The 57,671-nt window shown below is 43.9% G+C and carries 58 protein-coding genes, 1 pseudogene and 2 CRISPR repeat arrays (2 of these 61 running past the window's edge); of the genes and pseudogenes, 13 read left to right on the forward strand and 46 right to left on the reverse strand.

What is annotated here, in order from left to right:
- Nucleotides 1–518, reverse strand: the beginning of a protein-coding gene (locus GK047_RS17545) for a C40 family peptidase (protein ID WP_163949435.1). It extends 592 nt beyond the left edge of the window; only the first 518 of its 1,110 coding nucleotides appear in the window; its start codon is at nucleotides 516–518; the stop codon falls past the left edge of the window.
- Between the two features lie 173 nt (nucleotides 519–691).
- On the opposite strand from GK047_RS17545, the gene GK047_RS17550 reads away from it, so the two are divergent.
- Nucleotides 692–964 carry a hypothetical protein gene (locus tag GK047_RS17550; RefSeq protein ID WP_163949438.1) on the forward strand — a complete coding sequence of 91 codons (273 nt, stop codon included), beginning with the start codon at nucleotides 692–694 and terminating at the stop codon, nucleotides 962–964.
- 173 nt (nucleotides 965–1,137) lie between these two features.
- The gene (locus GK047_RS17555) at nucleotides 1,138–1,635 is read left to right on the forward strand and encodes a stalk domain-containing protein (protein ID WP_163949440.1); all 498 of its coding nucleotides are present in this window, start codon (nucleotides 1,138–1,140) and stop codon (nucleotides 1,633–1,635) included.
- A 71-nt stretch (nucleotides 1,636–1,706) separates the two neighbouring features.
- On the opposite strand, the gene sufB is transcribed toward GK047_RS17555, so the two are convergent.
- The 8 genes from sufB to GK047_RS17595 form a co-directional block, all read right to left on the reverse strand.
- Nucleotides 1,707–3,104, reverse strand: a complete 1,398-nt coding sequence (gene sufB / locus GK047_RS17560) for a Fe-S cluster assembly protein SufB (RefSeq protein WP_163949442.1) — start codon at nucleotides 3,102–3,104, stop codon at nucleotides 1,707–1,709.
- A gap of 46 nt (nucleotides 3,105–3,150) precedes the next feature.
- Nucleotides 3,151–3,585, reverse strand: coding sequence for a Fe-S cluster assembly sulfur transfer protein SufU (gene sufU / locus GK047_RS17565; protein ID WP_163949444.1), 435 nt, complete (start codon nucleotides 3,583–3,585; stop codon nucleotides 3,151–3,153).
- Complete coding sequence (locus tag GK047_RS17570; RefSeq protein ID WP_163949446.1) at nucleotides 3,569–4,798, reverse strand: cysteine desulfurase; 1,230 nt, start codon at nucleotides 4,796–4,798, stop codon at nucleotides 3,569–3,571. The genes sufU and GK047_RS17570 overlap by 17 nt, the downstream gene beginning before the upstream one ends.
- On the reverse strand, nucleotides 4,795–6,090 hold the full coding sequence (gene sufD / locus GK047_RS17575; protein WP_163949448.1) for a Fe-S cluster assembly protein SufD: 1,296 nt from the start codon (nucleotides 6,088–6,090) through the stop codon (nucleotides 4,795–4,797). The genes GK047_RS17570 and sufD overlap by 4 nt, the downstream gene beginning before the upstream one ends.
- 13 nt (nucleotides 6,091–6,103) lie before the next feature.
- The gene (gene sufC, locus GK047_RS17580; protein ID WP_163949450.1) at nucleotides 6,104–6,934 is read right to left on the reverse strand and encodes a Fe-S cluster assembly ATPase SufC; all 831 of its coding nucleotides are present in this window, start codon (nucleotides 6,932–6,934) and stop codon (nucleotides 6,104–6,106) included.
- Nucleotides 6,935–7,094: 160 nt separating this feature from the next.
- The gene (locus GK047_RS17585) at nucleotides 7,095–7,673 is read right to left on the reverse strand and encodes a DUF1802 family protein (RefSeq protein ID WP_163949452.1); all 579 of its coding nucleotides are present in this window, start codon (nucleotides 7,671–7,673) and stop codon (nucleotides 7,095–7,097) included.
- Between the two features lie 115 nt (nucleotides 7,674–7,788).
- Nucleotides 7,789–7,959, reverse strand: a complete 171-nt coding sequence (locus GK047_RS17590; protein ID WP_163949455.1) for a hypothetical protein — start codon at nucleotides 7,957–7,959, stop codon at nucleotides 7,789–7,791.
- 90 nt (nucleotides 7,960–8,049) lie between these two features.
- On the reverse strand, nucleotides 8,050–8,502 hold the full coding sequence (locus tag GK047_RS17595; RefSeq protein WP_163949458.1) for a Dps family protein: 453 nt from the start codon (nucleotides 8,500–8,502) through the stop codon (nucleotides 8,050–8,052).
- 211 nt (nucleotides 8,503–8,713) lie between these two features.
- Between GK047_RS17595 and mtnK the strand changes: the two genes are divergently transcribed.
- Both mtnK and mtnA read left to right on the forward strand, forming a co-directional pair.
- A complete protein-coding gene (gene mtnK / locus GK047_RS17600) occupies nucleotides 8,714–9,940 on the forward strand; it encodes an S-methyl-5-thioribose kinase (protein ID WP_163949460.1) in 1,227 nt (408 codons plus the stop codon).
- The gene (mtnA, locus tag GK047_RS17605; RefSeq protein WP_163949463.1) at nucleotides 9,937–11,016 is read left to right on the forward strand and encodes an S-methyl-5-thioribose-1-phosphate isomerase; all 1,080 of its coding nucleotides are present in this window, start codon (nucleotides 9,937–9,939) and stop codon (nucleotides 11,014–11,016) included. The genes mtnK and mtnA overlap by 4 nt, the downstream gene beginning before the upstream one ends.
- Nucleotides 11,017–11,106: 90 nt before the next feature.
- Here the strand turns inward: mtnA and GK047_RS17610 are convergent, their stop codons facing one another.
- From GK047_RS17610 to GK047_RS17655, 10 genes and pseudogenes are all read right to left on the reverse strand, one after another.
- Nucleotides 11,107–12,090, reverse strand: coding sequence for an AraC family transcriptional regulator (locus GK047_RS17610; protein WP_205516843.1), 984 nt, complete (start codon nucleotides 12,088–12,090; stop codon nucleotides 11,107–11,109).
- Nucleotides 12,091–12,119: 29 nt separating this feature from the next.
- Nucleotides 12,120–13,139, reverse strand: a complete 1,020-nt coding sequence (locus tag GK047_RS17615; protein ID WP_163949466.1) for a Gfo/Idh/MocA family protein — start codon at nucleotides 13,137–13,139, stop codon at nucleotides 12,120–12,122.
- A 139-nt stretch (nucleotides 13,140–13,278) separates the two neighbouring features.
- Nucleotides 13,279–14,148 (reverse strand): M15 family metallopeptidase, encoded by an 870-nt coding sequence (locus GK047_RS17620; protein WP_163949469.1) that lies wholly within the window; start codon nucleotides 14,146–14,148, stop codon nucleotides 13,279–13,281.
- A 186-nt stretch (nucleotides 14,149–14,334) separates the two neighbouring features.
- Nucleotides 14,335–14,547: pseudogene (locus GK047_RS17625) on the reverse strand (bifunctional O-acetylhomoserine aminocarboxypropyltransferase/cysteine synthase); the annotation flags it as partial.
- Between the two features lie 66 nt (nucleotides 14,548–14,613).
- A complete protein-coding gene (locus GK047_RS17630) occupies nucleotides 14,614–15,336 on the reverse strand; it encodes an amino acid ABC transporter ATP-binding protein (RefSeq protein WP_163949676.1) in 723 nt (240 codons plus the stop codon).
- 13 nt (nucleotides 15,337–15,349) lie between these two features.
- Complete coding sequence (locus tag GK047_RS17635) at nucleotides 15,350–15,997, reverse strand: amino acid ABC transporter permease (protein WP_163949472.1); 648 nt, start codon at nucleotides 15,995–15,997, stop codon at nucleotides 15,350–15,352.
- A gap of 84 nt (nucleotides 15,998–16,081) precedes the next feature.
- Entirely contained in the window at nucleotides 16,082–16,885 is an 804-nt protein-coding gene (locus tag GK047_RS17640) for a basic amino acid ABC transporter substrate-binding protein (RefSeq protein WP_163949476.1), read from the reverse strand.
- Nucleotides 16,886–17,132: 247 nt separating this feature from the next.
- Nucleotides 17,133–17,435 (reverse strand): YunC family protein, encoded by a 303-nt coding sequence (locus GK047_RS17645; RefSeq protein WP_163949479.1) that lies wholly within the window; start codon nucleotides 17,433–17,435, stop codon nucleotides 17,133–17,135.
- Between the two features lie 144 nt (nucleotides 17,436–17,579).
- Nucleotides 17,580–17,864, reverse strand: coding sequence for a hypothetical protein (locus tag GK047_RS17650; RefSeq protein WP_163949481.1), 285 nt, complete (start codon nucleotides 17,862–17,864; stop codon nucleotides 17,580–17,582).
- 18 nt (nucleotides 17,865–17,882) lie between these two features.
- Nucleotides 17,883–18,077 (reverse strand): hypothetical protein, encoded by a 195-nt coding sequence (locus GK047_RS17655; RefSeq protein ID WP_163949484.1) that lies wholly within the window; start codon nucleotides 18,075–18,077, stop codon nucleotides 17,883–17,885.
- A 302-nt stretch (nucleotides 18,078–18,379) separates the two neighbouring features.
- On the opposite strand from GK047_RS17655, the gene GK047_RS17660 reads away from it, so the two are divergent.
- Nucleotides 18,380–18,874: a hypothetical protein gene (locus GK047_RS17660; protein WP_163949486.1), complete on the forward strand. Its 495-nt coding sequence runs from the start codon at nucleotides 18,380–18,382 to the stop codon at nucleotides 18,872–18,874.
- Nucleotides 18,875–18,925: 51 nt separating this feature from the next.
- Here GK047_RS17660 and GK047_RS17665 read toward each other — a convergent pair whose 3' ends face one another.
- The 16 genes from GK047_RS17665 to GK047_RS17740 form a co-directional block, all read right to left on the reverse strand.
- Nucleotides 18,926–20,779, reverse strand: coding sequence for an EAL domain-containing protein (locus tag GK047_RS17665; protein ID WP_163949489.1), 1,854 nt, complete (start codon nucleotides 20,777–20,779; stop codon nucleotides 18,926–18,928).
- 25 nt (nucleotides 20,780–20,804) lie between these two features.
- The gene (locus tag GK047_RS17670) at nucleotides 20,805–22,679 is read right to left on the reverse strand and encodes a PAS domain S-box protein (RefSeq protein WP_163949492.1); all 1,875 of its coding nucleotides are present in this window, start codon (nucleotides 22,677–22,679) and stop codon (nucleotides 20,805–20,807) included.
- A 130-nt stretch (nucleotides 22,680–22,809) separates the two neighbouring features.
- The gene (locus GK047_RS17675) at nucleotides 22,810–23,175 is read right to left on the reverse strand and encodes a DUF423 domain-containing protein (protein WP_163949679.1); all 366 of its coding nucleotides are present in this window, start codon (nucleotides 23,173–23,175) and stop codon (nucleotides 22,810–22,812) included.
- Nucleotides 23,176–23,275: 100 nt separating this feature from the next.
- The gene (locus GK047_RS17680; protein ID WP_163949494.1) at nucleotides 23,276–23,578 is read right to left on the reverse strand and encodes a hypothetical protein; all 303 of its coding nucleotides are present in this window, start codon (nucleotides 23,576–23,578) and stop codon (nucleotides 23,276–23,278) included.
- An 89-nt stretch (nucleotides 23,579–23,667) separates the two neighbouring features.
- Entirely contained in the window at nucleotides 23,668–24,588 is a 921-nt protein-coding gene (locus GK047_RS17685) for an AEC family transporter (protein ID WP_163949497.1), read from the reverse strand.
- 144 nt (nucleotides 24,589–24,732) lie between these two features.
- A complete protein-coding gene (locus GK047_RS17690; protein ID WP_163949500.1) occupies nucleotides 24,733–25,062 on the reverse strand; it encodes a DUF1904 family protein in 330 nt (109 codons plus the stop codon).
- Nucleotides 25,063–25,086: 24 nt separating this feature from the next.
- Complete coding sequence (locus tag GK047_RS17695) at nucleotides 25,087–25,527, reverse strand: MarR family winged helix-turn-helix transcriptional regulator (protein WP_163949502.1); 441 nt, start codon at nucleotides 25,525–25,527, stop codon at nucleotides 25,087–25,089.
- 223 nt (nucleotides 25,528–25,750) lie between these two features.
- A complete protein-coding gene (locus GK047_RS17700; protein ID WP_163949681.1) occupies nucleotides 25,751–26,950 on the reverse strand; it encodes an anhydro-N-acetylmuramic acid kinase in 1,200 nt (399 codons plus the stop codon).
- A complete protein-coding gene (locus GK047_RS17705) occupies nucleotides 26,950–27,141 on the reverse strand; it encodes a hypothetical protein (protein WP_163949504.1) in 192 nt (63 codons plus the stop codon). Before GK047_RS17705 ends, GK047_RS17700 begins: the two co-directional genes overlap by 1 nt.
- On the reverse strand, nucleotides 27,138–28,337 hold the full coding sequence (locus tag GK047_RS17710; RefSeq protein ID WP_346010358.1) for an exo-beta-N-acetylmuramidase NamZ family protein: 1,200 nt from the start codon (nucleotides 28,335–28,337) through the stop codon (nucleotides 27,138–27,140). Before GK047_RS17710 ends, GK047_RS17705 begins: the two co-directional genes overlap by 4 nt.
- 21 nt (nucleotides 28,338–28,358) lie before the next feature.
- Nucleotides 28,359–29,069 (reverse strand): hypothetical protein, encoded by a 711-nt coding sequence (locus tag GK047_RS17715; RefSeq protein WP_163949507.1) that lies wholly within the window; start codon nucleotides 29,067–29,069, stop codon nucleotides 28,359–28,361.
- Between the two features lie 31 nt (nucleotides 29,070–29,100).
- Entirely contained in the window at nucleotides 29,101–30,204 is a 1,104-nt protein-coding gene (locus tag GK047_RS17720) for an ABC transporter ATP-binding protein (RefSeq protein WP_163949510.1), read from the reverse strand.
- Nucleotides 30,205–30,219: 15 nt separating this feature from the next.
- Complete coding sequence (locus GK047_RS17725) at nucleotides 30,220–31,053, reverse strand: carbohydrate ABC transporter permease (RefSeq protein WP_163949513.1); 834 nt, start codon at nucleotides 31,051–31,053, stop codon at nucleotides 30,220–30,222.
- A gap of 12 nt (nucleotides 31,054–31,065) precedes the next feature.
- Nucleotides 31,066–31,989: a carbohydrate ABC transporter permease gene (locus tag GK047_RS17730; RefSeq protein ID WP_163949516.1), complete on the reverse strand. Its 924-nt coding sequence runs from the start codon at nucleotides 31,987–31,989 to the stop codon at nucleotides 31,066–31,068.
- A 160-nt stretch (nucleotides 31,990–32,149) separates the two neighbouring features.
- Entirely contained in the window at nucleotides 32,150–33,664 is a 1,515-nt protein-coding gene (locus tag GK047_RS17735) for an ABC transporter substrate-binding protein (RefSeq protein ID WP_240344026.1), read from the reverse strand.
- The gene (locus GK047_RS17740; protein WP_163949518.1) at nucleotides 33,609–34,445 is read right to left on the reverse strand and encodes a MurR/RpiR family transcriptional regulator; all 837 of its coding nucleotides are present in this window, start codon (nucleotides 34,443–34,445) and stop codon (nucleotides 33,609–33,611) included. Before GK047_RS17740 ends, GK047_RS17735 begins: the two co-directional genes overlap by 56 nt.
- 247 nt (nucleotides 34,446–34,692) lie before the next feature.
- Here GK047_RS17740 and GK047_RS17745 point away from each other — a divergent pair, with 247 nt between their 5' ends.
- Both GK047_RS17745 and murQ read left to right on the forward strand, forming a co-directional pair.
- On the forward strand, nucleotides 34,693–35,658 hold the full coding sequence (locus GK047_RS17745; protein WP_163949520.1) for a BadF/BadG/BcrA/BcrD ATPase family protein: 966 nt from the start codon (nucleotides 34,693–34,695) through the stop codon (nucleotides 35,656–35,658).
- Nucleotides 35,659–35,678: 20 nt separating this feature from the next.
- Nucleotides 35,679–36,590 (forward strand): N-acetylmuramic acid 6-phosphate etherase, encoded by a 912-nt coding sequence (murQ, locus tag GK047_RS17750; protein WP_163949523.1) that lies wholly within the window; start codon nucleotides 35,679–35,681, stop codon nucleotides 36,588–36,590.
- 150 nt (nucleotides 36,591–36,740) lie between these two features.
- Here murQ and GK047_RS17755 read toward each other — a convergent pair whose 3' ends face one another.
- Both GK047_RS17755 and GK047_RS17760 read right to left on the reverse strand, forming a co-directional pair.
- Nucleotides 36,741–38,111: a (Fe-S)-binding protein gene (locus GK047_RS17755; RefSeq protein ID WP_163949526.1), complete on the reverse strand. Its 1,371-nt coding sequence runs from the start codon at nucleotides 38,109–38,111 to the stop codon at nucleotides 36,741–36,743.
- Complete coding sequence (locus tag GK047_RS17760) at nucleotides 38,108–39,523, reverse strand: FAD-binding oxidoreductase (protein ID WP_163949533.1); 1,416 nt, start codon at nucleotides 39,521–39,523, stop codon at nucleotides 38,108–38,110. The genes GK047_RS17755 and GK047_RS17760 overlap by 4 nt, the downstream gene beginning before the upstream one ends.
- 109 nt (nucleotides 39,524–39,632) lie before the next feature.
- On the opposite strand from GK047_RS17760, the gene GK047_RS17765 reads away from it, so the two are divergent.
- The 3 genes from GK047_RS17765 to GK047_RS17775 all read left to right on the forward strand — a co-directional run bounded on the left by GK047_RS17765 (nucleotide 39,633) and on the right by GK047_RS17775 (nucleotide 41,678).
- Nucleotides 39,633–40,352: a FadR/GntR family transcriptional regulator gene (locus GK047_RS17765; protein ID WP_163949537.1), complete on the forward strand. Its 720-nt coding sequence runs from the start codon at nucleotides 39,633–39,635 to the stop codon at nucleotides 40,350–40,352.
- A gap of 17 nt (nucleotides 40,353–40,369) precedes the next feature.
- Nucleotides 40,370–41,317: a hypothetical protein gene (locus tag GK047_RS17770; RefSeq protein WP_163949540.1), complete on the forward strand. Its 948-nt coding sequence runs from the start codon at nucleotides 40,370–40,372 to the stop codon at nucleotides 41,315–41,317.
- A gap of 124 nt (nucleotides 41,318–41,441) precedes the next feature.
- Nucleotides 41,442–41,678 carry an NHLP leader peptide family RiPP precursor gene (locus GK047_RS17775; RefSeq protein ID WP_163949689.1) on the forward strand — a complete coding sequence of 79 codons (237 nt, stop codon included), beginning with the start codon at nucleotides 41,442–41,444 and terminating at the stop codon, nucleotides 41,676–41,678.
- 58 nt (nucleotides 41,679–41,736) lie between these two features.
- On the opposite strand, the gene GK047_RS17780 is transcribed toward GK047_RS17775, so the two are convergent.
- Entirely contained in the window at nucleotides 41,737–43,713 is a 1,977-nt protein-coding gene (locus GK047_RS17780; protein WP_163949542.1) for a sensor histidine kinase, read from the reverse strand.
- 118 nt (nucleotides 43,714–43,831) lie between these two features.
- Nucleotides 43,832–44,788: a 3'-5' exoribonuclease YhaM family protein gene (locus GK047_RS17785; protein ID WP_163949545.1), complete on the reverse strand. Its 957-nt coding sequence runs from the start codon at nucleotides 44,786–44,788 to the stop codon at nucleotides 43,832–43,834.
- A 320-nt stretch (nucleotides 44,789–45,108) separates the two neighbouring features.
- On the opposite strand from GK047_RS17785, the gene GK047_RS17790 reads away from it, so the two are divergent.
- From GK047_RS17790 to GK047_RS17805, 3 genes are all read left to right on the forward strand, one after another.
- Nucleotides 45,109–45,462: a hypothetical protein gene (locus GK047_RS17790; protein WP_163949548.1), complete on the forward strand. Its 354-nt coding sequence runs from the start codon at nucleotides 45,109–45,111 to the stop codon at nucleotides 45,460–45,462.
- Between the two features lie 842 nt (nucleotides 45,463–46,304).
- A CRISPR array of direct repeats spans nucleotides 46,305–46,989; the repeat unit is 30 nt; unit sequence GTTTCAATACACCTAGTGTTACGGTTAAAG.
- Nucleotides 46,990–47,431: 442 nt separating this feature from the next.
- Nucleotides 47,432–48,238 carry an N-acyl homoserine lactonase family protein gene (locus GK047_RS17800; protein WP_163949554.1) on the forward strand — a complete coding sequence of 269 codons (807 nt, stop codon included), beginning with the start codon at nucleotides 47,432–47,434 and terminating at the stop codon, nucleotides 48,236–48,238.
- A gap of 21 nt (nucleotides 48,239–48,259) precedes the next feature.
- Complete coding sequence (locus tag GK047_RS17805) at nucleotides 48,260–48,724, forward strand: MarR family winged helix-turn-helix transcriptional regulator (RefSeq protein WP_163949557.1); 465 nt, start codon at nucleotides 48,260–48,262, stop codon at nucleotides 48,722–48,724.
- Between the two features lie 604 nt (nucleotides 48,725–49,328).
- Nucleotides 49,329–50,351: a CRISPR direct-repeat array (repeat unit 30 nt; unit sequence GTTTCAATACACCTAGTGTTACGGTTAAAG).
- 181 nt (nucleotides 50,352–50,532) lie between these two features.
- Here GK047_RS17805 and cas2 read toward each other — a convergent pair.
- The 7 genes in view from cas2 to GK047_RS17840 are tightly spaced (at most 47 nt apart) and all read right to left on the reverse strand, a layout consistent with a single transcriptional unit that may run on beyond the window.
- Nucleotides 50,533–50,820: a CRISPR-associated endonuclease Cas2 gene (gene cas2 / locus GK047_RS17810; protein ID WP_163949560.1), complete on the reverse strand. Its 288-nt coding sequence runs from the start codon at nucleotides 50,818–50,820 to the stop codon at nucleotides 50,533–50,535.
- 11 nt (nucleotides 50,821–50,831) lie between these two features.
- Nucleotides 50,832–51,140: a CRISPR-associated endonuclease Cas1 gene (locus GK047_RS17815; protein WP_163949563.1), complete on the reverse strand. Its 309-nt coding sequence runs from the start codon at nucleotides 51,138–51,140 to the stop codon at nucleotides 50,832–50,834.
- Entirely contained in the window at nucleotides 51,124–53,820 is a 2,697-nt protein-coding gene (gene cas3 / locus GK047_RS17820) for a CRISPR-associated helicase Cas3' (protein WP_163949566.1), read from the reverse strand. Before cas3 ends, GK047_RS17815 begins: the two co-directional genes overlap by 17 nt.
- A 47-nt stretch (nucleotides 53,821–53,867) precedes the next feature.
- A complete protein-coding gene (gene cas5b / locus GK047_RS17825) occupies nucleotides 53,868–54,671 on the reverse strand; it encodes a type I-B CRISPR-associated protein Cas5b (RefSeq protein WP_163949568.1) in 804 nt (267 codons plus the stop codon).
- A 45-nt stretch (nucleotides 54,672–54,716) separates the two neighbouring features.
- Complete coding sequence (locus tag GK047_RS17830; RefSeq protein ID WP_163949571.1) at nucleotides 54,717–55,733, reverse strand: type I CRISPR-associated protein Cas7; 1,017 nt, start codon at nucleotides 55,731–55,733, stop codon at nucleotides 54,717–54,719.
- Nucleotides 55,726–57,612 carry a hypothetical protein gene (locus GK047_RS17835; RefSeq protein ID WP_163949574.1) on the reverse strand — a complete coding sequence of 629 codons (1,887 nt, stop codon included), beginning with the start codon at nucleotides 57,610–57,612 and terminating at the stop codon, nucleotides 55,726–55,728. Before GK047_RS17835 ends, GK047_RS17830 begins: the two co-directional genes overlap by 8 nt.
- 24 nt (nucleotides 57,613–57,636) lie before the next feature.
- A protein-coding gene (locus GK047_RS17840; protein WP_163949576.1) for a CRISPR-associated protein Cas6 crosses the window boundary here: on the reverse strand, nucleotides 57,637–57,671 show its 3' end. It continues 670 nt past the right edge of the window; 35 of the gene's 705 nt are visible here — the last part of the coding sequence; the start codon falls outside the window, past its right edge — the gene reads right to left on this strand; the stop codon is at nucleotides 57,637–57,639.

The following is a 57,671-nucleotide window of genomic DNA, read 5'->3' on the forward strand; positions in this document are numbered from 1 at the left end:
ATTGAGGAAGGATGAATGCGTAATTGAGCATCTCTTACTTCATATGACATATCTTCTTGGAACAAATCACCTAAAGCCGAAATGGGAATATACGCGGTATCCCCTTCTTTGATAAAGGGTTGGCTCAACGAAAGCTCATTCCCTTCCTTGCTTGCTTTGTTGGAATTCATAATTAATTCATAATTAGCATCGTTATCACCTATTAACAGCTTCTGATTCGAAGCATCCCACCCTGATTGAAATTTCAGAACTTGGATAAGATCTTTGGCCGATACATAATTGATGCTTCCTATAGCTTTAATGGGAACTACGGCATCATCCATACCTAGCATTTTCAACCCTTGCCCATCTTGTGACAAGTTATGCGTTAAATGACTCCCTGTATTCTCTTGTTGAGCAGACGGTGATGGAGACGCTGCCGAATTTTTAGGCAGGGCGTGATTGCTCCCGCAAGCTGTAGTCGTTGCCAAAATAACGACCATACTTCCCACAGCTGTTACTTTCAACCTATTCCACATGGATTCTCTTCTCCTTTGAGGACTTGTTTTTACCCTCCTTAGAGTGAGACAAACCAGTTGCAAATATGTACGGGAAGCAGTTTAGAGCTCTGGGAATGATTAGGTAATTCGTCTTACTAAGGCTCCCTATGATATGATGAGTACGTAAAAATAATGCAAGGCTGGTGAACCGTATGAATGAAATCAAAGTTGCTTCAACTTTACCGATCTATGCAACTATTTTCGGATTGATAGCCGTTGCTATGAACCTTTTTCTCATCCCTATGCCACTTGGTTTCATCTGCGGACTTATTGCCTTTATCATGGGTATAATTAGCTTCGTTCGTCATAGAAAATCCAACGGGCTCATGTTGTCCCTTGTTTCATTTCTTATATTCCTGCTCTGGACAGCAAGTATCGTGATTCCAATTTGGGTAGATCCAACCTTACAAATCAGCTTAAAATAAAACATCTAGCTTAAATAAGCGTAATACTCAATTGTCCGATGACTAAAGCGCCTACTAACCGTCACACGGATACAGCAATGGCACCTCTTATCCATCCATACCCGTCAAATGAAGGTGTAATGTATCGATCTATGTTATACTCAAGAAAATACATGAAATAAGAGGAAATAATTATGAAAAAATATATTATCGGCGGCCTAGTCGGTTTTGTAATAGCAACTGCAGCGGGCGCGCATGCTCAAGAAGTAAATAAACTGATTGACCAAGTTGTCCAAGGGGTTTTCCCTGTAACCGTTGCAGGGAATTCACTTGGAGATGCGATTGTCGTTGACAATAAAACCTATCTTCCTGTAAGGGAGTTCGGAGAGGCTGCGGGCTATAAAGTTACCTTTACAGATGATCGCAAGGTTGTTCTCACTAAAAATACAACTCCATCTGGCCCAAAAACATCGCAACAACCAACTCCAACCCCAGCGCCAACGACTCAAGATAAAATTGATCAATATAACGTACTTATTAAAAATGCTAAAGTGAACATTGCAGCTTTTGAAGACAAGATAAAAAATTTTCCTTCTCCCAATAATGATGATCATAGGAAAACAATAGATAAGCTTAAGGCCGACATTGTTCAATATGAAAAAGAAATTGCAGACCTCAAAAACCAAAAATAATTAATTAAGCCAAAAGAGAAAAGCCCTCATTCCGTTTAACAGGAATGAGGGCCTTAACATATAAAAGAAAATTAACCGATAGAACCTTCCATCTCGAACTTGATCAAACGGTTCATTTCAACCGCGTACTCCATCGGAAGTTCTTTGGTGAATGGCTCGATAAAGCCCATAACGATCATTTGTGTAGCTTCCGCATCTGTAAGACCACGGCTCATCAGATAGAACAACTGATCCTCAGAAACCTTGGAAACCGTTGCTTCATGTTCCAACGTAATGTTGTCATTCATGATTTCGTTATATGGAATTGTATCTGAAGTGGACTCGTTATCCAAGATCAATGTATCGCACTTAATGTTCGCTTTGGAACCTTGGGAGTTGCGTCCGAAGGAAGCCAAACCACGATACGTTACTTTACCGCCATGCTTGGAAATCGATTTGGAAACGATCGTTGAAGTTGTGTCAGGAGCCAGATGCGTCATTTTCGCACCAGCATCTTGATGCTGCCCTTTACCAGCAACAGCGATGGAAAGAACCATCCCTTTAGCGCCGCGGCCTTTCAGTACAACAGCAGGGTACTTCATCGTCAGTTTGGAACCAATGTTACCATCGACCCATTCCATCGTCGCGCCTTCTTCTGCAACAGCACGTTTTGTAACAAGATTATAAATATTAGGCGCCCAGTTTTGAATCGTTGTATAACGAGCGCGGGAATTTTTTCTACAAACGATTTCAACAACCGCACTGTGAAGTGAATTCGTGCTGTAGATTGGCGCTGTACAGCCTTCTACATAGTGCACAAAGCTATCCTCATCAGTAATGATGAGTGTACGCTCGAATTGTCCCATGTTCTCGGAGTTGATACGGAAGTAAGCTTGCAGAGGAACTTCACATTTCACGCCTTTTGGAACATAGATGAAAGAACCGCCGGACCATACAGCGCTGTTTAGCGCCGCGAATTTGTTATCGCTTGGTGGAATAATCGTTCCGAAATACTCTCTGAACAGGTCTGGGTGCTCACGAAGCGCCGTATCCGTATCGGTGAAGATAACGCCTTGATCTTCGAGTTCTTTTTGCATACTGTGGTATACAACCTCAGATTCATACTGAGCCGATACACCAGCAAGGAACTTTTGCTCTGCTTCAGGAATACCCAATTTATCAAAAGTTTCTTTGATTTCTGTAGGTACTTCTTCCCACGTTTTACCTTGCTTCTCAGACGGTCTTACATAGTACTGGATATCATTGAAATCCAGATCATCCATGTTACCGCCCCAACGAGGCATCGGCATTGCGAAAAATTGTTCCAACGATTTTAATCGGAATTGAAGCATCCAGTCAGGTTCGCCTTTAATTCTGGAGATTTCCTCCACGATTTCACGAGTTAAGCCTTTACCGGATTGAAAAATCGATTTGTGCTCGTCTCTAAAACCATACTTATAATCTTCGAGATCTGGCATTTGTTTAGCCATGGTTAATTCCTCCTCAAGTTTTGCTTAAGCAAAACTGATTTCGTACTTATTCGGTCTTTTGAGATTGTTCAATACCTTTGCGAAGCGCGTTCCATGCAAGGGTTGCGCATTTGATCCGTGCCGGAAATTTGCTTACGCCAGATAAAGCTTCTATATCTTCATATTCGAATTCTGGGCTTTCGCCTTTCATCAGACCAGAGAAGCTTTCCGCCATCTTAAGCGCTTCTTCAATCGTTTTGCCTTTCACAGCATCGGTCATCATCGAAGCGGAAGATAGGCTAATAGAGCAGCCTTCTCCAGTGAACTTAGCAATCTTAACGATGCCATCTTCCACCTGCATTTGCAGCGAAATTTTATCGCCGCAAGTGGGGTTATTAAGATCGATCGTGACTGCTTCGTCTGATTCAAATTTACCACGGTTGCGTGGACTCTTATAGTGATCCATTATCACTCTGCGGTATAAATCATCCAATTGTTGCATGACCGAAGTACTCCTTTGTTTTTTGTAAGGCCGCCACAAGTCGGTCAATATCGGCTTCTGTATTGTACAGATAGAAGCTAGCACGTGCAGTGGCGCTCACTTGCAGCCATCTCATAAGAGGCTGGCAGCAGTGGTGCCCCGCCCGCACAGCGACTCCCTCCGCATCCAGGACGGTTGCAACATCATGAGGATGTACATCGCCTAGATTGAACGTTATGAGCCCTGCACGATCTTTGGTAGGTCCATAGACAATCAGATCCTCGATCTGGGTCATACGCTCCATCGCATAGTTCGTCAGCTCAATATCATGTTTATAAATATTGTCCATTCCGACTTCTTGCAGAAAATCGATAGCTGCTCCGAGACCAACAGCTCCTGCAATGATTGGCGTTCCGCCTTCGAATTTCCAAGGCAGCTCTTTCCATGTCGATTCATATAAATCCACATGATCAATCATTTCGCCGCCAAATTCAACAGGCTCCATGCTTTCTAGCAATGCCTTCTTCCCATACAATGCCCCGATTCCGGTAGGACCACACATCTTGTGACCAGAAAGCGCGTAGAAATCGCAATCCAGATCTTGCACGTCCACTTTCATATGAGGTGTGCTTTGCGCGCCGTCAACCAATATCTTCGCACCATGCTTGTGGGCGATACGAGCAATTTCTTTAACTGGATTGATTACGCCTAAAACGTTAGAGACATAAACAACGGAAACAATTTTCGTACGTTCTGTTATTGTATTCTCAACATCGGCGATAGAAATCGATCCGTCAGGCTGTAAAGGAATATATTTCAAAGTGGCACCCGTCGCCTTGGCTGCTTGCTGCCAAGGAATCAAGTTACTATGATGCTCCATCGGTGTAATTACAATCTCATCGCCTTCGCGCAGCACCGATTTCGCAAAGCTTCCTGCCACTATATTAATTGCAGTTGTCGTGCCTCTTGTGAAAATGATCTCTTGCTCGCTTGACGCATGAATGAATTTGGCTACTTTCTCGCGTGCCCCTTCATAGGCATCCGTTGCACGCGAGCCCAGGGTGTGAACCCCACGGTGAACGTTCGCATTGTCCCACTCATAATAGTGCTTCAGTGCTTCAATCACCTGAATAGGCTTCTGGGATGTAGCAGCGCTGTCCAAGTAAACCAGAGGATGACCGTTCACCTCTTGCTTAAGAATGGGAAAAAGTTCACGTATCTCCGAGGTATTCATTGTCCCAGCTTCCTCTCCACTAAGCGTTGCAGCTGCTCTTCAATGCTCTTGATAGGAATTACAGAAACGACTGGCGCTAAGAATCCATATATAATTAAGCGTTGCGCCTCTTCTTTCGTAATACCACGAGACATTAGGTAATGCACCTGTTCAGCATTTACTTGGCCTACGCTCGCCGCGTGACCAGCTTTAACATCGTCTTCATCAATCAGTAGAATTGGATTAGCATCGCCGCGTGCTTTTGGACTCAGCATCAGTACTTTCTCTGTTTGCTGACCATTACAGCCTGTCGCGCCTTTCTCAATTTTCGTGATTCCGTTAATAATAGCAGTTGCGCTATCTCTCATAACCGCACGAGTAATCATATCGCTTGTCGATGCCTTACCCCAGTGAACGGCACGAGTTGTCAAGTTCAGCTTCTGCTCTTCCGTTCCAACACAGATGACTTTCGCATCTGAATCGGAGCCGTTGCCTTTCAAAATGGATGTCGTATCGGACATCGAGTTCCCGTAGTTCATTTCGCCTACAACCCATTGGATGTTGGCATCATTTTCAAGAATGGCACGGCGATATGTCAGATCCGTTACGGATTCTTCCAAGTTGTGAATAGAAGCATAGCTTACTTTAGCTCCCGGTTTAACGAAAAGTTCAACGATACCGTTTTGTACCAAGGAAGCACCCGACAAGGAGGAAACGAAATTGTCCACATAAGTAACGGAGCTGAATGACTCAGCAACAATCAATACGTGAGGAGCAAAGCTTGCTTCTGCATCGTCCGTCACAAACAAAGCTTGAAGTGGAATATCGACTTGAACGTTTTTAGGCACATAGATGAAAATGCCTCCGTTCCAAATCGCTGCATGGAGAGCTGTCAGCTGATTCTCATTGGCTTCCACAGCTTTCATGAAGTAAGGCTTAACCAGATCAGCATGTTCTTGAAGCGCTGTTTCCAGATCAGTGAAAATTACACCTTGTTGCTTTAGTTGCTCAGAAACTTGTTTGTGAACGATACCCGAATTTCTTTGTACGATCAGATTATCCGGGCTTGCCAGCCCCTTAGCAACTTCAGGCAGATCATCCAAGGATGCAAGAGGGGATTGCGCTTTATAGGTTCCGTAATCGGAGATGCTCCAACGGTCGATTCTTGTCTTTTCAAGCTTAGGTAATTCCAAGGATTGTGCTAACGTCAATCCTTCTGAACGAAGGGAAGTCATCCATTCTGGCTCCTGCTTGCTGCGGGAGAGCGCGATGATTGCGTTAGAATCAATGGAAAGTGTAGTTTGAGTGCTCATGGTTTCCTCCTGATTAGTACTTCGGCGCAGTCGTGTTCATAGGAACTTTGAATTCTTCCGCGTCTTGACCAACGGTTTCATCCACGATGCCGAGCTCTTCTTTAATCCAGTCGTAACCATCCGCTTCCAGACGCTCAGCTAGCTCAGGACCACCGGATTTAACAATACGACCTTGCATCATAACATGTACAAAATCAGGATTAACGTAATTCAGTAAACGCTGGTAATGCGTAATGATCAAGAAGCCGCGCTCTTCACTGCGCATTGCGTTTACACCTTCAGCAACGATGCGCAAGGCATCGATATCAAGACCCGAATCAATTTCATCCAAAATAACGATTTTCGGCTCAAGCAGCAGCATTTGAAGAATCTCATTACGTTTCTTCTCACCGCCAGAGAAGCCTTCGTTTAAGTAACGGTGCATGAACTCTGGGTTCATTTCCAATTGCTTCATTTTAGCTTCCATTTGACGAATGAATTTAATCAAGGAAATTTCATTGCCTTCTCCACGGCGTACATTCATCGCACTGCGCAGGAAATCTGCATTCGTTACGCCAGTAATTTCGCTCGGATACTGCATAGCCAAGAACAAGCCTGCGCGTGCTCTTTCATCCACAGCCATATCGAGAACATCTTCGCCATCCAATGTAACGGAGCCCTCTGTCACTTCATACTTCGGGTGGCCCATCAATGCGGATGCAAGCGTACTTTTACCAGTACCGTTCGGTCCCATGATCGCATGAATCTCTCCGCCTTTAATTTCCAGGCTAAGACCTTTCAAAATTTCCTTTCCTTCGACGTTCGCTTTAAGACCGTCTATTGTAAATGTTGGTGAGTTCGCCATTTCTTAAGCCTCCATAGAGTAAATGTACTTGAATATGAAAATCATTCTTGAATGATAATCACTGATTCTCATTAGAATAATTCTATTATAACTTACCGAACCAAATCAAGAAAGGGCATTTCCACAAAAAAAAGCGGAGCCCCATGTGAACGTGTACCCTTTATTGCGAACCAAGGCTTTTCTTGATTTTAGCCACTTGTGCAGCGAATTGCTCGTCACTTAAAACGGGTGTCATCGCTCGGTCGTTGGGCAAATCGGCTTGGATTTCAATCCACGACTTGCATCCAAGATAGGCCTGTTCAATTGTAACATCGACGGGATTGTTCAGCTTGTACACCCTTAACAGCATAATATGCAGCGGGTTTTTACGTTTCCACTTCAATCTTTCTTCTGCAAAATTCTCAGTCCAAATGTGGAAAGGGTACAGCTTGTTCAAATGTTCCTGATCACTAATTTCGATATCTTCAACTAGTTGAGCGTAAACACTAAGCGTAACATTCGGGTTCTCTGGCTTCCATCCTGTTAACGAGTCGTCGATAAAGCCTTGATAGCTTTCCTTCAATAATTCCTTCCGCTGATGCTCATACGTCGGATAGAGGAAAAACGCATCTGATTCTACTTGAAAATCCCTTGTCTCTTCAACAATTCCTCCCTTACGCATAATAAATAGCTGCGTGCCGTTAGCCAAGGCTTCAACAGCCGATGCCCATTCTTTTAAAGCTATTGGTTTCGTGTCCAAAAAATATACACCTCGTTCTCCATATAATGCTATTTATTATAAGGAATCTCGAGAATCAAAACAATGTGCGCCTAATAACGCAAAGGGATGGCTCCTCGGCCATCCCTTCGTTTCCTTATTTTGAAGTTTCTGCATAATAGGTAGGTTGAATACGGGTAAACTGTTCTTGATTACTTTTCATCGGATTGGGATCCTTCGGCGTTGCAGGAGAATCCGAATCAAAAGCTAACAGGAGCAAGAAGAAACAAGCAACACAGATAAGCAGTAGATTTAGGATTTTCATCACTTTACATGCCTCCAGATCTCTAATGCTTACAGTATAGACATCTATCATTATGCTCATGTTTGTGCAGATTTAAGAATTTGTAAATTGTGTTTATCCAAGGAAGGATTGAAGCATCCAGCGGTGCTTTTCAAGTGAAGTTTGAATGGCAAGAAGCATATCGGAGGTTGTCTCGTCATCCGCTTCTTCACTTGTCTTTATCCCCGCTTTCAATTCCTCAATAACGATACTGAAATCCTCTATAACCGCTTCCACCATTTTCGCAGCAGTCTCAGCGCCTGATGCTTCTTTGAGCGAAGAAAGCTCTAAGTAAGCTTTCATAGTTGCAGCCGGCTGTCCTCCGATGGTGAGCTGTCGTTCCGCTAATTCATCCACATGCAGAGCAGCTTCATTGTAAAGCTCTTCAAATTTAACATGCAGAGTGAAAAACTGATTTCCCTTTACATACCAGTGGAAATTATGCAGTTTTACAAAGAGTAATCCCCAGTTCGCAATTTGTTTGTTTAAAACGACTTGAATCGATTGAGCTGTTGCAGTTAAGGTCATAATTGTATAGCCTCCTTCAATTTGGGATGTTCGTTTAGAAACTTCGCTGTACATGCTAATTTGCCAACATAAGGTTTATAATATGTAAATTGTGTTTCTTTTCATAAGTAAGTATTTCAAGCTTGGGCATTTTGTCATATACTAGGAACAGACGAACAATACACAGTAATTTGGTTGGAATTGAAGCCAATGCATAGAGGAGGCCATTCATATGTCGAATTATCATCCATTAAGTGAAGCGCAAGCAATCGAGTACGCTCGTAAGATACCTAATTTATTCCAAGCTGGCTCTGAGCTCTCTAGTCGTGAAATAGGCGACGGTAATCTGAATCTCGTATTTCATATCTCAGAGCCGACAACCGGGAAAAGCATCATCCTCAAGCAAGCATTGCCTTATGCCAAGGTTGTTGGTGAATCGTGGCCGTTAACGCTGGACCGCGCGCGTATTGAAAGCGAAGCCCTCCAAATTGAAGAAGCGCTTTGTCCGGATCTGGTTCCTCATGTCTATACCTATGAACCAGAGCTTGCACTTACTGTCATGGAGGACTTGAGCGATCACGTTATCATGCGCAAAGGGCTCATAGAGCGTAATAAGTATCCCCTTTTCGCTGAGCATATTGGACGATTTCTAGCGAACACTCTTTTCTTTACCTCAGACCTTGGAAAAAATCAGCAAGCGAAGAAAACCCAACTTGGACGCTTTATTAATCCTGAGCTTTGCAAAATTACAGAGGATTTGATTTTCGACGATCCTTATCGCGATGCGGAAACGAACAACATTGAAGCTTCGATCCGCGATGCTGTCGAGCAAATTTGGAATGACAAAGAGCTCCATTTGGAAGTAGCGATCTTACGGAATAAATTCCTGACCAGCGCGCAAGCACTGCTTCATGGCGATCTCCATACGGGCAGTATTTTCATTAAACCAGACTCTACAAAAGTTATTGACCCTGAATTTGCTTACTACGGTCCAATGGGATTTGATATTGGCGCCATACTAGCCAATCTCTTACTCAACTTTGCTGCGCAAGAAGGCTGGAGTCCAGATGAAGAAAGCCGCGTTTCTTACAGAAACTACTTATTGGAAACAATTAAAGACATTTGGACGAATTTCGAAAACAATTTCCGCGCGCTGTGGAATGAACATGGCGTTGATCGCGTTTTCGAAACACCTGGCTACCAGGATTATTTCTTAGGTCAGCTCCTTCAGGATACCTTTGGATTCACGGGAGCGAAAATGGTACGTCGCGTTTATGGACTTGCACATGTAGCGGATATTGATAAAATTGAAGATGCAGCGGCGCGAGAACAGGCGCAGCGCCTGGCCTTATCCATTGGAACAACATTAATTCGTTTCAATCGCCAAGCCAAGTCAATTGATGAAATCATCGAAATTGCCTCCAAAGAATCAGCAAAAGAAAGAGGATTTGCCCTATGACGAACCAACCATCCGAAGTAACAGCGCAAGGCGCTTTACAATCTTTGCAATGGAAAGATCAGCATCTTGATCTGCTTGATCAACGATTGCTGCCAGAAGAAATTGTTTATTTACCGCTTGAGACACCTATTGAAGTATGGGAAGCGATTCGACACTTGAAGGTCCGCGGAGCTCCTGCGATTGGTATTGCTGCCGCCTATGGGGTTTACCTGGGTATTCGCGGTTTGGATGCGGAAGCTGGCGTGAACGGACTTCTGGCCGAAGTTCAGAAGCAAGCGGACTACCTAGCGACGTCGCGTCCAACGGCTGTGAACCTGTTCTGGGCTCTCGACCGTATGCGTGCCCGGGCAGAGAGCTTGGCCGCAGTCGGGACAAGTCCAGACGCCTTCAAGCAATCGCTTCTTGAGGAAGCGCAGAAGATTCAAGCTGAGGACGAAGAAACAAACCGCCTTATTGGCGAACACGCGCTAACGCTGTTCGAAGACGGTTTCGGCGTACTGACACACTGTAACGCCGGTGGCTTAGCGACAGCCAAGTACGGCACGGCGTTAGCGCCGTTCTACTTGGCCAAAGAAAAAGGCATGAACATCAAGGTGTTCGCGGACGAAACGCGTCCCGTGCTGCAAGGCGCACGACTTACCGCCTTCGAACTGCAGCAAGCTGGCGTCGATGTGACGCTGATTTGTGACAACATGGCCGGCGCGGTCATGTCCAAGGGCTGGATTCAAGCGGTCATCGTGGGTACAGACCGCGTAGCGGCTAATGGCGACGTCGCTAACAAAATTGGCACATACAGCGTAGCCGTTTTGGCGAAAGCCCATGGCATTCCGTTCTACGTCGCTTCACCTCTCTCCACGATCGATTTGAACACGCCAACTGGCGCGGACATTCCAATCGAAGAGCGCCATGAAGACGAGATTACGCAAGGGTTCGGCAAGCGTACCGCACCTCAAGGTGTGAAGGTGTATAACCCCGCTTTTGATGTAACGCCAAACGAGTATGTCACGGCCATCATTACGGAAAAAGGTATCCTGCGTGCTCCATACAAGGAGAGTCTGCGCACTTTGTTCGAATAAACCTTTATCCGCCTTGCTCACTTAATAATAAAAGGCTGTCCTATTCGCAAACATTTCTGCGAAACGGGACAGCCTTTTTTTTGCAAGCAGCTAATCTTTCTGGGTGTGTCTCAACATGCTTTCTCGGTACTGCACGGGTGTCATCCCATAAGCTTTCTTAAACACATAATGCAAATAATTGCTCGTTGCAAAACCGCTGTTCTCCGCTATTTTTTCGAGTGTCCACACGCTCTGCAGCAGCTCGCTGCATACATGCTGAAGCCGAACCTGCTGCAAGTAATCCGTGAACGCTAAGCCAGCAAGTTCTTTGAAAATACGCTGCAGCTGCCGCGAGCTGATCTGCACACGCTCGGAAACAATTTCCAGTGTCAGCGGACGACGGAAATTATCTTGAATGAACTGCACAGCAAGCTGATAGCGGTAGCTCTTCATATCCCGTGCCGGCAAATCCAAGCCAAGCTGTTCAATATTGTACGCCCCCACTGTTCTCAAGAGCATCTGTATGATGGATTGCTTCATAATGGTGTATTGTCCCGGTTTATTGCTGCGCCAAGCTTCGTAGGCAACAAGGAACCATTTCTTGGCCTCTTGCCGATCAAACGCAGGAACATGTGGAAGTTCATCTAACTGAAGAATGCACGCATCTGCTTCCGCTATTTCCCAAGCTTCCCCCCAAGCCTCGGCATGGATGAATGGATCAGCAGGCTGTTCTAGTTTAACGATGTCAATATGAAGACATAATTCATCCATCTTTTCATCTGCGTCAGCTTCCTGACGATGACTGACGCCAGGACCTGTTAAATAAAGTAACCCCTCCTGTAAAGCATGAGTAACTCCATCTAAGGTTACAGTCCCTTTACCACGGGGAATATAGTGAAATTCATAATCTGAATGATGGTGGAAATCAATTATGGTACCGGGCGGGAAGGAGGTTAAATGACAGCGCAAAACACGAATTCCGTAAGAACCCCAACGAAAAGTAAGGTCCAAACGATCCAATGCCATCGGATTTTCTACCATAGGTTCAAAATAAAAAGGCTGAACAGTCGCTTTCGTGTGGCTGCTTATGCTCATATACTCCCTCCCTTCGCTCCCTTATTTTTTTATGGCAGCAAAGCATCAATACGAACCTGCTGTTTCGTTGCAGCGGAACGATTCGATGCCTCCATCAGCTTGGTTAAATCTGTTGCCAATTGAATATTGTCGACAGCTTCAGTGCCAGCCTGAATATGAGCGACCCATTGATGGAAGGCGGACGGTTTGGCTGCCGGCCAGTTCTTCTGCTCCATCCATTGCTCGTTCGCTTCAGCGAGCCTTGACGTGCGAAGCCACAGCTTTCCATCCTGCTCGGAATAAAGCAAGCTGCCGTCGGTTCCATGAACTTCAATGACAAAAGGTGAAAAAGCATTGACGAAGCCAGCCTCGACAATGCCGATTGCCCCATTGGCATAGTGCAAAGTAGCCACCGCATTATCTTCAACGTCTCTCCCCGCTACGTAGCCGTAAGATGCGCTTACCGACTCTGGCATACCCAACAAAAGCCTAGTTAAATACATAGGATGACAGCCGAGATCAATCAGCGCTCCACCCCCGCATTGCTCTTCGTTGTAGAAATGTTCAGGCAGCCAACCATTGGGATTCGATGCTGTCGGGAGCCCCCCATTATGGGATAAACGAGTCCGAACCAACGTGATTTGACCTAACAGCTCCTGCTCCAAAACGGCTTGAATCGCTTGGGTAGAGCCCGCATTCAGTCGTGGCAATGAAACCGTTAATTTGACACCAGCTTCGGCAACAGCCTTTAAAATATCGTTCGCTTCCTGTAAGGTAGGAGCGATTACTTTTTCCGTGAAAATATGCTTGCCTGCTCGTGCCGCCTTGATAATAACTTCGCGATGGTGGTTCGTCGGCGTATCGATGATGACCCCGTCAATCTCTGGATTAACAAGCAGTTCCTTTAGGTCCTCATAAAATGCAACCCCGCGCGCGGTCGCCTCCGCTTGTCCTCTATCAGGCAGCTCATCCCACACGGCGACAATTTCGGTATTCGGATGTTCAACAGCTTGTTGCGCGTAGTCTCTTGCATGAACGTGCCAAAAGCTTAACATAGCTACTCTAATCATAAAATAACCTCCAAATAAGTGACTTGGGATTATTGTAGCATGTTAAGAGAGCTTGATAAATTTCAAATTAACGACAATCGGTAGTGCGATATTACGACACTTGGAGCCAGTTTTGAAATTAGCCTGATGGAAGGTGATCTTACTTCGTTACAGGTACAGTCTTAAAATATTCCTCAAGGGTTATCCCTTTCGAGACAATATCCTTCGATATTTCTGTCCCTACATAACGAATATGCCATGGCTCATATTGGTAGCCTGTAATTTCGGCTTTGCCCTTCGGATAGCGAATGATAAAACCATACTCAGCTGCATGCTGTTCAACCCATTTTGCTTCTTTGGTTCCTCCAAAACAGTCTTCCGCTGCGCACTTCCCATTGCTGCCTGTTACGTCGATAGCTAGTCCCGTTTCATGCTCGCTCGTTCCAGGAACGGCGCTGTACGTTTTCGCTTTTTCCTCCCCATCTTTCAGCACATATCTTTGAAAAACAGACTTCTGTGTTGCGTAAGATCGGTAAGCCGAGACACCTGCAAGATGGATTCCGTCCTTTTCAGCACCTGCAAAAAGTTTCTCTAATGCATCAGCCGCTGTTTTACGCATTTTACGCTTTTCAATTTTCTCTGAGAATACAAAAGCTACATCCGGGTACACCAAATCGGTTGGTTCATATTCTGATGGCAATGAATTTTGCTTATTTACAAGCACAGAGAGGCTCTCTGGCTTAGCTATGACGGCAATGGCCCCATTTTTCCCAGTATTTGCGGATGGTGCCGGAGTAGCGCCTGGCTTTTGCGAAGCTTTAGTCGTTGGTGTCGGCGTTGCAGTTGATTTACTCGAAGGCGATACAGAAGGCGAAGCTGTGCTGGTTGTATTCGCAGTTGGGCTCGCAGATGAGCTGGCTGCCGCACTTTCTCCAGCTGAAGGCGTCGGTTCTGCCTTGGGACTGCCGCATCCTGAAAGTATCGTAAACGCTGCAACAAGTACAAGCGTACCTTTCATTTTATTGTTCATGTTCTGAAAATCCTCCTCATTGTTGAAAACATTGCATATGGAATAGACTGCCCGGACGAGGAAAAAGTTTCATTACCTCCGAACGAAAAAAAGCCGCGAAACAAGGTTTGCGCCTCATTCGCAGCCTTCTCATATTTTATTCGTTCCCACATGACCTTTCAAGCCCCGAACTACCTAGTTCTATATTTATGCTTGACTTGCCTGAATCGCTTGCTCCAGATCATTGATAATATCTTCGATCGCTTCCGTACCTACGGAAAGACGAATGAGCCCTTGAGTTAGAGACTTAGAATCTCCGACGTTGGCTAAATGGGAAAATAACTTCACTGTGTGAATCAGCTTTTTGCCAGCGTCGGCGCCGCCTTTAAATCCGAAGCTTAATATTGCACCCTGACCTTTTGACCGGGTGCTGTACACAGGAAAACAGCCCACTCCGAATGTTGGTTCAGAGCGAGCTGTTTTGTTTCAAAGAACCTTGGACAAGAAGGCTTTCGTTCGTTCTTGCTTTGAATGCTCAAAAATTTGCTGAGGTGTTCCTACTTCGACAATAACCCCTTGCTCCATGAACATGACGCGGTCGCCAACCTCACGAGCGAAGCCCATTTCATGCGTAACAACGACCATCGTCATACCCTCTTTTGCCAACTGCTTCATAACAGCCAATACTTCACCGACCATCTCAGGATCAAGGGCTGACGTCGGCTCGTCGAACAGCATAATCTTGGGTTCCATCGCAAGCGCTCTTGCAATCGCAACCCTTTGAGCTTGACCGCCGGAGAGCGAATCGGGAAGCGCATACGCTTTATCCGAAAGCCCAACTTTTTCAAGAAGTTCTAACGCCTTCTTCCGGGCTTTTTCTTCCGGCCATTTCCTCACTTGAAGCGGAGCTAGCATAATATTATCAATAACCTTCATATGTGGGAAAAGGTGAAACCGCTGGAACACCATACCTAGTTCCATCCGAATTTCGTGAATCTTATGGGCTGAATCCATCAACGACTTGCCTTCAATGAGAATCGTTCCCCCATTCGGCTGCTCTAACAAGTTCAAACAACGGAGAAACGTTGATTTCCCTGAACCTGACGGTCCAATGACAACAAGAACCTCTTGATTTTGAATGTCCGCATTTATGTCTTTCAGGACGACATTATCTCCGAACGATTTTTGTAAATTTCTTACTTCAATCATTGCGCTCATCTTCCTACACTTTCCTTTCCAGATAAGCAAGCAGCTTGCTTAGGGAATAAGTAAGAATGAAATAAATTAAGGCTGCTGTTAAGTAAGGCTCCCACACTTTAAAATACTGGCTTCGCATGGCGTTCGACCAATACATCAACTCTGGAGCCGCTATAACGGCGAAAAGCGATGAATCCTTCACTAGTACGATAAATTCATTACCGAATGGAGGAATCATCCGCTTGATCGCTTGCGGTAAAATAACGGATTTCATCGTTTGAAAATGTGTCATGCCCAGCGAATAAGACGCTTCCGTCTGCCCTCTATCAATAGACTGAATACCTGCTCTGAAGATTTCGGCCATATAGCCCGCAGAGTTCAATGAGAGCGCAACGATAGAAGCCACAATCGGATTGGTCGTTCCCAAGAATAAAGGAACTACCCCGAAATGGACAAGAAGAATTTGTACTAGGAGTGGGGTACCACGGAAGAAGTTGACGTACATACTCATTGGCCAGCGCAAATACCCTCGCGTTGACATTTTACCTAATCCGACACCCAGACCCAGAACAGATCCGAACAGAATGGAAAGAATGGATATACCTATGGTCCAAAGAGTTCCCTTAAGTAATAAGGGAATATACTCCACTATGATGTCAAAACGAAAACCCATATACACTTTCCTTTCATCCCCTATTTTGCTGTTTACAGAACAAAAGCATGCGCAAGGTTGAAGCCGCGCATGCTCGCCTAACTATTATTTTTGTTCTAACAGCTTCTTGGTGTCCGGTTCTTGACCAAACCACTTTTTATATACTTTCGCGTAAGCTCCATTTTCAATCACCTTTTTGATCGCAGGATCAAGCTTCGCTTTCAACTCGCTCCCCTTAGGCAGCAAGATTCCATAATACTCGGAAACAAAGTTCTGAGGATCGGAGATCACTACAAACTTCTTGTTCGGATTGTTCTTCACATACTCGCGGACAATAGCGATATCAGCGACAAAAGCGTCGACACCATTCGAATCAAGCTCCATTAGCCCAAGTGTGTTGTTATCCAGACGTTTCAAAGATTTATTGTCTGCACCCAAGATTTTGGTCATCAGAATATCTGCCGTTGTAGAGATTTGCACAGCAACCTTTTTGTCTTTCAAATCCAATGCGCTTTTGATCGGGCTGCCTTCTTTGACCAAAATCATGTTTGTAGATTCAAAATACGGAGCTGAATAATCATAGCTTTGTTTACGATCATCCGTAATGGAAACACTGGCGATTCCACCTTGGTATTCCTTACCTTGCTGAACACTCGTCAGCATGGTATCCCAGCCAGTATTAACGATTTCATATGGAAGTCCCGCTTCTTTCATTACCTCACCCAGAAAATCAATATCAAAGCCTGATACTTTGTCTTTATCCATAAATTCCATTGGCGCGTAAGCCGCATCTGTCGCAAATTTGTATTTCGTACCACCGCTTTGTTTAGTATCACCTTGTTTAGCACCGCACCCTGTAATTGCAAGTGTAAGAGCTAAGGCTATAACGAGAACATTTAATTTCTTCAACGCAATTCCTCCACGACTTTGTAAAATGTATGAATCATATTCTAACACCTGGTTAATAAAATAACAACGTTATAGCCATGCTGAAAAATCAGGAAAATGCAGGAAAATACAGGGTTTTAGCGTGTTTTACAATTGTCAGAATGATGCAATAGAGAACCCAAACGCTTTCGTCAACTGCGCGTAACTGAATTAAAAAAACGTTGAGATCCGAGATCCCAACGTTCGGTTTCGATAAGAAAACAACCCTTCACATCATTTTCAGAATCGCTTCTCGACCTGTCATTCCGGCAACAATTCCCAAATCTTCAGCTGTATATGTCACAGATTCGAGTGGTGCCTCCAGGAGCTCTTCGATTGTCCGAACCCCCGTTGCCCTTGCTGCTACAATATTTCTATCTCTTAATCGTTCATTTAGCAGCCCTACATCAAGCGCGCCGCACATGATATATCCTTTGTCTGTTGTGACGACGAGCAACGTTGTCTTAGGCAGCTTCACTTCTATGGCTATGGCTGTATGTCCTTCAAGGAGAATCGGTTCTACGCGCATCATACTCTGCACAGCTCCTCTTAGCAGTCTTAAGGACAGTATATGCACATGGTGCTAGTACGGTGTAACGAAAGTATCGGCCTTACAGGTTTATTTCCAATTACGTCATACAAGTTTGTCATTTTCTATCAAGAACTCATTCAAACGTTACTCCCCAAAATCAAACGCTAAGTATAGTTTGTTCAAATGAAATATTTTTGCGCTTTTTCCTTCATAATTAGCTGCACAATCTTGAAGCATAAATGAAAAGACTTTTTCGCCTCTATTTTCAATCATGTTCAAACTTTCATAAGAAGTCATTTCAAATTCAATAGAGTTACAGCTATGTTCTGTAACCTCTTTTACATGCGTATATCGGGTGACGCTTAATTTCTTTGATTCGGATTTTGTTTTATCGCAAAACAAATATAGATGAGCTAGTAACTGTGACATCGGATAATCTCCTCTTCTTCAGACTTTATTCGAAGCCTTCGCTTGTCGTTTTGCTGCTTCCGCCTCTGGCTCGGTAAACCCTTCCTTCATCAACTGTTTTTTTATTTTTACGGCATATAGGTCTGCGCCCAATGCCAGTTCTGGCGTAAGGGCTCCTTTGTAACGATCAGCCATAGACGTGATTGCATTGTACAGCACAAGCTCTTTATCCATATTCTCTCTCCAGTATGAATCAGTTATTTTAGAATCAAATCATGTTAGCAAAATTCCACTTTGAATAATCCCTAGCTCAATTAAGCAATATTAAAACTTATAAAGGACAACTGTAATAGTAGCTGATTACGGATTCTTAATCAAATATGTGAAATAGAAAAAGTTATGTTTTCCATTGTAACTTACATGTTTTTTAACCAGAAGCCGTTATTTCCAATATCATGTGAAAATTGAGCTATTTTTGGTTATAATATAATGATATAGTTGAATACTGAGGATTTTATTTGGAGCAAGGAGGCCGTATGAGTCAGACGAAAGCAAATGCGAATCAAACCGGACATTTATTCACCGTAGAAATTTTAATTGAAGACGCCACCAATGGCCTTGCTTTGGAAAAGCTCCTTCATCTTTTAAATGCAAATACGATTAAAGATTATCAAATTATACAAGGAATTCAGCTCGGTAAGCTGATTGAGCTCAACGTGAAAAAAGAGAGCCATTCCGCACCACAGCATATTAAAAGGGCGATCCCCGTGTCAGCGCCTGCTACTCAGGTAACTGCACCCCCAACGCCAATTCCTGCATCCGAAAAAATCATTGATCAGCTCGAGACCTTTAAAGCCAACAATACATTGATCCGATTAACTGTCATTAAAGCGAAGGGGATTAAATTGAATCTTCCTTGCCGCATTTTGAACTATGACAATAGCAGCCAGAATGTAACGGTTTACCATGTGGATGAGAAAAAAGTATACTTGTTCAAATTAAACGAAATCGACGATTATGTAGCCTTCTAAACAAAATAGAAGAGGGAATCCTTCAGCTCTACGGATACCCTCTTCTTCTATTTATTCGTGGGAAACAGCTGTTTGAGAGCTGCTGTGCAGCATGCCCTCAAGTTCCTGAGCACTCACTGGTGGACTAAACCAATACCCTTGCACCTCATTGCAATGATTCTGGTGAAGGAAGCGAAGCTGGTCTTCTGTCTCCACCCCTTCAGCAATCACTTTCAAGTTCAAATGGTGCGTCATAGCAATAATCGTGGCAACGATAGCTGCATCATTGGGATCCACCATAATATCGCGGACAAAAGAGCGATCAATCTTTAGCTTGTCGATCGGGAATTTTTTCAAATAATAAAGCGAGCTGTAACCTGTTCCGAAATCATCTATACTGACATTTACCCCAAGCTCCTTGAGCTCAAGCAAGGATTGTATGGCATGATCAACATCCATGGTCATACTTTCTGTAATTTCCAATTCCAGATACTTAGGATCTAATCCAGTCTGTTCCAGAACACGATTGATTTTCCCTTTAAGATTGTGCTGAAAAAATTGGCGCATAGATAGATTAACCGAAATCGGTATCATCGAGAAGCCTTGATTTTGCCAAGCTTTATTTTGTTTGCACGCGGCGCGCAGCACCCATTCGCCTATCGGGACAATCAGCCCTGAATCTTCTGCCAACGGGATAAAATGATTAGGCATAACGATTCCACGCTCGGGGTGCGCCCATCGAATAAGGGCTTCGACCCCAACGATACGCCCGCTTTCAATGTCCACCTGTGGTTGATAATATAAGATAAACTCATCGCCAGTGATTGCTTTACGCAGTTCATTTTCCAACTTCAAGCGATTCAGCGAGACCGACTTCATATCCGTATTAAAGATTTGAAAGTCATTACGCCCCTTCTCCTTAGCTCTAGCCAGCGCGATATCCGCATATTTCATCAACATCTCCGCATCCTCTGATTCTTCCGAGGAAATGGCAATTCCAATGCTTGCAGTCACGTGGAGCTCGTATTGCTCAAGTCGAAATGGTTCCTCCAGTACCCGATTGATACTTGCTACTAGGGCAATTGCATCATTCGCATCAGCTGCATTGGTAAAGAAGAAAGCGAACTCATCACCCCCGGTACGAGCAAGAAAATCGTTTTCTGTTATGCATCTTGTGAAACGTTCAGCCAATTGAAGCAGCAGCATATTCCCATAATCATGGCCGAAGCTGTCATTTACAAGCTTGAATCGATCAATGTCCAAGTAAAATACGGCTAGCTTTTGACCGAAAGCTCTCGTCATATTTAAAGTCTCATTCAATTGATCCTTGAACATCCGGCGATTGGGCAGCCCTGTCATATCATCATAATAAGCCATGTACCGAATTTGCTCGTCTCCGCGCTTACGCTCCGTTATGTCTTGACAAATGAGTATACTCCCATTGGTTTCAGGCTGAATGACGACAGGCACGGCAGTAATATGTAAATCCACCCTATATCCACTTTTATGAAGCACAGCGGTTTCAAAGGTAACGGGGATGCCTCCCCTAACTCGCGCTAAATACCCCATAGTTGAACCGGAGTACTCCCCTGTCACATAGGAAGCAAACGGTTGATGCATCAATTCATTGACCGAATAGCCCAAAATGCTCTCCGCGGCATGATTAATTCGAATAAACTTCCCTTGCTCATCAAAGATTCCGATGGCATTCGGATTATGATCAAATAAGGAATCCAATACGCTTTGATGATCATGCTGATCGACAGCTTGGTGATTGGATGCTTCCGTCCTTCTTTTGCTCCTAAACAGTAAAATGATCAGTAACAGCGAGGCAAGAATACAAATCCACGCAGCAAACGGTTTTATGTATAGGCTTCCGAATATGACGAGAAATAAATACCCGCCTACATATACCCGCTTTCTCACAGGTTATCCTCCTTTTACTGCTCGTTCATTGATGAACGGGAAGTGTCACACTGACGACAGTTCCTTCGCCTTCCTTACTTTCAACAAGTAAATGCCCATTGTGATCTTCGATGATCTTATTAGTAATCATAATGCCTAAACCTGTACCTTTGTCTTTGGTCGTATAGAAAGGCTCACCTAAGCGTGCCAATACATCCTCAGGCATTCCCTCGCCTTGATCTTTGATGACGATTTGAACATGCCTAGATCCTTCCGCCCGAAGAACAATATCAATTTGTCCCCCATCCTGCATCGCTTCCATCGCGTTTTTGATGAGGTTGATGAACGATTGTTTGAGTTGATTTTCCTCACAAAGCACACGAGCCAAATCTTCTTGGATGCCCATCGTGAACTGGATATTGCTCATATTCGCTTGTGTCTCCAATAATATGACCACACTGTTTAATATCATCTCCAGACTTTTCGGCTGGAAATTCACCATTTGCGGCTTCGCGAGCACAAGCATCTCTGTAATAATCAACTCGATGCGGTTTAGTTCTGATAGCATAATCTCGTAGTACTCTTTCTTATTAACTGCTCCGGATTGGAGGAATTGAGTGAATCCCTTCAACGAAGTGAGCGGGTTGCGAATCTCATGAGCCACACCAGCTGCTATTTGTCCAACGACCGATAGTTTATCTGATTTACGCAGCATTTCTTCGGTCTTTTGACGTTCTTTAATATCCTTGAACGTTATAACAACACCTACAATACGACCATGATCATAAATAGGAGAGGACATGTACTCGACAGGAAAGGGATCTCCGTTCTTCTTGTAGAAGATCTCATTCGAATCATAATCATGAGCCCCTTCCAACATACTTCGATACAAGGGTAACTGACTCGTAAGGCCCATAGATTGTTCCGCTTCGCAAGCTTGAGTTAAGATAAGAAACGGATTTTTCCCAACCATCTCGTCATATGTATAACCTGTTAATCGCTTGGCAGCTTCATTCCAGAAAATGGTCCCCAACTGTTCATCGATGCCAAAAATACCGTCCGAGACTGCGTTCAAGATAAGCTGATTCTTCGTATGTAATTCGTCGATCATCACTTCGTTTCGTTTACGTTTCGTAATGTCCTTTGCAATCACGTAAATACCGCTTGCTTGATTATGAATAATCATAGGGACAACACTGACTTCAAGGATAAGAAGATGACCTTGTTTATGTATGACTTGAATTTCTGCATGTCCAATTAAACCTTGCTGCGCTTGGAAGAACATGTTCTTCACCTGCTGCCACTGTTCCGGCATAACGATGGGCAACAGTGTTTTACCGATTAGCTCTTGCTTCGTGTAGCCCGTTATTCTCCGTGTCGCAGGATTGATTGTGACAAGCTTTCCTGTCTCATCCAGCGTACAAATGATGTCAGGGTTGTGCTTTAACAAGGATAGGTAGCGGAGTCTACTCTCTTCGAGCTTCTGCTCAATCCGTTTTCGTTCCGTAATGTCTTGAAACTGGGAGACGAAATATAATGGCGCACCTTCTAGATCCCTTACTAACGACACACTGAGAATCCCCCAAATCAAGGAGCCATCCTGATGTACATAACGCTTTTCCAGTTGAAAGGATCGCCGATCGCCTAGAAGCGTCTGTTTCTGTAATTGCAAATCAATTTCCAAATCGTCTGGATAAGAAAACTCACCGTAATGTCGACCCACGAGTTCATCATCGGTGAAGCCGATTAGGTTGCATAACGTTGTATTCACCATAAGAAATCTGCCGTCCAGGCTAACGAGCGCCATTCCGATCGCTGCGCAACCGAAGGAGTGATGAAACAAATCTTCGCTTGTGAGGAGCCCCAGCTCCGCTGGAATCATTTTCCGTCTATACGTTGGATTTCCTGTGAATTCAGCCATGCTTCCCATCCTTTCGAGTAAGGAAGAATGATCTTTTCAATAAGGTATATAACGTTCTACATATACGGCACTTTTTCCTGCTAAAGGCTCAAAGAAAAGAAAAAAGAGTCGGATCATTCCGACTCTTGTCTTATTTCCATGCTGCAATTGCAATAAGCATCCAACCGACTAGAAAACTAAGCCCTCCAAGTGGGGTAATAGGCCCGAAAATCTTAAGTCCTGTCAAGCTCAAAGCATACAAACTACCTGAGAAAAGGACAATACCAATAAAGATCGCCCAGCCAGAAGCGTTAACCAAGGAACTATTACTAAGCTTATCTGACAAAATCGCAATCAAAATGAGTCCAAGCGCATGAATCATGTGGTACTGAACGCCTGTATGGAAAACGTCAAGTTTGTCAGGAGTTAATTTCTGTTTCAAATAATGTGCGCCGAAAGCTCCTAATGCAACGGATAGAAATGCGTTCACGCTGCCCAGCAGCAAAAATATTTTCATCATCGTCGTCTGCTCCTTTATCCTTGTAGATATTCTTTCTAATCATAGCTGATTTAAAGAAAGGAATCCACTGGAGTAAAGGCTGCAACTGTGAATTTCTTTAGCCAATTTCACCGATATCGTGCTGTCCGACAATTAATCTAACAGGCTCCATAAACACTCTGGTTACCGTCGGTTGGGTAATGAGATCGATCTCAATATCCTCAACTTTGTATCGGACGGTCTTACCTTCTCTTTTGTCGTATACAACTTCAAATTGCTTTAAACCAAGCTGGTAAATGAGTATGGATGAACCAATAGATAATGCTGTAGATTCAAATTCCCCATGCTCAAACAAAACTTCCGACATAATCTCTTCATTCATGTCTACAATCGTAACTTTTTGACAAAATTGGTAACGCATCAAAGATGCCTCCTTTAATTTAAATTGTAGATTTACAATTCGTTAGAAATTGTCGAAATTCCTGCAAAATAAATGCTTGTCGCAAAGTTTCACATAAAATCCAATAAATAGATAACGACAGGCAAGGTAAACATACTGAATAAGGTCGATGTAAAGACAGCCTGAGAAGAAAACTCCGGTTCATTATCGTATTCAATGGCCAGAAGAACACTGCTAAGTGAAGTCGGCACTGCACAGGAAAGAACCAGAGCTTTTGCTGTCAACCCTTCGATCCCCAGCATCCATACAAGAAGGAAGCCTAGGGCAGGTCCAGCAGCAAGCCTTAATACATTAGAGATAAGCACATTGGAGAAATGAAATTCCCACTTCATTGCCCCTAATTGCACCCCAAGTGTCAGCAAAGCGGTTGCCATGAAAGCTCCCGATATGTACGTCAGAGGCAAATAAACAGAATGCGGTACAGGTAAGTGAAAATACCGCAACAAAATAGCTACAGGTATAGCATAAATGACCGGTAAGGAGAGTATGGTTTTCATCGTTGCTTTCCATGTTGATTTATGCGAGTTTACTGTGTAAATCCCATAGGTATTAGGAATCAGCGTTTGCATAATCATAATGACGATTTGAATGGAGAGCGTATACGCGTTGCCAGCGAATACGGTTTGATTCAGCGGAATTGCATAATTAGCGCTGTTATAGAAAATAACGCTGTTGCGCATTGCGCTGCGCATCCCGCCCTGCATCTTTTTCACTCGAATCACAACCTCAATCAGCGCAAAAAGCAAGCTAAAGAACAAGACGAAAAACAAGAGAACCTGCATCAACACCTGTAAGTTCATTTCAGATTCATAGAGCTTCACGAAAACTAACGCAGGCGAGAACACATAGAAATTAAGTTTAGATAACGTCTTAATATCTACGCGAAAGGCACGATACATCACAGCGCCTATGGTGATCATAATACTAATTGGGACGATGTTGTTAATTAAAATGTACAAGAAATAGGCCATGATATTCTCTCTCTTTATACGTTGTAGGATGTCTACGATTGAAACATATGCCTTTTAGCAAAACGGCCCCTTGCAGAAATGATCTACATGGGGCCGAATTCAACTCATAACTTGTATATCCACTCAGCAGCAGCGGGATATGTATTATTCGCACGAGATGCCATTGATATAGTAGGCTTCTTTCGCATACGTGCTAAAAGCGACCTCAACTTCAGGAATGCCAAGAGCAACGACATGGTCGGTTATTGATTTTGCAACCTGATTGCGAATGACAGAACCTCTTTCAAACCAAGCTACTTCAATAAACGGATACGCCTCTACTGGCTTACCAGCAAATATCGCGGTGTGATTCAAACATTCTAAGGTGAAATTATCTGGTTCACATCCACAGATGGTCGCTAATTGATCAATAAGCCCTTCGCTCATCTGACAAACCTGATTGACCGTCAATCCCCTTACCGTTATTCTTGGCAATAGATATCCTCCTTGCATCAAGTACTATTTGAACGCATTTACACTTGTTATCATTCGCTTCAATTGCTCATTAAAGCTGTAAATTTCTTCTGAAGACAATCCGCTTGAAGAAAGCAAGGTTTGAGGAATGCACAGGGCCTTGTCATAGAGCGCAAGACCTGCATCCGTAATACGGATATTCACAATTCGCTCATCTTCACTTGATCGCTGCCTTTTAACAAGCCCCTGTGTTTCCATTCGCTTCAACATCGGTGTTAACGTCCCTGAATCCAAGTCCAGCTTTTCGCTAAGATCCTTTACGGTACTTGCCTCCTGATCCCACAAAACGAGCAGAACCAAGTATTGCGGATAGGTAAGTCCCAGCTCTTCAAGAAACGGACGATACATCCGTGTAATCGCTCTTGAGCTTGCGTACAGACTGAAACACAGCTGATTTTCAAGCTTTAAAAATTCACTATTACTCATAAGATATATCTCCTTTCCTTTTCATATGCAAACAATCATTTTGTTTCAAATGTATAGAAAAAATGCGGCTCTGTCAATCTGCTTGCCCATACGCGTAATTTGGAATGATATGAAAGCCAAGTCCTTTTATACGATAACAGCAAAAAACTGCCCTGAGCCGTTATCGCTCGGACAGTTTGGACAAGTCGTACATTAACATAAGGCAAACCACTGGACTCAATTTCTAGGGTAAGGCAAGCTTCCCCATCATAGTAGGGCGTGAGGCCCCCGTAGCGGATGGCAAATTGTTCGGTACTCCGTGAACCCAATCATTACCCAACAGTGCGAACAAAATTGCTTCTTTGGCATCGCTCGATAGACCCAACTCATCGGAGGTAAGTATGGTGTGCATGGGAAGCAGCTCCCGCAGCATACCGAGCAGCGTGCGATTGCGCGCTCCTCCTCCGCTGATAATCACTTCCGCTATGTCACAACGCGGGAAAATAAAATCCTGATACGAGCGAACAATCGCATGTGCGGTAAATGCAGTTGCCGTAGCAACGATATCTTCCTGGCGGACCCCTCGTCCCACCATTACCGATAACCACGAGGATGCATACGACTTCCCAAAAAGCTCACGCCCTGTTGTTTTTGGAGGAGGCTGCTTAAAATACGGATGAGCGAGCATCTCATCGAGCGCTTCCGTATCAATATAACCCTTTGCTGCCCAATTCCCATCTGCATCGTAAGTTAACCGCTCCGCAGATAACTCATAGACGACTTGATCCAAGACCATGTTTCCTGGGCCCGTGTCAAATGCAATGAGGCGATGAGCATCATCCATCGTTGTTGTGGCGGCTGGGATTGCCGTGCAATTCCCAATACCACCGATGTTTTGGAGAATACGTCCTTTGGTCGCATGTCTGAACAGGATTAAATCCCCGTAAGGAACAAGCGGCGCACCTTGGCCGCCTACCGCCATATCAGCTGTACGGAAGTCGCCTACGACAGGTCTACCCGTTCGTTTGGCTATCACGGATAAATCCCCGATTTGGAGCGTCGATTTAGGTAAATAAGGATTGTTCGCATCATGAACGGGAATGTGCCAAACGGTCTGACCATGTGTGCTGATCAGATCGATTGCTTCAAGTGGAAGCTTGGCCAATGCGACTGTTTGCACAACCGCATCGGCAAATCGCTCCGCGATGGCGAAATTCATTCCGCACAATAAGGCTACGTTGGAATGCTCAATCGAGCACAATTGCTTTAGTTTCTCACGCATTTGAGCTTCATATGGATAGCTTTCGAAGTGGATAAGCTCAACACTCGCCTCCATCCCATAGCCAATAATACGGACAATGGCTACGTCGATACCGTCCAGTGAAGTGCCTGACATGATGCCCGCCACGGTCAGGGAGGTTTGTTGCAGCAGTGTCCGCAGCATCACAAGTCGTCCCCCCTTCTCCAGCCTGCTGAGTAGTTCATGCCCAGCGAGACGAGTAGACGGCCCTGCGAATTAAGCAGCCCCAATAAACAACGGGATGCGCTTTGCAGTGGCGCTTGCGCATCTTCGAAACCACAAAGAATCATCTGTCCTATTTTTTGTGGCAATGTCAGGTTATATATGTATTTCATTGGATGTAGCCCCCTTCATACAGCAAAAATGGTTCCCTGAGCTCCTTCCACTTCTCGGAGTCCTCCTCCCACCGTTGAACCAAACACTTAAGTCCCTTCTCCGACGCTATTTCATACCGCAGCAGGTCGCCACCAGCTAATAGATCGATAAATGGCCTACCTCCCTCGCGAAAGGGCGGAAGCCATTCAAAAAAATCTGAATAGAGCTGATTAATTAAGTGCAGCACGAACAAACCTGTTGTAACCGCTTGAAATTGAATGGGATCGGTTACGAATAGGCGGACACCGCCGCACAGCTCGCCCTTATGCTTAGCGAACATGGGGGTAGCATAAACGGAATGAAAATGCACGCCTGGCAATCCTACTCCGTTCAATGCCTTGCTCAGCTTATCGCCATCAATCCATGGCGCTCCAAACCATTCGAAAGGCTTCGTCGTGCCCCTGCCTTCGGAAACGTTCGTTCCCTCTAAAAAACACATACCCGCATAAACCCGAACGGTTTCCATCGAAGGTATGTTCGGTGAAGGCAACAGCCATGGCAGACCTGTTTGGGGAAATTCCATCTCCCTTCTCCAGCCCTCCATCCTGATGACATCCAGCTTACAATGCTGCGCCATATTGGCGTTCACCATGAATGCCAGCTCACCGATCGTCATCCCCGTTCGGATAGGCATCCCCCAAGCACCCACCATCGATTCGTAACCTGGCTGCAGGATGCCTCCTTCACAAAGAAGCCCACCCAGCGGATTCGGTCGATCCAACACGAGCAGGCTTATATCATGCTCAGCACACGCCTCCAACACATAGATGAGTGTGCTTACATAGGTGAAAAAGCGGATACCCAGGTCCTGGATATCAAAAATGAGGGTATCTATGCCTTCCAACATCGCTAACGTTGGTTTTTTATGTACACCATACAAGCTATATATCGGGATTCCTAGCTTCTCATCTATTTCGTTATCAAAGCGAATGCCAGCTTGCCGCTGCCCTTGAATGCCATGTTCACAAGCGAACAACGCACATAATCGCGCGTTGGGTAAACTGGCGCATACCTCCACCGAAGACTGAAAACCGCGTGTGATTCCCGTCGGATTCGTAATTAATCCGACGCTTCGTCCTTGAATCATCGGATGATCGATTTGCGCCAAGCGATCAATTCCTGTCAACACTTTTCCTGTCACCTTATTTGCGCTCACGAATCGGGCCCCTCCTCCTGACTACCTCGCCATAACGTCGAACCGAGCATCTCGTTCGAACAGAGGCGACGTTTCTCCGTTTTGATCCTGTATGCTCGTTCCACGAAGAAGATTACGCGTTACCATATGCACATAGATTCCGAACATCCCGTTAAACAGAACGCCATACCCAACAACGGTAACGAGCAAAATGACCGTTAAACAGAACGCCTGCATGAATGCCCCAAACGTATAGCCGGGATTCGTAATAAATAGTTTGACACTGCGACCAATCGCGCTAAAAATACCCATACGTTCTTGAATAACAAGCGGAAGCGTATAAAATTGAGAAATCAATATCATCGCCACAAAATAGCTTTGAAAAATCGCTAAGCTAAGGCTCAACATACCGGACTGCCGTCCGTAGTACCACCATGAAGAGAACAGAATAAGGATAAATAAACTACAGAGAAGACCAAATATCATCGCAGGTACATAGCCTCTAACCGCTCCAATAAACACATCTCGCAACTTCGGCTTGTAGCCCTTCAGCATGCGATGAACGGCATATAAAACGCCATAAACAGCTGGTACATACACAAGCGGAAGAATGAGAAATGCGAACGGTAGAGGAAGGAAGAACACAATTATAGCCAAGAACAACGAACTACAAAGACTGAATATGGCAACCGGAATGATTTCTCGATATACCTGTACAGCCGTTTGAGCAATCATTTCGTTAAGTTTACGCATCGATAATGCCTCCCAGCTTCCTTCATTCTCTTCAGACGATCCGTTGCTCTGTTTCTCGATCAAAGAAGTTCACCTTTTTAAGATCTAGTACAAATGTTTTCAGTTGTCCCACAAATGCAAGGGTTTCTGGATGAACTTTAGCGGTCACCATACGGCTGCCAACTTTATAATAAAGCAAATTCTCAGAGCCTAAATTTTCGATGACTTGGATTACAGCCGTCATCTGATGTGTAGGGGACACGTTCATCGTGAAATCTTCCCCATAAATGTGTTCGGGACGAAGCCCCATCACAATCTCTTTATCTTCATAGGCCGCAAGCTTTCCGGCCCACTGCTCAGGTAAGGCAAACTGTGCCCCTTCGACGTAAACCATTCCCGAACGGATACGGGCATCCATAAAGTTCATCGCAGGCGAGCCAATAAATCCTGCTACAAACATATTCTGAGGTTTGTTATATAGCTCCTCTGGTGAAGCAATCTGCTGAACGACGCCTTTGTTCATGACGACGATTCGCTCACCCAACGTCATTGCCTCCACTTGGTCATGCGTAACATAGACGATCGTCGCACCCAGACGCTTGTGCAATCCGGCAAGCTCGACACGCATCTGTACGCGAAGTTTGGCATCCAAATTGGATAGCGGCTCATCAAACAGAAACACTTTAGGATCGCGCACGATCGCCCGTCCTACCGCCACCCGTTGACGCTGTCCGCCTGATAACTCGCGCGGTTTGCGATCCAACATCTCTTCCAACCCTAGAATGGAAGAAGCTTCACGGACTTTGCGATCAATTTCATCTTTGGGCCGTTTCAAATTTTGTAAGCCGAACGATAAATTCTCATAGATCGTCATATGCGGATAAAGCGCATAATCCTGAAAAACCATCGCGATATCGCGGTCCTTCGGGTGAAGTTGATTGACCAACCGATCACCGATATAAATATCGCCACTCGTTTGACGTTCCAGCCCTGCGATCATTCGCAGCGAGGTTGTTTTCCCACAGCCCGAGGGGCCAACGAAAACGACAAACTCTTGGTCTTTGATAAGTAAATCCGAGCCGCTTACAGCAGTGAAGCTCCCTTTTTTATCATCGATATATTCTTTACGAACATTTCTAAATTCTACGCTTGCCATCTACTTAGCCTCCTTCTAGCCTTTTACAGCTCCAATGGTGATACCTTGCAGGAAGTAGCGCTGCAGGGAGAAGAACAGAACCATCATCGGCAGTGCACCAATCGAAGCCCCTGCCATAATAGCGCCATAGTCCGTAGACTCGGCAAATTTGAAGTTGGCCAGACCTACTTGAATCGTGCGCATCTCATTACTGTTCGTTACGAGCAGCGGCCAAAAGAAATCGTTCCATGATGCCACGAACGTGAATATCGCCAGTACAGCCAGCCCGGGCTTAGCCATCGGTAAAATAATTTTATAGAAAATGCCGAATTCGCTGCATGCATCGATACGCGCCGCATGAATCAGGGATGTAGGCAGAGTAGACATATACTGTTTCATCAAAAAGATGTTCCCTACACTCACAATAGTGGGAAGAATAATAGCCGTGTACGAATCACCCAACTGAAACACATTGATCATTAGTACATAGAGAGGAATAAGCGTTACTTGAGCTGGAATCATCATGGTGCTAAGCAGCACCCAAAAGATGGCATTGCGACCTGGAAATTTCAGCTTCGCAAAAGCATAGCCAGCCATAGAAGCGAAAAATAAATTGGTTACTGTTAACACAGAAGAAACGATCAACGAATTAAGCAGCCAGCGCCAGGCGAGTGTTTTGCCAAAAAAGCGCTCGTAAGGCGCCGATGACCACATATCTGGAAACATTTTCGGCTGAAATGTAGCCGATGCTTGTGTATCTTGTACCGACCCGATCACCATCCAATACAGCGGGATAACGGTTATTACGACCCAGACAGCGAGTATGGCAGCCGCAATGGTAATAAATATTTTTTTCGATGAAGATGTCATTTGCGGCTCCCCCTAATACTCGATGTCGCTCGAGAGATATTTGAATTGAATAACGGATACAATGATAATCAATGCTGCCAGCATGAAAGATTGCGCGGACGCGAGCCCGAAATCGTAAAATACGAACGCCGTTTGATAAATGAGATAAGCTATCGTCGTCGTCGCGAAATTAGGGCCACCTTGTGTCATCAGATATACACTGATAAACACCTGAAAGGATGTGATCATACCTGTGACTAGCAAATACAAGGTCGTCGGTTTCAGTAAAGGCCAAGTAATTTTGCTAAATTGGGTCCAACCGCTTGCATGGTCGATGTCCGCTGCCTCATAAAGAGATTTGGGAATGCCTCCCATGGCGGCCAAGTAAAGAATAATCCCTGCGCCGTGCGAGCCTAACCAAGACATCAGCATGATCGAGAACAAGGCTGAATTGGATTGTCCTAGCCACACGAGCGGCTCCAAGCCGAACCAAGCCAAAAACTTGTTCATGAGCCCCGATGAGGTCGGATCGAATATCGCTAGCCAAACAAGCGATAGCGTGACACCGGATGCGACCGTGGGCAAGTATAAGGTTGCTTTAAAAAAGGTTTGCCACGCATTTTTCATTTGATAAATAAGAAAAGCCAGCCCGAAAGTAATAAGGATATTGACGGGAACTGTACCTATCGTGAAGATCGCTGTATTTTTCATCGACTTCCAAAATACATCGTCGTGTAGCATGCGGGAATAGTTGTTCAGACCAATCCATTCGGATTTCATGACATTATACTGCTGAAAGCTCATAAGAAAGGCAGAAATGACTGGATACACGGTAAATACCAAGAACAATAGTACTGGGGTCAAAATAAACAAATAAGCCCAGCCGTAATCCCGCCAGAACTGCGTAATTCGTGAAGGCGATCGTTCTTTGGCAATCACATTTGGCGAGGTTTGCATGTCGTCCTCCTAAGAGCTTTTCGTAGAAAAGCTTTCTTCGTAAGCGTTGCTGAGCTTTTCATAGAAAAGCTTCCTTTGTAAGCGTTTTAATAAGAGAAAGCGGCAGCGCCTTGCAGGAGAAAACCCACTGCGGAACTGCCCGCTCCCTTTTACTTATTTGTTATTGGCCTAAGATTTGCTTAGCTTTGCTTTTAAATTCTTCAGCGATTTGTTCAGGCTTCTTCTCCCCTGCATACAGAGCCTGAAGGTTCGGTTTAACAACCTGTTCTTTGAATTGCTTCATCTTTGCCGCTTTGTCTACATCCAGATTAAGATCGACTGGCATCGAAATGTTTTTAGCCATTTCATTAGCAGCAGCGATGTTTTCCGCCTTCGCTAACCCTTTGCCAGCGAATTCTTTAGCCTGCGATTGACGCACAAAAGGTAAGCTCAGTTCATTGGCAGAGTTGCCTGCCTTTGCTCCGCTAAGCGCTTCCATAACTGCAAACGTGTTTTTTGCATGCTCTTCGCCTTTATCTGCTTTCTGTTTGAAAGCAACGTAGCCTTCGCCGCCCATTGTCGTCTTCGCTGGCGCACCGTCCTTATGGGGTGCAGGAAGCAGAACAAAGTCAATCTTTTCTCCTTTCACTTTACCGCCGTCGATGTCTTTGTTCCGGTTTTGAATCATGACATCATAATAAGGAATCGCTTTGCTAATAATCGCCGCTTGACCTGCATAGAACATTTCCGTTCTCTTCTGTGCCGCTAGCGCGCTTGTCTCTTTCGGCATCGAACCATCCTTCAGCATACCGTCAATAAAGCTGAGTGTATCGACTATGCGATTGTCATTCCATGTGAACTTACCGTCTTTATCCAACACATCCTGCATATTGTTGTTGCGAGTCAGTATCTCAATGAAGTCTAAGTTAGCACCATTCCCATCTGTTACCAGCCCATATTGCGTGCTGCCATCCGGGAGTTTCTTTGTCAGTTTCTTCGCAGCTTCGCGGAACTCAGTCCAATTCCAACCGTCTTTCTGAACTTTTTTCCAGTCAATTCCCGCTTCTTCAAGGATGCGCTTATTGCCTCCCCACGCCCATTGGAACTGGTAGAGTGGGAGACCGTATTGCTTCCCTTGAATTTGCGCAAGTTCCAACGTTCCAGGAACGAAATCGTTCTTGATCTCAGGCGTGATGTATTTACCTACGTCCAACGCCAACCCGCTATTCACATATTGGCCGCTTACCGAGTGGAAATAAAGATCAGGCGGATTTCCTGCATTCAGGGCGACATCGAACTTCTTCGGTCCTTCTGCCCAAGATAGCATCTCGTATTGCACTTTAATATTCGGGTGAGCTTTATTATAATCGGCAATCAACTGCTTGATATCATCTTCGTATTTCTGATGAACAGGGTAAGCCCACACGACAACTGTATCCGCTTTCTCTTCTTTTTTCACTGATTCAGTTGACGCAGTTGGTTGTGTAGCTGCAGACGGGGCTACTCCCTTATCCCCTGCGCTGCATGCTGTTGTAGTCATAAGCGCCAATGCCGTTAATCCCATGACCCATTGCTTCTTTTTCAAACCAATCATCCCCCAATTGTTTTGGTATGCAATCGTTATGTTGGTGCTTACTTCCTTACAAATTACGAATGGCCTTGCGGCTCTCTTCCAGATGCTTGACAGAATGCTCATAGTCACGGCTAGCTACTCCCAAGTACAAAATATCAATGACATTGAGCTGTGTAATCCTGGAGGCCATCGCCCCGCTTCGGATTTCATTTTCCGTCGATGACGTGCAGAGCGGAATATCCGACAAGCGACTTAACGTGGAGCTTCCATATTTCGTAATACTGATCGTCATGCTGCCTCTTTCTTTGGCAAGCTCCAAGGCTCGGATGACTTCCTTCGTTTCTCCTGAATAGGAGATACCTACAACGATATCGCCGGGTTTCAAGCCTACGGCTGATGTCAGTTGAACGTGGGGATCCGCGAAGGAGAAACAAGTTCTCCCCATACGCAGGAACTTCTGTTGGGCATCCATTGCGATCAAGTTCGAAGCCCCTACACCATAGATATAGATCCGATTGCTTTGATTAAGAGCATCAATGGCTCGCTCCACTTGAGCCGGGTCTAAGATTTTCACCGTATCCCGAATGGATTGAATATTATTATTGGACACATGTTGAATAATGGTAGTTATAGAGTCATGAGGACGTATTTCCTGGTAACCTTCCGATTCTTCCTGCCTGAGGTCGCCTACCACTTTTATTTTTAAATCTTGATACCCTTTGATCCCCATTGATTTGCATAATCGAATAATCGCGGCTTGACTAGCTCCGCTATTATCTGCAAGCTGCGCAACGGAGAGATCGACCAGCTCCGTAGGATGCTGAAGAATATAATCAGCTACCTTCTTCTCTGAAGGATTCAATTTATCGTACACTTCACGCAAACGAACGAGTCCGCCGTCCAATATTTTCCACCTCCACGTTTCTTAATCTTAGTAACCTTTTTTCTGTATGTAGCTAATTCTTAGTTGCTCTTGATGTTTTTTATTATAGGTTTAATAAAATGAAATTTCAACATAAAAATAATATATGAAATTTCATTTTACAAACAAATTCTTTTCTTTTATACTCAAGCAATAACCCGACTCCTGCATGGCGCCTAATAAGAAATTAGCATTCCGTGCATACATACTAGCAAAGTGGGTGGTTTAGATGCCTTATTTTATAGGAATTGATGGCGGGGGTACGAAGACTGAAGCGGTAGCGTTACCTGTTCAGGGAGAAGTCTTACTGGCTTCTTATAAGGGTAGTTCGACCAATCCTCACGCCGGAAGTCCCAACTCGGCAACGAAAGAGATTGGCCGGATTTTGGACGAAATCTTCCTTCAGATTGCCGTAGATCAAGACGTATGTGCTGGCCTATCTCTCGGTTTGGCGGGTGTTGATCTGGATGAAGAACGTCAAATCATTCTTGACTACTTGACTGACTATCAGCGGGAAAGAGGCTTCACGTTTCCTATCTCACTTCGGAGCGAAGCGGAAATTGCGTTAATGGCCGCCTTAGGCGTCCCCTACGGTACCTTAGCCATAGCCGGAACAGGTTCAGGCGTGTTCGCTTATACAGAAGCAGGCTGCAAATATCGTGCAGGCGGATGGGGACATCTACTAGGTGATGAGGGAAGCGGCTACCGAATTGGCCAATTGACGCTGCAAGCTGCAATGAAAAGCTATGATCATGTATATCCCTTCACGAAATTAACGGAATTGATTATGGAATCCTATTCATTAAGCAGCATTCGTGATCTAAAAACTTACATCTATGGTGAGGATATTAAAAAACAGCATATTGCCGCATTCGCTGAAATTTGTATTCAGGCATCTACGCTGCAAGATCCTATCGCTATTCAGATTATGACTTCACAAGCACAAGAACTTGCCGAAACAACAGGCGCATTACTATCCAAACATGGTGCCAGCCTACAAAAACACGTCGTGACAACAGGATCAATCTTCACACACTCCAAGCTCTTTAATGACCAATACCGAAGCAAACTGCTTGCACAGTTTCCTTGTCTGCAATTCCATAAAGCTATGCACAGTTCGGCTGTTGGGGCCGCCTTGCTAGCGCGTAAACTTTTTCATGAAACGGACTTCAACCAAAATCCGAATCAATCTTAGCGTGAAAGGAGTGTCCGTTGATGCATCATTTGTTAAATGAATTGACAACCGAACAACCGAATCTGAATACAAGTACGATTGATCAACTTACCTCCGAGCAAATTGTCGCGCTCATCAATAATGAAGATCGTCAAGTCGCCGACGTCATCCAAAGCATTCTCCCACAAATCGCTCAAGCGGCTGATTATATCGTAGAAGCCTTTGGCAAGGGTGGTCGATTGTTCTATGTTGGAGCTGGCTCGAGCGGAAGAATAGGCATCCTGGATGCCTCCGAATGCCCGCCGACGTTCGGGACGGACCCTACTCTTGTTCAAGGTCTTATTGCTGGGGGGGAGCGAGCAATTAAAGATGCGGTAGAAGGGGCGGAAGATAACGAAGAGTTAGGCGCGCAGGATATGAATACGCATGGCGTCGGTAAGCATGATGTCGTAATCGGTATTGCTGCCAGTGGCCGCACACCTTATGTACTTGGCGCGATGAAGCGCTCTCGCGAGCTTGGGGCTACGGTCATTGGACTGTGCAATAATCACGGTACACCTATGATTGCACTTGCTCAACTTATGCTTGAAGCTGTCGTCGGACCAGAGGTCATCCTCGGATCGACTCGTATGAAATCAGGAACTGCCCAGAAGCTGATCCTGAACATGTTATCAACAACAGCCATGATCCGAGTAGGCAAAGTATATCAGAATCTGATGGTCGACCTGCATCCATCGAACGCGAAATTGATTTTCCGCTCCAAACGCATTATAGGTATGGCAACTGGCGCTTCCGAAGAAGATGTGCATACGGCTTACACAGCTGCCGATGGACATGTCAAAACAGCAATCGTGATGCTCCTAGCCAAAGTCAGCGCCAAAGAGGCTCGCAATATGCTGACCCAATCGGACGGATTCGTACGTCAGGCCATCAAGCTGGCTGCTGACGTGTAAAAAGAGACTCGTATTAACCATTTCAAAAAGAGAGTATATCCTAAAATCCGTCCCCAGCTTGGGACGGATTTTTCTTTTTCGCTTACAATTCCCCGCATTTGAAAACATACACCCACATAACGAATAATTTGAATAGAAGCGATGTATCGGTCATTTCGCTAAATGTTCGTAAAGAAAATCGACAATATGCACAGCCTTCATATGATCTGTCATCTGTTCTCGCTCTATGCCCAGCTTCATTTGCAGCAAGCAGCCTGGATTGGAGGTTAGCAGGTAGTGCGCTTTCGTTTCCTTCACATGCTCCATCTTATGGTCCAAGATATCCATGGACATCTCCGGTTGAAGCAAGTTATAGATTCCTGCTGAACCACAGCATCGATCCGCTCCTCTAAGCTCAACCAACTGAGCGCCTTCGATTCGATCCATCAAATCTCGCGGAGCATTGCCTGCTTTCATGACATTGCGCAAATGACAAGAATCTTGATAAGTAATAGCTGCTTCCCCCTTGCCTGTAGACCCGTTGCTCATTGAAAACTTCGGTATATGACCTTTTTCCATTAAAATCTGACTAACATCTTTGACGTTCTCGGCGAACCTTATTGCGGCTTCCGCATAGTCACGATCATTGTGTAGCAAGTGACCGTATTCAACTAGAATGGCTCCGCAGCCGCCAGCATTCGAGATGATATAATCTACGCCCGCTGCTGCGAAAGCATCTATATTTTTTCTTGCCAGATTCTTCGCTTGCTCGAGCTCACCGCTATGAGCGTGCAAAGCTCCGCAACAGTTCTGTGTTTCAGGTATGATCACATCAAAACCAGCTTCGGACAAAAGCTTCACCGTATTCAGATTCGTTTCCGTGAAGAGCACATCCATGATACACCCTCGAAACATTCCGACTGTTGCAATAGGTTTCAATCCATTTTTGGCAGGCACATAAGTCCCAAGCTGTTCCACTACACCTTTAGAAGAAGCCGCTGGCAAAATCCTTTCCATTTGACTCATGGTTTCCGGAAATAAGCTCATCACGCCGAATTTGCGTAAGAGTCCCTGAATGCCAGAACGTTGATAGAGTTGAAGCGCAGAACCAAGCAAGCGCATTCTTTTCTGATGAGGGAACAATTGTTGGAAGGCGACCTTGCGGATCGGCTTGATCCACCAGCGATGTACGGTATGCTTTTCGATCGCATCGCGCGTAGCTTCCAGCAACTGGCCGTACTTCACATCAGCGGGGCACACCGGTTCACAGGCCCGGCACCCAAGACAAAGATCCATCTGCTTTACAAACGAGCTGTCTGGTACCATAAGCTCGTCGACAACCGCCTTCATTAACGCAATTCTTCCCCGTGGAGATGCGGCTTCCAAGCCTGTTTCTTTGAACGTTGGACAAGCTGGCTGACAGAAGCCGCAGCGTATGCAGTTGCTCAGCTCATCATAATTAAGCGTGAGCTTCAGTCTCTCCGCTAATGGATGAGGGCTAGACTCCGCTATTCGGGACTTTATTGAGATCGCTTCATTCATCGCTGAACGATCCTCCTTTTGCGTGTTTCCTTGGCAAATATTTTGCCTGGATTCATGATATTGTTAGGATCGAACGCACGTTTAATCCCTTTCATCACCTCAATGCCTGCCGCTCCAACCTTCCATTCCAAGTATGGAGCTTTCATCATACCCACACCATGCTCTCCCGTAATTGTGCCGCCAAGTCGAATGGCCGCTTCGAAAATCTCCTCAAAGGCTTGCTCCACACGATGAATCTCATCAGGATCACGCGCGTCAGTCGTACAGGTCGGATGGAGATTGCCATCCCCCGCGTGGCCAAATGTACAGATCTGCACATCGTATTTCTTGGCAATCTGATTAATTTCAATAACCATATCCGCGATTTTGGAGCGTGGAACAGTCGCGTCTTCAAGAATCGTCGTCGGACGAATTCTCGCTAACGTTGACAAGGCGCTGCGCCGTGCCATCATGAGCCTCTCTGCCTCTTGCGCGCTGCTGGCAATTTTGACCTCAGCCGCCCCTTGCTCCTTACAAATGCGGGTAATTGCTTCTATTTCCTTTTCGACTACGGACATATCGCTGCCGTCCTGTTCAATGAGTAGCACAGCCTCCATATCCAAAGGTAGACCGATTTTATTAAACGCTTCCACAACTCGAAGCGTTGGGTTATCAATAAATTCTAGCGTTGCCGGAATCATCTGCTGACCAACGATAGCAGAAACCGTCCTCGCTGCGGCGTAAATATCCGCATACATCGCCAGCATCGTCTTCTTATACTTCGGAGCTGGCAACAACTTCACCGTAGCTTCTGTTATTATGGCTAGCGTCCCCTCGGACCCCACAAGCAGTTTGGTCAAATCATAGCCGGCTACATCCTTATAAAGTTTACCGCCTGTACGAATAATTTCGCCCGATGGCAGCACAGCTTCCAGACCAATGACATAATCCTTCGTCGTCCCGTACTTTAAACCCCGAAGTCCCCCTGCGCACTCCATGATGTTTCCACCCAAGGTGGAGATCACCATGCTACTTGGATCAGGGGGATAAAATAAACCAAGTTCCTCAACCGCAAGATGAAACTCTTTGGTATTGAGTCCGGGTTGGAAAGTCGCCGTCAGATTGTCCCGATCAATCTCGATCAATCGATTCATACGGTTCATAACCATCACGATTCCGCCTTCCATGGCAACCGTTCCTCCGCATAGATTGCTTCCCGCTCCGCGTCCGACAATTGGAATCTTATGTTCATTGGCAAGCTTGAGTATCGCAGACACTTCTTCACGAGTTGCCGGATAAATAACACCGTCCGGAAGCCTCTGCACCATAGGTGTCGCATCGTAGGAATGGGTGACTAACGCTTCAGCATCGTCTTTATACCAAGCATCGCCCACAATCTGACGAAGATGTTTACGTTGAAATTCTGCTAACATAACCAAGCTCCCTTCAATCGATTGTTAAATGAACAGGTCATCTGATGACTTTTCAACTATTATAGCGTATGCTTGAATAGATGTATATATAGAAGCAGGGAGGTCCGACATGTCATCTTCGTTTCCATCTGTTAAACCGCAAAAAAGCTCGGACATCGTACTAACAGAGCTCAAGCAGCGTATTGAATCCGGGCAATATGAGCCTGGTTATCGTCTGCCATCTGTTGTTGACTTGGCTGCAGCCTTTAATATAGGACGTTCTACCATTCGAGAAGCATTAAGCGCCTTAAAAGCGATGGGCTTCATTGATATTCGCCATGGCGGAGGCACCTTCGTTAGTAAAGTGCTCCCATCGGAGGAGATGCCTGCAATTGGCGATTTCTTTCATAGAAAGGAATCTCTCCAGGAAATACTCGAAATCCGCAAATATATTGAAACCGGCTGCGCTTCGCTTGCAGCAAAACGCAGAACCGAAAATGACTTAGAACAAATGAAACATATCCTTACCTACATGCAAGAAATGTTGCAAAATGAACAAGCCTCCGAAGAGGCGGACGTTCAGTTTCATTTGCTTGTTGCCCAAGCCTCACATAATTCACTGCTCATTCAAATGATGGATTCCTTGACCAAAAGGCTGCAAGAAAGCATGGGGGATTCTCGCAAACTTTGGTTTTTCTCCGAATTAGCCTCTGGTCAGCAGCTTCTTTTGGAGCATATTGGCATCTTTGAAGCGATTCTTGCCCAGAATGAAGCCTTGGCAGCGGAACGAATGATGGAGCATTTATTGAAGGTGGAATTCGTCTTGGAGAAATTACAGGCGGGTACATAGAAAGGAACAGATGACAGATGAATTGGTTTGAAGCATACAAAGATCAACTAACCGAAGTATTTACTGAATCAGAACGCATTATTAGCAAGTTTCCAGCACCTTTAGATCGCCTTGGTCTAGACTATCTCGCCAAATTTGACGCTAGCAAGGAAGACAGTACTAAAAATTATATTTGTTACCTGCTTCCCTTCTGGATGTCGGATTTGACTCCTTTACTACCAGAAACGATTAAAAAGTTTTCTCTGGCTAATATTTTCGGGATGCTCTACTTTTTTATCCAAGACGATATCATGGACTCCTCAACAAGCGAGCATAAAGAAAAACTTCCCTCAGGCAACTTATTTTATCTACAGTTTCTTACTATTTATAGAGATTTATTCCCATCAGAATCCCCATTTTGGACCTATTACAACGAATATGTCATAGAATGGTCCGACGCGGTAACGAATGAGAGCCAGGCCAATTATTTCATGAACGACATCCGCATGGTCGCCAAGAAAGCTAGTCCTGTTAAGATTGCTAGCACGGGAGCCTTGCTGCTCTCAAATCGTACACAACTGGTCTCAGAGGTATCACGGGCTATCGAACATGTCCTTGTAACCCTACAAATGTTGGATGATTGGGCAGATTGGGAGCAGGATTTGGAAGATGCGTCCTATAACTGTTTATTAGCCATGCTTCACGCTCATCTGAAGCTCCCCTTACATATTCCTCTGTCTAAAGAAGTAATTAAACAACAAGTCTATGTTCACGACTTTGTAGGTCTATACGCTCAGGTTGCCTCAACGACTCACCAGCTACTTTTAAATCTGGGACTTCAGGCACATTTGCCGCAGTTATATGCGTTTCACGAGTATTTAATTGAGAAGCTACTTGCAGATGGGGATCAGATCACAAAAAACAGACAAGTGCTGGCATTAGGCGGATTTCACAATTTATTATCTAAAGTCAACGAACAAGGGTAAAGACTAAAGAACTATAATCACCTCATCGAAATGTCGAAAATAAAAAATGTGATAGATTATGTCGGAATTTCATGGTATGCTTTTCGCGTAGGAAAATATACCCAGAAATGTAGGAGTGATTATGATGTCAGCAGAAGAGTTAAAAGCAAAAATTATTCAAAAGGCATGGGAAGATGCTTCATTCAAAGCGCAGTTACTTTCAGATCCTAAAGCAGCCCTTAAAGAAGCATTTGGTATCGTTATCCCTGACAATATTGAAATTAAAACGGTCGAAGAAACTCCTAATCAAAATGTTCTTGTCATTCCAGTTAATCCAGCAGAAGCATTGAACGGTACAGCACCCTTAAAAGACATGTGGTAGTCGATTATATCAATGAATATTAAAAAGGTATCTCACTAATTAAAGTGAAATACCTTTCTTATTTACTAGCATGGGTATTTAAAGTGGGAAAGCGAATAATAACTTCCGTCCCTATATTCTTCTGACTTTTGAAGACGATTGATCCTTTCATAACCTCAATAATGCGGAACGTAACCATTAATCCAAGACCTGTCCCCTTTGTTTTCGTTGAAAAGTAAGGCTCTCCTAATTTAGCTATTTTCGAAGGCTCTATTCCCTCTCCATTATCCTTTATATGAATAAACACTTGGTCGCTTTCTTCATATGCCCAGATGTGAATTTGCCCTTCGTCACGAAAAGCCTCGATGCTATTCTTAATAATATTAATAAATGCCTGCTTTAGCTTCGAAGAGTTTCCTTGGATATAGAGCTCTTGAGGAATATTTAACGACACCCCTCCCCCATGTAACGTCGCTAGAGGTAGAATAATGCCTTCAATTTGCTTCAATTCTTTATAAATATTCAACTCTGTTATTTCATCCAATTGTGGCTTCGCAAATGTGAGGAAGTCCGTAATAATATTAGAAGCTCGATCCAACTCTTCTATTGCGATACCCATATATTCCTTGTTCTTATCGGTTGCACTCTTAGCTACTAGTTGTAGAAAACCACGAGTGACCTGGAGCGGATTTCTAACCTCATGTGCTACAGAGGCTGCTAGCGAGCTAATCATTTCCATTTTCTCAGAAAGTTGCAGCTGTTGATTATAGAATTCAAGTTCTTTCGAATAATTTAACATAAGATCTTGATAGGCAGCGAATCGTCTACCTAATATAACAATGAGAGAGATAATAAAACCAACAATACCCCATTTCCACAAAAAGACCTGGTACGTCTGTGAACTGCTATAGTACCAAACAAGATCAATAATTCCCATAAGAGCCATAAGAGCAAAACCCGATGAGAAAATAATAGCATCCTTATTGCCTCTTTTTGCAAATATAGCAGAATATCCGATTAATAAAACAAGCTGAATCAAGATGATATATCCCAATACAGTTACCGAAATTAAGAAGTATACCTTAGCGAAGCGGTAATCAGAAGCTAGATTAATAATCATGCATAAAATAGAAAAGACGGAGTAAATCATTTGAAATTTCCTAAATCTACGCATAAGCGTCAGTTTATCATTCTCAAATACCTTCTCAAAAAAGAAACTAAGTGCAGGTAAAAAAATCGCTAATGAGATATCAAAAAGCGCTATAAAAATAACACCATATCGTTCGAAATTAGTGAACATAAAGGGTGAGAAGGTTGCAATAATGATGCCTATCGTTAAAATCATTATGCTTAATGAAATCCAACTAGCAAGTTGAATTTTCTTTAAGAAAATCGAACAAATTAACATAATCCCCGCAATAAATAGAAAAGCACAGCCTAATATAATATTAGCCAGATCACTCACGACAAATATCTGCATTAATTTGGTATATTGATCCATTTTTATATCAGAATGGACCCCTAAACGATCCTTACTCGTTTCCATTTTAAGATAAATATTTTTACCCGCATCTTCACTGCTTAGTGGGATGAGGATGCGATGAACATCATAGGCATAATTATAGTTTACCTCTTGAATCAACTGATCTTCCAAGTACACCCAAAGATGCTTAGCAAATATTTCATTAATAAACACCCCGTAATGATCGGGCAGTATGGTCGGAAGCTGAGCTTTCGCCCACGCTGTAGAAATATTTTTAGGTTTTTCCGGGAAAAATTTGCGGTCTGAAACATTAAGCCAGTTTAATGACGATGATCCCTTGATTAATTCCTCAACCGTCCCAGGCCCGTCCCCCCACATAATACTCCACTCTGGAATCGTTTTGCTTTCATCTTGGCTGACAGCATCTATTCGCGGAGCTATGAAACCGCAACCAATAAGGAAAGCCAGCACAGCTACAAACAACAATCTATATTTCATCTTCAAAAAAAACACCTTCCCAGGAAGATTTACAGTAATTAGCAAGTCCATATAAATTTCGACTAAATTCGTCATATTCCTTCTTTTCCTACAGGTATTCATTAGGAAAATAATACTAAAGCACCCCCCTAGAATAATTCCTAGGGAGGTGCTTTTATGAAAAATAGCTCTCTTTGGGCAAAAGAACCCCCTTTTATATTTTCAAACGATACATCGCCTTATTCTCCAACCCTCTGATCATCGGGGTCCAAGGCTCGCTCTCTGGTGTAAGCTCAAGTGAATCCTCTACCATTTGAAGCTTGGCATCGAGGGAATCGATATAATGCAGCGCTACCGCTTCCGCAATCTGAGGCTGTACAGGACTGCCCCATTCTGCCAGATTATGATGGGCAAGCACAATATGCTGTAACCCGATGACGATATCGGAGGTAAGATCAATACCGTGATGAAGCGCTGCCTCCGTAATCCAATTCGACGCCATCGAGATATGTCCCAACAGTTTGCCCTGCACGCTGTAATCAGAAACAATGCCGAGCTGCGCAATCATTTCCTCAGGCTTGGCAATATCGTGAAGGATAATGCCTGCCTTGATTAGATCCTCATTCAGAAATGGCCGCTGCTTACTTATAAATTCACCAAGCTCCAGCATTCTTACAATATGATAGGCGAGCCCTGCAAAATAAGCATGATGATGGGTTTTCGCAGCAGGATAATGCATAAGCTTATCTTCTACTTTTTCTACACAGAAGGATACTAGCTTCTTTATTGTGGGGTCTACAATACTTTCCATGGCCACTTTAATCGTGTTGACCAGATCGATCGGACTTACAGGCGCAGAACGAATGAAATCCTTAACCGATACCTCATCCTCGGGCCCTGTCTTACGTAATCGTGTAATTTTCACCTGAAGCTTTTCCCGGTACGTCTGAACCAAGCCCTGAACCTTGACCAACCCCATAGGGAAAAAAGTTTCTTTATCCGTTGAGCTTGCATCCCAATATTTGGCGGATATTTGTCCACTAGAATCACACAAGACGATATCGAAGTAGTCCTTCGCAGGTGTAGCATTCGTTTGCTTGACTTCCAGTTCCTTCAGCAGATAGTAGCCCACGAACTCGTCTTGTGGTTGTAGTTGTTTGATAAGTGTCATTATAAGTTCCTCCCTAGTACGATAGCCATATTATACTAGATTATGTAAGCAAACGTATAATATTTAGTGTTTTTTATCCCTCTTCCTCATCGATGAAGGGTAGCACGAACCCTGACTTTCGTCTAGAGGTACCTAGACTGTTTACCTTTTGGCAATAAAGAACACACTGAAGTCTTCGATCCTAATGCTGAACATTCTCTTGCTTGGACTAGACACTTTATACTCCTATTGCTTCTCATAGTTATAATTTATCCCTACCACAAAGTGATCCCTCTTATATAATAGAAATATATACCTTTTTATGAAAGGAGGTGAAATTAATGAAAAAAGTAGTTTTATTAGTACTAGTTGCTTTATTTGCCCTAACCACTAGCGTGTCTGCTGCGTATACGGCAACGTCATACGATTTGACTGTCAGCCAGTCCGGACAATATCGCATAAGCGTCGGCCTTTGGAGTACTACGAACGAAACCGTCGAATTAAAGCTTTATTCCAAAGCACCTAATGGTCAACTAAGCCAAGTCTACTCAACTACTGTAAATATTGGCCCCGTCACTCCAAGCCCCGTGGAGAAAAACGTTGGTTACCTCCCCCAAGGAACCTACGTAATTAAAGGTGAATTCCCAGGCTCTTATGGTAGTTTAGGACCTGTTAGCTTATATCCAGCGTATTAATAATGAGAAAAAGGACAACACTGAATCTCTCAGTTGTTTGTCCTTTTTTTGTATCTAAACCATTCCTTTTGGTTACCCTCCTGAAAATAAAACAATTCCCCGCTAGCCAGAAGCTAGTCGAGGAACTGATTGTAAGCTATCTATTGCCTATCACCGATTAACCATTGTAAGTAATGATAACGTTATCAGGGTATGTGGATGTAACGACCCATCCTGCTGGAATTGGGGATAGTCTTGAAATGGTTATCTGATCTCCGAGCTTGGCTCCGCCAACATATGTAATATAACGTTATCGGAATATACAGAGGTAACAACCCAATCCGCCGGAATGGGGGAAAGTCTTGAAATAGTTAAAGTATCTCCGTACTTTACTGCACTGGCTGTATTACTAAATGCTTTTTGTACAGCTGAAGCGTTGTTCTCGCTCTGAGCATAACCAACAGAGCTCATACTTGCAGAAAGGCCAATTACCGTAACTAAAGTAAGCAATAATAGGTTTCTATTACCCATTTCATAGGAAATTATAAATAGTTGAATTTTAACTTTAGATTTGATAGCTGCGCAGCCGACCAATCTAGTTTCATACTACATGATTAACAATTATATGCAAATAATCTTTTTTATGGATTATATTAAGATAGAGACTCGGAAACCTGATATGAAGTTTTACATGTCCTCCATAAGAATCCCCACGAGACATACATCCCAAAGTCTAAACCGCCTTTCTCTTTTCTCACGATAGGAGGACAAGATCATTATGGCAGGAAAAATGGATTATTCACTGTCGATGTTGCTCGACATTCGGCGTGTACAAAGTAAATTCCTAATCGTTTCCCTGCAATGTTTTATTACACCTAGTATTACGGTTAAAGCTTATTTAGCCGATTATTATAATCGTCCATAAGCATGTTTCAATACACCTAGTGTTACGGTTAAAGAATAATATATATGTTACTATCCTCATTGCTCACTCGTTTCAATACACCTAGTGTTACGGTTAAAGAAAATGGTGTACTGGTGCTGGAACGGGCGGGACTGATGTTTCAATACACCTAGTGTTACGGTTAAAGAATCGGAGACGTTGTCCTGATCGCTGACGGAGTGCTGTTTCAATACACCTAGTGTTACGGTTAAAGTCAACTTATGGCGCGAGTCAAGAATCGACTTACATGTTTCAATACACCTAGTGTTACGGTTAAAGGGAAAACTCACTTACTCATGGCTATTGCCAACGGTTGTTTCAATACACCTAGTGTTACGGTTAAAGCCAAATTGATTTAGAAAAGTTGCTCCAGCACTGATGTTTCAATACACCTAGTGTTACGGTTAAAGCCCTGAGCGGATTAGCGGAACTTTTTCGCGCGGGTAGTTTCAATACACCTAGTGTTACGGTTAAAGTCAGCTCGGCGACCGTTGTTTCCTCCGGCGACCATGTTTCAATACACCTAGTGTTACGGTTAAAGCTTTAGCGTATGATACACGTGCTGCATTTACTACGTTTCAATACACCTAGTGTTACGGTTAAAGGGCAGTAAAATCAAGCTTTTCAAAATGGCTATAGTCAAATAATACTACAGCCGCAAGGGTTTCTCAATTTTTTCCCAACCGAAATTGATTTTAGAAAATTAACTCTCCCAATTCCCCTCCAAGCCATTCGGCTCTAAGGCTCATCCCCTGTTGTCCATCGTCAACGGTTGGGAAAAATTCGCTAGAACAGCATCGATTCCTGTCAGGTCTCAGGCAATCCATCGATAGATTACTCCTACTATTTAATAAAACGGAAGAGCTATGCTACCCGTTATGAACACAAAAAGGCCGTCAATTACATAGACAGCCTTTTTGTATTTATCGAACAAACATTGTGAACCTACCATCTTCGGGTATAGTAATGTTCATACAAATCATGGGTCAATTAGCATTGACAATAAATGACGTGTCATTTAATTTAATGCGAAAAGAGGAATGTCTCATGTCGAAAATTCATGTTTGGCACACAGGGGAAGTCTATATTGATCAGGCCTTGGCATTCGAAGAAAAAACGATTCATCCAATGCCCTATACAGGATGGTTAAGACCGAAGGCAAAAAAGCGCTGGGTTCCTGTATCCGTTTACTTGATCGAGCATCCGAAAGGTTTGATTTTAGTGGATACGGGATGGCATGAAGAGATGAGAACGAATCAAAGAAAGCATCTCGGGTTGCTTCCTTCAACCGTGTTTAAAGGGAGGTTGCCGGAAGGACAAGCTGTTCATGAGCAGCTTTCCAATTACGGCATAAAGCCGAACGAAATCGATTATGTTCTGATGACCCATTTACACTCGGATCATGTCAGCGGGATTAAACATGTCTCCCAAGCTAAAAAAATATTGGTCAGTCAATTGGAATGGAAAGCAGCCCAGCAGGAGTTCGGTTATATAAAATCAATGTGGAACGGTGTGAATTTGACTCCATTTCATCTAACGGAAATCCCCTACGGACCCTATAAGCTGGGACTTGATCTTTTTCAGGACGGTTCCGTTTATCTTGTTCATACGCCAGGACATAGCGCAGGCCAATTTTCCGTGTTGGTTCAAACCGGAAATGGGTGGGTGTTATTGGCCAGCGATGTAGGTTATGCTGCAGCATCGTTTACTCAAAACATTTTGCCTGGATCGAAGACGAATAAAATCGATGCACAACGTTCGTTGAATTGGGTAAGTGAGTTTTCCCAGAGAGAGGATTGTCTGATAGCAATGGCGAATCATGATCCAGAGATACAGCCGCAAATTATAGGCTGATTGTGATCAGGAGGAATCTATTTGAATACATCCGTCAAAGAAGTTGAAAAATTTCGATACCTTATTCTGGCCGTTCAACGGCAAGGGAACCGAATGTTTCATGCACTTCTGAACAAAACAGGATTTACCCCTTCCTATGCAGAGGTGATCAGTGTGTTAGAACTTAGGCAACCGTTAACTTTAAAGGATTTAGGAAATCTGCTGATTTGCGAAACAGGCAGTCCATCAAGATTGGTTGAACGCATGGTAAAGGATGGATGGATTGAGAAAATGATTCATCCTGAGGATTCAAGATTTGTTCTGCTGCAGCTGACGATTAAAGGGCAGGAAGCAGCGGAAAAAGTAAAGATTATTGAAGGAGAGGTTTATGGTTGGATTGAAAAGCAGTTGTCTGAAAAAGAGATGCAAGTTATTAATGATAAATTAGGAAAATTCCTTAAAGATTTCCCTATACACGAAACTTTGATTCATCGCGGTTATCTATAAAGCTTGCCTTTCAGAAAGCGCGGTAAATTGTGTCACAAGGGATGAATCCGCCGATTTTGCATACGCTAAGACACTTTGAAATAAATCATCTTCAAGCTATAATAAATGTAGAAAGTTGCATTAACTGGGCGGATGCGAAGGTCAATGATCATTCTGAAGAAGCAATTCACCTGCTTTGCGAGGGCCGGGTGGATTGCTTCTTTCATTTTCAAAAGGGCAAATCTCTATCCTCTTCTTGATACTCTCTTTCGTTATAGGGGTGCTATCAATATTATTACGAACGTTCATGACATCGGAGGCAAAAAAACACTTACACAGTTCACAAAAAGAGATCGTTTCTTTCGAGAAAAAGGATTGGATGTTGTTTGGTTTGTTGAAGAGCGGAAGTTAGCCGATGATATTTAGAATCAGACAAATCACTTGCAAAAGGTCTTAAAAATAAAGAGATAGAACGCTAAACTAAATAACCATAAAAAGAGTGATGATGCATTTGACAACTTCAACTCCAATTTTATTAGTTAACTTCCACGAAAAGACAAGACCGGAATTACGTGTGTTACGGTTAAAGAAAACGAGCAATTGCGTTTATGGATAGCATTCCAGAGTTTCAATACACCTAGTGTTACGGTTAAAGGAGCAGACCTTTCAGGGGAGTAACAGTCATCGAAGAAGTTTCAATACACCTAGTGTTACGGTTAAAGCGAATGCGGGTACTCTCGCAGCCGAAACGACCGTGAAGTTTCAATACACCTAGTGTTACGGTTAAAGGACGCTGAGCATTAGCTAAGTCGTGAATTTTAGCCGTTTCAATACACCTAGTGTTACGGTTAAAGTTAACAATACAAAAATAATGCTCTCGCCCCTTCGGTGTTTCAATACACCTAGTGTTACGGTTAAAGCTGGAGTAGCTTCGCTCGCTGCTTGAATGTACTCGAGTTTCAATACACCTAGTGTTACGGTTAAAGGCAGAGCTTCGCAGCATTACGGACTCTTTACCTGAGTTTCAATACACCTAGTGTTACGGTTAAAGAGTTGTTGTAACAAGAAATAAGTCCGGAATAGGCAAGTTTCAATACACCTAGTGTTACGGTTAAAGTGGATTCAACGGCGCTCATTACGCGTGATTCTGCTTGTTTCAATACACCTAGTGTTACGGCTAAAGCCGAATTTTCCTTTTTCTGTATCACCATCGCCCCTTGGTTTCAATACACCTAGTGTTACGGTTAAAGCCCACATTCTCGGCAAAAAAAGATGCTATCTTTATTGTTTCAATACACCTAGTGTTACGGTTAAAGTAAATGTATTTGCTAAAATGATATTTTGTAAATCCTGTTTCAATACACCTAGTGTTACGGTTAAAGAACAACAACTTTTCCAGTAATAACAAGGTTTTCTAAGTTTCAATACACCTAGTGTTACGGTTAAAGGCAGACGCAGTAAAATTGATTGATTTCTTTATGAAGTTTCAATACACCTAGTGTTACGGTTAAAGGAGGACCCATAGAAGGGAATCCAGAGGCTCCGACATAGTTTCAATACACCTAGTGTTACGGTTAAAGCTCCATTGCTTAGACAAAATATGCTGCTGATTCAGAAAGTTTCAATACACCTAGTGTTACGGTTAAAGGGCAGTAAAATCAAGCTTTTCAAAATCGCTATAGTCAAATAATACTACAGCCACAAGGGTTTCTCAATTTTTTCCCAACCGAAATTGATTTCAGGGAATTTACTCTCGCAATCCCCCTCCAAGCCATGTGGCTCTAAGGCTCAACCCCTGTTGTCTATCATCAACGGTTGGGAAAAATTCGTTAGAGCAGCATCGATTCTTGATTATGCAACCGAACTCCAATCACTTCTTCATCGAAAACATAGTCCCCAGTCATTTTGAATAAAGCTACGAAATCTACGCTATCATCAATTACTTTTTTCAAAGCAGCTCTAAGCGCGATTAGGTTTGAAGGCGTAATTTCCCCACGGAAGACTGACTTCTGGAACGGAACCAGATACTGCTTGCATATTTTATACACTTTGCCCACACGTTTTTCGCCAATATCATAGACCAAGATGACATAGTTATAATTTTTACCTTTAGACATGAATGATCAGCTCATTTCCGGTCTTTTTCCAAAAAGGGCATGAATGACGTTCCTTCCACAATATGTTTCTTAAGCTTGTAAGCATCGTATTTAATCGCTGTTAGATAACTAATCTTGCGTTTCATTTTGCCATGATCAAAAACCTTTTGCAGCCTTTCCTCAAGAGCCGTTATAAAAACATCTCGCCCTGACTCGTTAAGCAGACAGTAATTAAGTTTCTTATCGAAATGCTTGCTAATTTGAAGCTTCCTGTTGTTAATGACTTCAAAGATCGTGCGAAACACAATGAGTGGTTTAAAGGGCTCAAATCGACTCCTCATCCCCCATATAAGCACTTCTGTCAAACTTCATCGCACCTGTCAGCTCATCCCATATCATATATTTCTGCCCATCGCGCACATAGTATAGGGAGCCTACGATATGATCGTATATCTTAGGTTGCCCTTGATTAGCCTCACGCTGAACACCGTAGACATAGGTGAAATGATCCAATTTGGCACGCACTTGTGATAATTTAATCATTCGTTCCTCATAGTTTGTTTCCTTATCCTTCATCCAATATTTGAACTCGGCCCATACCTCCGAGCCACAAAGATTTACAATATCTCCTTGTTCGTCCGTATAGGTAATATCGTGCTCAATAAATAAGGTATACGTCTTATTGGTAATAAGCTGCATCTGTTTCTCCACGCTTGGAAAGTTCAATTGTTGAACATCCCTCAGAAAATTGGCCCAGTTATCGTCATTTCCCTTGGCACGGCTCTCATTCAATCTACGCATACACAATGCATAGAAACCCTTGAAATCCTTCTCTACTAACATACGCTGATACTCAGGTGATCGTAGATCACGCTCCGTACGCCAATCCTTCCTATAAACTTTGCTTGCTTCAATCATATTGAAAAAATAGCCATGGCAATCTTCCCGAAGGCAAGAGCGGTTAATCCGCCCGAGAAACTGCTCTTCGCTATCTAGCATGGAGATATCCTTAAAGCCAATATCCATATCGATATCGACACCCGCTTCAATAACCTGTGTAGCCACTACAATCGCATCAGGCAGTAAGAAGTTATTATCTTGATCCTTACCTAACTGTGCTAACACTTTTTTCCGCAACAAATTGTTGTCATCACCAGTTAGCTCATATAGTGGAATTCCTAATGCAAGGTTTTGAAGACGTTGATAAAAACTTCTAGCTGTTTTTTTCGTAATGAACTCGATTAACAAGCGGGTTGATCTTCCCGTGGATTTACGCTCCTCCAACACTTCTTGCACGGCTTCCAACAGCTGATCCTCATTAATTTCCTTATAATTAATTAGAAGATCTGTGTGGACTGTCACTCGATTGCGAAATAGCGGATTATGAAAATAATGCTCACGCTGAGGGACTAATACGCAAGTCGTCACTTCTTGCTCCTCGATGAGTAGGTCTAACTGAGGCAGCGTAGCCGACATGATAATAATACGCATATTCAGAATCTCGGCGAAGGCGCGCAGGAAATGAATGATTTCCTTCCATATTTCGTTGCGATAGCTCTGAATTTCATCCAGAATAATGACACTGTTGCATAAGTGTGTAAATGCTAGATTCGACTCCCTTCCCATCCCGAACAAGTAATTAAAAAAATTCACATGAGAGGTCAAGGTAACGGGATATTGCAGCATTTGCCTTTGCATAAGCTCATCCTTATAATCTGGTTTCCAATCAGGCTCTTCCTCGTCGTTATCATTCGTCCGAGCTTGGTCAGCCCATAGCTCTTGTTCGGTTACAATCGGTGTTACCGAATTCACAACGCTCATCCGATAACGCTTCTGCATCTCTGCCGGGAATATCTTATCTAGTTCCTGTTTGGTCTGCTCAATTAAGGCGTTAAATGGAAAAATGTAGAGCAGCTTATTCAGTCCAAGCTCGCCATCTAGCAATTGGAGCGCGAGATTCAGCGACATGAACGTCTTACCTGATCCTGTAGGTGCCTCCAAATAATAAATAAACTGCTTCTTCATCTGAAGTTGCAGTTGTTTCTCCGTCTCCAGAAATAGCTCAGAGCGAAGCTTATTGATCGGCGCCAGCTGTGAAGCGACCGGATTTTCACGATATGTTTGTACACTATGATAAAGCTTGGTCATCTTATAGGACTTCAGAATAGGCTCAAGAGGGTAGTCTTGTCCGAAATAGCGAAAAGGAAATTCTATCCCCGTATCATAGGCATGCGTGGCATAGAAATCACAAGCGACCATCGTGGAATAAAGCAGCTTAGATAAGACATAGAAAGGAAACGGCGAATGAATTTTTGCAAGCCGTTCACCCTGTCTAACACAAATCTGCGATACAATCGATTGATTCTTGTCTAAGAGCTGCTCGAGCAAGCTCGTCTTATCCTTGTAATAGTGTAAATAATCGGGATAGCGGACAAGCTGCTCTTGGAGATTTTGTAAATCCTTCTCAAACCGAGTCAATTCGCCAACCAGCTCTTCATTATGGCCCAAATACGTATGGTGCCTGGATATAATGTAAGCGAATACATACAGTATATGCTTCATGAACTTACAGACAGAACGATTTCGATTGAAATCACTGGCGTATACCGTTTGCTCGACCTCTGGCAAAAGGATATGCAAATACAACAATGCGGATAGCAGCGCATGCTTCGTATCGCCTGTGACGTCAAGCTTGGCGATCTCCTTGTTGCGTATTTTTTTCTTTTGAAACACAGGGTTAATCTTGCCCAGATCATGCAGGTATATCGCTTGCGTGAACCACACACGAATTTGCTGCTGTGCAGCAGGCTCCAACCCTATATCATGAACCTTCAATTGCTGAACAGCCCGTTCCATCGAGGCGGTTAAGCCATTCACGACGCTAAGCTTCTCAGCGAAGCTTAGCACCAAGTCCGAATGAGCGATAAGCGTTTCTGGCAGCTTATCCTCCCCTTCTCTTGGGGTATGCGCCAGCAGGATCTTATCTGCTCCTGGTATCAAATAAGTGCCAATCGCCTGCATATATGACCTCCAGCCAATCTTGTCTACTTATCCTTATTAACTTCCATTTAAATAAAGTAAATGACTCGCTCCTCATCGGAATCGGAATACAAATGGCGAAGATCGCTCTCCTGATAAGAGTCAATATCAATTTCTTGATTCGTTAGTACCAACTGCTCAAGCAAATAACCATTATTGGCTTCGTTCAAGCCAAGCGGCATGAATTCCTTAAAAAAGCTCAACCGCTGACCTGCCTTTGGCTTACCTTCCGCATCGTACGCAATGTGACCTGTACGATGAAGGGAATCGATATAGCTTGGCTTATCTGCTGGCGCCAGTTCTACAAGAGCAGGATGTTTCAACGCAGCGGGATGATCATTCTTGCCCAGATAGGGCATATAGACACTTTGTGAATGCAGCAAATAATCCGTAAGCTTAGCGAACACCTCTGGCGCCAAACTGCCGTCATCCGCGACATAGATCGTCCATTCCGGCTTTTCCAACCACTGCTCTCGTATGTTAAGAATATTGCCTTCCTCTTGACTGGCATAACCCACGGTATTATTGAATATCTGAATTTTCTTAGCAAAATAACCACGTTCCCCGTGCGGTACAATACTGATTCTCGCCTGCCGCAGCACCTCATAGAACTCGGGATAAACCTGTAATTTCTCAGCTTGCTTGCGTTTTCCCCCTAACGGGTAATTCGCCTCATACTGCTGCGTGTATCCGCCATAGCCAAGAATAGCGCCAAGCAAGCCAAGAAGAGCGATTTTATGAATATGACTATAGGTAAAGTACGCGTAAACATTCACGTCCGGCTTTTTGAAAAATGCCGTTTCACCCTTCAGTTGAAATCGGAGTGCACGCATGACATCCCCCTTAATATTAGCATTCCCCATGGGTTATACGCCTGCCTATAGCGCAGTCCTGCTAATGATGTTATAGCTAACCAGTCCTGGCACTTGAAGACGAACCTCTGCCGCATACGAATTCACATACAGCTCAATCTTCTCAATTTGATCCTGCACACTTTCGATAATAGGAGTGATCGCGGTCAAATCATAAATCGTCTTGGATAGTCCGCCAGCCTTAGCCTGTTCCTTGTACACACGTACATAAGGGTCCAAATTGGGTAGATACGTCTGCGCATGCTCCTTGAACTCAATGAATAAGCTAAATGCATTCTCGCAGCCGGCCTTGCTATTCGTGTTCAGCGCAGTAGCTCCAATCAGAGCCCCTTCTTTGAAAGCTTCATAAGCTTCTACTGTATAACCTTCAAACCCGTCCATACCCGTCAGACCAATATATCCGTCGTAGTGCTTGGGATTTACGGTAAATGGATATATATAATGCGCCTCGTTAACAGTCGTCTTTTTGCCGATTGAGGTTGCGTCCTTGTCCTCACTCTTCTCATTCGAATTACGAAATGGCGACAGGATATCTTGTACTTGGATATTCGTATTTGGATATTTATTGAAGCCCTGCCCTACCTGCACAACGCCAGTCAACCCGAGATTCTGCCCTTCAATGGCAAAAGTAGCTCCAAAATTAATGACATCGATACAATCGAACAGACGCTTGAGCACAGTAGCCGAATCCTTCGATACTTCCTCGTTGAACAAATACTCATACCGCTCCTTCAATTCGCGGGGCTGCATCTTCTCGCCTTCTTTTCCTTCCTTCCCCTTCTTCTTGCCTTCTTTCTCCTGATCCACATCCTTGCCTTTGCCAATCTTATACGAGCGAATATACAGAACCTTCTTCTCCTGCTCCGCCCAAAGCCGCTTGATGCTATACTTCAGCGCTTTATCACTGCCAAATATATCTCCGTCGCTCGTTGTCTTTGGTAATCCTGTGAAATCTGCATTCCAGTTCGCCATTCTACTCACGACTCCGATTAAACCGATCACGCGTTGATTATACTTAGCCATCTGTACGCTCTCCTTTATCCTTATCTGATTTTTCATAAAATAGATTTTCTGCAAAAAGTCCTGCCAATAGAAGTTCATACATATCCCCTATTTGTTCCTGTTCCAACTCATAGCTCATAACTATTGACATAGCTGTATTAAATTTACGAAATTCAAATCTAATTTTATGCTTGTATAACATGTAGCTATCCGAAACTTGTCTCTTAAGCTGGCTGCTATTTCTCGAACGCAAGAACGGCTCATAAATGCTTCCCGTCTTATTTCCTGCTTCAGATAGGCTCAATAAATAACGTGCTAATTGTCCAGCAAGAACATAAAATTCTTCATCACTTTGACATTCGGCTACCTCCTCGGCGGCTAACTTCTCGCGCAAAGTTGATAATATATTTAAAACACGACCTGCCATGCTTACGCCTCCTTCATGAAACATTTTGTCAATTGATAATCGTAAATTCATCGTATCTGCTAGCACATACATCCGAGAAAGTTCCGTAAATTTGAGCTGTTCCTCGATCAAACGAAGGGTTACCTTGGCAAATTGGCCACGCAGTGAGATTGAAGTTCCCTTGGTGAACCAGTCGTGAAAGCCCTGTCTGCTCTGTAAGAACAGCGCAAGCATCACTCCCGTGAATTCCTTCGTCTTTACATCAGGTGTCTGGAATAGAAACTCTTGATGCATACGTCCTCTGAAGAATCTGCTGCTGATCTCTTTTTGTAGAACTTCAACATGTCGAATTGGATCATAATAGATGAGTTCGCGCTCGTCATCTTTGGACTGATCCTTGCCCTCCCTCCGAAGCTGTAGAAAGTTCATCCAATCTACCTCTACGGACACGCTCGTCGGGAATGGTACATTTTCGAAGCTATGCAGTTCATTATAAGTTCCGTCCATATAAATATGGAGAGCGCCTTCCAGATTCGAACGATTCGTTCCGGGAACAAAGCCTGTCTCATAGCCAAGCTTGTTCATACGGTACTTAGGCTTGCTTGATGCCAACCATTCTGTAGCCTCTTTCGCCAGCAACGCTTGCTGGAGAGGAACACGATCCGGAGCTTGTATGCACATCGTTGTATGTTCCATAAACGGCTTCTTGCTGTTCATCGTCATATCATTACTTGGCAGCCCAACAAGCTGTTCATCCACAAGTTGGTTATAATCATTGCTGTTATAAATCTTTGGAATCACGTACAAGTCATACTCGTAACCATACAGACGTTCACAAGCTTGTGGGGTAGACGCAGCTGGGTCATCTAGACTAAAGAACAGCTTGATGTAATTTTTGAAAGCAAGCCCCTTGACCCAGTTGACTAAAGGACCCACATAGTCTGCATACCAGGCTGCAACACGTTCAATCCCTTGCAACCGTTCAGGACTATCCAGGTAATCCAGAGCTGGCGCATAAGCAGATTGCCCGAAAAAAAGGAGCGCATCGGTATGTTTTTTCTTACCGGGAAGAAGTCTTTCCCAATTATCTTTGATCTGATTGGCCTGAGTAGCCATCAGGAATCTATCGATATTAGCTGACAAGCTATATTTATTTCCTATCTTCTCTTCAAGAAATACATCCCTCTTCATAAATAGGGCAAACGGATGACAGCTATGTACCTGTTTCTTTCCATCAACTGATTTATTTGAATCCAAGGTGGAGCTCCAATAATCCCGCTGTTTGAACCATTGCAACAGATCGACACGTGTAGGCTCATCTTCTTTGGCACGAATGATCAAATGATTCCGCTTAATTTCAGAGAACTGCTCGTCCCAGCTCTGGTAAGGATTCAAACGGACATATAAACCTTCCTTTAATTTATAAGTATCCTGAACGATAGTAGGAAATTGCTGCTTCGCCTTCTCGAAGGAAGCTACCAGATCTTTAATCACACCGCTTACCCTCCTTTCGCTTTCTTACACTAGATACTTAGCTAGACAGAATCCCGCTC

Source organism: Paenibacillus sp. SYP-B3998 (genome assembly GCF_010820665.1).
GTDB lineage: Bacteria > Bacillota > Bacilli > Paenibacillales > NBRC-103111 > Paenibacillus_E.

Bases quoted from the DNA above. Each gene is read 5' to 3' on its own strand.
- GK047_RS17770 (WP_163949540.1), top strand. From the start codon at position 40,370: ATGAATTGGTTTGAAGCATACAAAGATCAACTAACCGAAGTATTTACT.
- GK047_RS17650 (WP_163949481.1), bottom strand. From the start codon at position 17,864: ATGTCACAGTTACTAGCTCATCTATATTTGTTTTGCGATAAAACAAAA.
- GK047_RS17815 (WP_163949563.1), bottom strand. From the start codon at position 51,140: ATGAGGAGTCGATTTGAGCCCTTTAAACCACTCATTGTGTTTCGCACG.
- GK047_RS17785 (WP_163949545.1), bottom strand. From the start codon at position 44,788: ATGACACTTATCAAACAACTACAACCACAAGACGAGTTCGTGGGCTAC.
- GK047_RS17635 (WP_163949472.1), bottom strand. From the start codon at position 15,997: ATGGGTTTTCGTTTTGACATCATAGTGGAGTATATTCCCTTATTACTT.
- GK047_RS17615 (WP_163949466.1), bottom strand. From the start codon at position 13,139: ATGATTAGAGTAGCTATGTTAAGCTTTTGGCACGTTCATGCAAGAGAC.
- GK047_RS17730 (WP_163949516.1), bottom strand. From the start codon at position 31,989: ATGCAAACCTCGCCAAATGTGATTGCCAAAGAACGATCGCCTTCACGA.
- GK047_RS17755 (WP_163949526.1), bottom strand. From the start codon at position 38,111: ATGAATGAAGCGATCTCAATAAAGTCCCGAATAGCGGAGTCTAGCCCT.
- GK047_RS17715 (WP_163949507.1), bottom strand. From the start codon at position 29,069: ATGCGTAAACTTAACGAAATGATTGCTCAAACGGCTGTACAGGTATAT.
- GK047_RS17645 (WP_163949479.1), bottom strand. From the start codon at position 17,435: ATGATGCGCGTAGAACCGATTCTCCTTGAAGGACATACAGCCATAGCC.
- GK047_RS17700 (WP_163949681.1), bottom strand. From the start codon at position 26,950: ATGCTGCGGACACTGCTGCAACAAACCTCCCTGACCGTGGCGGGCATC.
- GK047_RS17660 (WP_163949486.1), top strand. From the start codon at position 18,380: ATGAGTCAGACGAAAGCAAATGCGAATCAAACCGGACATTTATTCACC.
- GK047_RS17800 (WP_163949554.1), top strand. From the start codon at position 47,432: ATGTCGAAAATTCATGTTTGGCACACAGGGGAAGTCTATATTGATCAG.
- GK047_RS17630 (WP_163949676.1), bottom strand. From the start codon at position 15,336: ATGATTGAAGTAAGAAATTTACAAAAATCGTTCGGAGATAATGTCGTC.
- GK047_RS17595 (WP_163949458.1), bottom strand. From the start codon at position 8,502: ATGACCTTAACTGCAACAGCTCAATCGATTCAAGTCGTTTTAAACAAA.
- cas2 (WP_163949560.1), bottom strand. From the start codon at position 50,820: ATGTCTAAAGGTAAAAATTATAACTATGTCATCTTGGTCTATGATATT.
- GK047_RS17705 (WP_163949504.1), bottom strand. From the start codon at position 27,141: ATGAAATACATATATAACCTGACATTGCCACAAAAAATAGGACAGATG.
- GK047_RS17790 (WP_163949548.1), top strand. From the start codon at position 45,109: ATGAAAAAAGTAGTTTTATTAGTACTAGTTGCTTTATTTGCCCTAACC.
- murQ (WP_163949523.1), top strand. From the start codon at position 35,679: ATGCATCATTTGTTAAATGAATTGACAACCGAACAACCGAATCTGAAT.
- GK047_RS17830 (WP_163949571.1), bottom strand. From the start codon at position 55,733: ATGGCTAAGTATAATCAACGCGTGATCGGTTTAATCGGAGTCGTGAGT.
- GK047_RS17610 (WP_205516843.1), bottom strand. From the start codon at position 12,090: ATGAGCATAAGCAGCCACACGAAAGCGACTGTTCAGCCTTTTTATTTT.
- GK047_RS17675 (WP_163949679.1), bottom strand. From the start codon at position 23,175: ATGAAAATATTTTTGCTGCTGGGCAGCGTGAACGCATTTCTATCCGTT.
- GK047_RS17685 (WP_163949497.1), bottom strand. From the start codon at position 24,588: ATGGCCTATTTCTTGTACATTTTAATTAACAACATCGTCCCAATTAGT.
- GK047_RS17760 (WP_163949533.1), bottom strand. From the start codon at position 39,523: ATGTTAGCAGAATTTCAACGTAAACATCTTCGTCAGATTGTGGGCGAT.
- cas3 (WP_163949566.1), bottom strand. From the start codon at position 53,820: ATGCAGGCGATTGGCACTTATTTGATACCAGGAGCAGATAAGATCCTG.
- GK047_RS17670 (WP_163949492.1), bottom strand. From the start codon at position 22,679: ATGGCTGAATTCACAGGAAATCCAACGTATAGACGGAAAATGATTCCA.
- GK047_RS17695 (WP_163949502.1), bottom strand. From the start codon at position 25,527: ATGAGTAATAGTGAATTTTTAAAGCTTGAAAATCAGCTGTGTTTCAGT.
- GK047_RS17570 (WP_163949446.1), bottom strand. From the start codon at position 4,798: ATGAATACCTCGGAGATACGTGAACTTTTTCCCATTCTTAAGCAAGAG.
- GK047_RS17735 (WP_240344026.1), bottom strand. From the start codon at position 33,664: ATGAGCATTCTGTCAAGCATCTGGAAGAGAGCCGCAAGGCCATTCGTA.
- GK047_RS17720 (WP_163949510.1), bottom strand. From the start codon at position 30,204: ATGGCAAGCGTAGAATTTAGAAATGTTCGTAAAGAATATATCGATGAT.
- GK047_RS17550 (WP_163949438.1), top strand. From the start codon at position 692: ATGAATGAAATCAAAGTTGCTTCAACTTTACCGATCTATGCAACTATT.
- sufU (WP_163949444.1), bottom strand. From the start codon at position 3,585: ATGCAACAATTGGATGATTTATACCGCAGAGTGATAATGGATCACTAT.
- GK047_RS17765 (WP_163949537.1), top strand. From the start codon at position 39,633: ATGTCATCTTCGTTTCCATCTGTTAAACCGCAAAAAAGCTCGGACATC.
- sufD (WP_163949448.1), bottom strand. From the start codon at position 6,090: ATGAGCACTCAAACTACACTTTCCATTGATTCTAACGCAATCATCGCG.
- GK047_RS17725 (WP_163949513.1), bottom strand. From the start codon at position 31,053: ATGACATCTTCATCGAAAAAAATATTTATTACCATTGCGGCTGCCATA.
- GK047_RS17620 (WP_163949469.1), bottom strand. From the start codon at position 14,148: ATGAACAATAAAATGAAAGGTACGCTTGTACTTGTTGCAGCGTTTACG.
- sufC (WP_163949450.1), bottom strand. From the start codon at position 6,934: ATGGCGAACTCACCAACATTTACAATAGACGGTCTTAAAGCGAACGTC.
- cas5b (WP_163949568.1), bottom strand. From the start codon at position 54,671: ATGCGTGCACTCCGATTTCAACTGAAGGGTGAAACGGCATTTTTCAAA.
- mtnK (WP_163949460.1), top strand. From the start codon at position 8,714: ATGTCGAATTATCATCCATTAAGTGAAGCGCAAGCAATCGAGTACGCT.
- GK047_RS17680 (WP_163949494.1), bottom strand. From the start codon at position 23,578: ATGCGTTACCAATTTTGTCAAAAAGTTACGATTGTAGACATGAATGAA.
- GK047_RS17775 (WP_163949689.1), top strand. From the start codon at position 41,442: ATGTCAGCAGAAGAGTTAAAAGCAAAAATTATTCAAAAGGCATGGGAA.
- mtnA (WP_163949463.1), top strand. From the start codon at position 9,937: ATGACGAACCAACCATCCGAAGTAACAGCGCAAGGCGCTTTACAATCT.
- GK047_RS17555 (WP_163949440.1), top strand. From the start codon at position 1,138: ATGAAAAAATATATTATCGGCGGCCTAGTCGGTTTTGTAATAGCAACT.
- GK047_RS17780 (WP_163949542.1), bottom strand. From the start codon at position 43,713: ATGACGAATTTAGTCGAAATTTATATGGACTTGCTAATTACTGTAAAT.
- GK047_RS17655 (WP_163949484.1), bottom strand. From the start codon at position 18,077: ATGGATAAAGAGCTTGTGCTGTACAATGCAATCACGTCTATGGCTGAT.
- GK047_RS17745 (WP_163949520.1), top strand. From the start codon at position 34,693: ATGCCTTATTTTATAGGAATTGATGGCGGGGGTACGAAGACTGAAGCG.
- sufB (WP_163949442.1), bottom strand. From the start codon at position 3,104: ATGGCTAAACAAATGCCAGATCTCGAAGATTATAAGTATGGTTTTAGA.